This window comes from Bradyrhizobium sp. DN3 (assembly GCF_041357655.1).
Classification (GTDB): Bacteria; Pseudomonadota; Alphaproteobacteria; order Rhizobiales; family Xanthobacteraceae; genus Bradyrhizobium.
This window is the reverse complement of the sequence record NZ_JAULLN010000001.1, coordinates 624378-681093: the sequence shown is the minus strand read 5'-3', so window position 1 is coordinate 681093 and position 56716 is coordinate 624378. Positions and strand designations below refer to the sequence as shown.

The following is a 56716-nucleotide window of genomic DNA, read 5'->3' as shown; positions in this document are numbered from 1 at the left end:
GGGGTGCGATTGCCGGGCGGCCGCCAGGGAATGACGTTGGCGATATAGGAGGTGGTGCGGTTGAGCCCGATCGCGCCGATCATGAGGTCGAGCAGCTTGCCGCTGCGTCCGACGAAGGGCAATCCCTCGATGTCCTCGTCGCGCCCGGGCGCCTCGCCGACCAACATGATGCGCGCCTTGGGATTGCCGTCGGCGAACACCAGCCGCGTCGCGGTATGCTTCAGCGCGCAGCCCTCAAAACTCTGCATCAGCTCGCGCAGCGCCTCCAGCGTCGGCGCGGTCCGCGCCGCCTCGCGTGCGGAAGCGATCGCGACGTCGGGCGCAGGGGCGGCCTCGCCGCGCAGGACCGTCGGCGCAGCGACCGGCCGCGATGGCTCGACCGGCGCTGCCATGCGCGGGGCCGGTGGCGGGGCATCTAATTCCGCCAGGCGGTCGATCGGTTCCTCCGCGAGCGCGCAGTCGACACCGGCCTCCAGATAGAAGGCGAGAAGCTCGCGGACGGTGGGTGCGGGTTCGGGGATCATGGGAAAGTTTGACTATTATATCACCTTGGGCGGCCTTGCATCCCGGCAGAACGCGATTCCGAGGTTGTCCTACCCGGAAAAATCGGAAACAAGAGGGCGCAATCGACCAAGGACCGTCTCAAGGGCTGAGATCAGATGAGCACCGAAGAACTTCCCCCGCGCGAATCCATGGAATTCGACGTCGTCATCGTCGGCGCCGGCCCCTCGGGCCTGTCGGCTGCGATCCGGCTGAAGCAGCTCAACGCCGATCTCAACGTGGTCGTGGTGGAGAAGGGCTCCGAGGTCGGCGCGCACATTCTCTCCGGCGCCGTGATCGATCCGGCGGGGCTCGACAAGCTGATCCCGGACTGGCGCGATGATTCCGACTGCCCGCTGAAGACGCAGGTGAAGGACGACCGCTTCTACTGGATGATGGGCGCCGGCGCGATCAAGCTGCCGAATTTCATGATGCCGCCGCTGATGGACAATCATCACTGCTACATCGGCTCGCTCGGCAATGTCTGCCGCTGGCTGGCGCGCAAGGCCGAGGCGCTCGGCGTCGAGATCTATCCGGGCTTTGCGGCGGCCGAAGTGCTCTATGACGAGGAGGGCAAGGTCAAGGGCATCGCCACCGGCGACATGGGCATCGGCCGCGACGGCAAGCCGAAAGATTCCTTCACCCGCGGCATGGAATTGCTCGGCAAGTACACGCTGTTTGCCGAAGGCGCCCGCGGCAGCCTGACCAAGCAGCTCATCAACAAATTCGCACTCGACGCCAAGGCCGAGCCGCCAAAGTTCGGCATCGGCCTCAAGGAGGTCTGGCAGATCGATCCCGCCAAGCACCAGAAGGGCTTGATCCAGCATTCGTTTGGCTGGCCGCTCGATATGAAGACCGGCGGCGGCTCGTTCCTCTATCACTATGACGACAATCTCGTCGCCGTCGGCTTCGTCGTGCATCTGAATTACGACGATCCCTATCTGTCGCCGTTCGACGAATTCCAGCGCTTCAAGACCCATCCCTCGATCCGCGGCACTTTCGAAGGCGCCAAGCGGCTCGCTTACGGCGCGCGCGCCATCACCGAGGGCGGCTATCAGTCGGTGCCGAAGCTGAGCTTCCCCGGCGGCGCGCTGATCGGCTGCGCAGCCGGCTTCGTCAACGTGCCGCGCATCAAGGGCGTGCACAATGCAATGGGCACCGGCATGCTCGCCGCCGAGCACGTCGCCGCGGCGGTCGCCGCCGAGCGCGCCAATGACGAGCTCGTCGAATACGAGAATGCCTGGCGCACGTCGTCGGTCGGCAAGGATTTGTTCCTGGTCCGCAACGTCAAGCCGCTGTGGTCGAAGTTCGGCACCGTGCTCGGCGTCGCGCTCGGCGGCTTCGACATGTGGTGCAATACGCTGTTCGGCGCGTCGCTGTTCGGCACGCAATCGCATCGCAAGCATGACCGCGCCACACTCGATCCGGCCAAGAGCCACGCGCCGAAGAACTACCCGAAGCCGGATGGCAAGATCACCTTCGACAAGCTGTCCTCGGTGTTTTTGTCCAACACCAATCACGAGGAGGACCAGCCGATCCATCTGAAGGTCTCGGACATGAACCTCCAGAAGACCTCGGAGCACGACGTGTTCGCCGGTCCTTCGAACCGCTATTGCCCGGCCGGCGTCTATGAGTGGATTGAGGAGGGTTCTGGCCCACGCTTCCAGATCAACGCCCAGAATTGTGTCCACTGCAAAACCTGCGACGTGAAGGACCCCAACGGCAACATCACCTGGGTTCCCCCGGAGGGCGGTGGCGGTCCGAATTACGAGGCAATGTAAGCCAGGAACGTGCAGCCAGCGCCGATGGGACCAAGGTTACGCGACCCCGGCAATGTGACGCACGTTCGCGTGAGAACCGGGCCGCGGGGGCAGCCCGCGGCCACGATAAGGCCATAGTAGCGGCGTCTTGGGGCGCTCTTGGCCGATTCACCTGACCGATTTGGGGCGTGCGGCGGGGATCGCCCGGTCCGAATCCTTGCGGCGAAGCGCCAAAAGCGGCATTGTCGGCCTGACGGTTCCGGGTCCCGATGCCACCGGCCGCGTTCGCATGCGATACGGCCCTCTGCTGCAGACCCAGGCACTACCAACTCAAGGCGAGCCCTGATGTTTTCAAATCGTTTCAACCGCTGGACTGCTGCCGCCATCGCCCTCATGGGCACCGCGTTCGTCGCGGTCCCCGGCGCGGTCCTGGCGCAGACGCCGGATCACCCGGAAAACACGGCGGCGCAGTTTCCGACCCGGAACGATCTGAAGTCGCTCACCGGCGCCGGCAGCTATCTCGCCGCCCGCCACGCCAGCGTCGAGCGCGACGCCTCCTCCGCCGCCGCATTCTACCGCTCGGCCCTGCGCACCGATCCGAAGAACAACGAACTGCTCGACCGCGCCTTCATCTCCTCGGTCGCCGATGGCGACATCGACGAGGCCGTCAAGCTCGCCGAGCGCATCCTCACCATCGACAAGACCAACCGCGTCGCGCGGCTCGTCGTCGGCGTGCACGATCTCAAGCTGAAGAAGTACACGACGGCGCAAACCAACATCAACCAGTCGATCCGCGGTCCGATCACCGATCTCGTCGCCACGCTATTGTCGGGCTGGGCCGCCTATGGTGCGGGCGACGCCAAGGGCGGTGTCGCTACCATCGACAAGCTGGCCGGCCCGGAATGGTATCCGTTGTTCAAGGACCTCCATGCTGGCATGATCCTCGAGCTCTCCGGCAAGGAGAAGGACGCCGGCACCCGCTTCGAGCGCGCCTACAAGCTCGACGATTCCATGCTGCGCGTCACCGAGGCCTATGCGCGCTGGCTGTCGCGCAACAAGGATTCCGCCGCCGCGACCACCGTCTACCAGGCTTTCGACAAGAAGCTCGCCCGCCATCCGCTGATCGTGGAAGGCCTGCGCGAGACCAAGGCCGGCAAGAAGATGCCGCCGCTCGTCGATTCCGCGCAAGCCGGCGCCGCCGAAGCGCTCTACGGTATCGGCGCCACGCTGACCCGCCGCGGCGGCGAGGATCTAGCGCTGGTCTATCTCCAGCTCTCGCTCTACCTCCAGCCCAGCCATCCGCTGGCGCTGCTCTCGCTCGCCGATCTCTATGAATCGGTGAAGCGGCCGCAGATGGCGATCAAGGTCTATGAGCGCGTGCCCTCGTCCTCGCCGCTCAAGCGCAACGCGCAGATCCAGCTCGCCATTGACCTCGATTCCGCCGACCGCACCGACGAGGCGATCAAGATCCTCAAGGGCGTCACGTCGGAGGATTCCAAGGATCTCGAAGCCATCATGGCGCTCGGCAACATCGAGCGCGGCCGCAAGAAGTTCGGCGATTGCGGTGCGACCTATTCGCAAGGCATCGATGTGCTGCCGGCCGGCAACGATAAGGCCAACAGCGTCTGGTACTACTATCGCGGCATCTGCGAAGAGCGCTCCAAGCAGTGGGCCAAGGCCGAATCCGACATGAAGAAGGCTCTGGAGCTGCAGCCCGATCAGCCGCACGTCCTCAACTATCTCGGCTATTCCTGGATCGACCAGGGCGTGAATCTCGACGAAGGCATGAAGATGATCAAGCGCGCCGTCGAGCAGCGTCCCGACGACGGCTATATCGTCGACTCCCTCGGCTGGGCCTATTACCGCATCGGCAATTACGAGGAGGCGGTAAAGAACCTCGAGCGCGCGATCGATCTCAAGCCCGAGGATCCCACCATCAACGATCACCTCGGCGACGCCTACTGGCGCGTCGGCCGCACGCTGGAAGCCAAATTCCAGTGGTCGCATGCGCGCGATCTCAAGCCCGAGCCGGAAGAACTGCCGAAGATCGAGGCCAAGATCGCCAATGGCCTCTCGGACGACAATTCGAACTCTTCAGCGGCGCAGGCCGAGAAGAAGAAGGACGACGGCAAGGGCGGCTGAGGTTTGTTGGGGGCGTGTCGCCGATGTCGGCGTTGATTGAAGAGGGACGGGCGAAGGTCAATTTGAGCCTTCGTGTCGTCGGCCGTCGTGCCGACGGCTATCATGATCTTGAAAGCGTGGTTGCGTTTGCCGACTGCGCCGACCGGCTGACACTGGAGCCGGGTGGCGAGCTGAAGCTCACCACCACCGGACCGCTGGCGGCAGCTTGCGGCGAAACCGCCGACAATCTCGTGCTCAAGGCCGCCAAGCTTCTCGCGGAGGCTGTGCCCGGCCTGAAGCTGGGCGCCTTCGCACTCGACAAGGTGCTCCCGGTTGCAGCCGGCATCGGCGGTGGCTCGGCCGATGCCGCGGCGGCGCTGCGGCTCTTGGCGCGTCTCAACGATGTGTCGCTCGATGATCCCCGCGTTCAGAAGGTCGCGCTCGCGACCGGCGCGGACGTGCCGGTGTGTCTCCTCTCGCGCGCTTGCGACATGACCGGGGTCGGCGAGCAGCTGCTGTCGCTCGCGTTGCCGAGCATGCCCTGCGTCATGGTCAATCCGCGCGTGCCAGTCGCGACCAAGGACGTGTTCAAGGCGCTGGGCCTGCGCTATGGCGAGCTCCTGGTCGGCGTCACCGACGTTATCCGCGCTCCGGCCTGGCCGGAGGAGGGTGCGTCGATCGCGGACTGGATCGACGTTCTCGAAACCGTCCCCAACGACCTCGAAGCGCCCGCAATGCGCATCGAACCTGTCATTGGCGAGGTGCTGGAAGCCTTGCGCAATTCCGCCGGCGTTAAGCTCGCCCGTATGTCCGGCTCGGGGGCGACGTGCTTTGCGATCTATGGCGCGCCGGCTGATGCCCATGCGGCCGCCGAAAAGATCCGGCGCGATCACCCCGGCTGGTGGGTGCATGCGGGGACGTTGAGCTGAGGCGCGACTGCCGTAGGGTGGGCAAAGGCGCATAGCGCCGTGCCCACCGTTCATCCACGTTGCGCGACGAAAGTGGTGGGCACGCTTCGCTTTGCCCACCCTACGGCAGCGGAGCTAACTCGCGCCGTCCTCGTCGAGCCCGAGAAACCGCCGGATCGCACCCAACACCTCCCGCGGCTTGTCATGCTGCAGCCAGTGTCCCGCGCCGGCGATGGTCTCGATGCGCGCGTTCTGAAAATACCGCTCCAGGCCTGCTGCCTTTGCGCCCGCCAGAAAACTTTCGCCGGCGTTGAGCAGCAATGTCGGGCAGGCGATGCGTGACCACAGCGCGACGTGGTCGTCCGGCCAGAGCCGGTGCGGCGCGCTGGCGCGCTGGTAGGGATCGAACTTCCAGCTATAGGTGCCGTCCTCGTTCCGCCGCGCGCCATGCGTGGCGAGATGCAGCGCGAGGTCGCGGGCGAGGCGCTTGTTGTGCAGCATCATCTGCGCGGCTGCGGCCTCGAGGCTCGCATAGCGACGCGGCGTGCGGTCATGCAGTTTGTCGAGCCGGGCGATCCATTTGCCGATGCGCTCATGCACCGGCGGTTTCGGCGTGTCCGGCAACATGGTCACGCCGTCGAGGACGACGAGTTTCGCGACCTGCTCGGGGAATGATCCTGAAAAAATCAGGCTGACCATGCCGCCCATCGAATGGCCGATGAGCGTCACCTGAGGCGCTGCGATGTTGCGGACAAGCTGGGCAAGATCGTACACATATTCCGTCAGCGCGTAGCTGCCGCCTCGGGTCCAATCGGAATCGCCGTGTCCGCGCAGGTCGGGCGCGAGCACGTGGAAATGCGGCCGCAACGATTCTGCGATGACGTCCCAGCTCCGGCCATGATCGCGGCCGCCATGGACCAGGATGGCGACGGGCGCGCCGTCATTGCCCCAATCGGCATAATGCAGCCGCAGCCCGTGCGATTCATAATAGTGGCTTTGCGGGGCGCTAGCCATTTGCCGGCCGCCGCGCCAGTGCGAGCGACAGGCCGAGGCCGGCGATGAAGACGCCTGAGCCTTGCGTCAGGCGCCGCATCAGATGCGGCCTTCCGATCAGCTGCGTGCGCGTCGCTGATGCCATGAGCACCACCACCACATCGGCGAGCGTGTTCAGCGCGACCGAGATCGAACCGAGCACGATGAATTGCGCCGTGGGGTTCGATCCCGCGGGATCCAGGAATTGCGGAATGAAGGCGAGGAAGAACGCGGCGGTCTTCGGGTTCAGCGCCTCCACCAGCACGCCGTCGCGGAATGCGCGCCGGTCACCGACGGGTTCGCTCTCGAGCGACAGCGTCCGGCCGGCGCTGCGAAACGTCTTGATGCCGAGCCAGATCAGATAGACCGCGCCGACGAATTTTACGGCCGCGAACAGTTCGGCGCTGGCCAGGATGATCGCGGAGATGCCGAGGCTGCCCGCGACCACATGAACCAGCCCGCCCAGCGCCGTGCCCGCGGTCGATGCGAAACCGCTGATGCGTCCTTCCGACAAGGTTCGTGCCGCGACATAGAAGATGCCAGGGCCGGGAATGGCGGCAATGAGACAAGCGGCGGCGAGGAACAGCCAGAAATTCGTCGTGATCATGCTGTCTTGGTAACGAAGCCTGACGCGATTGCAAGGCCCCTCGTTTAGCCCATCCGGCGGAAGATCACGCTGGCATTGACCCCGCCAAAGCCGAAGCCGTTTGAGATGGCATTCTGCATCGGCATCGGCCGCGCTGCGCCGGAGACGATGTCGATGCCATCAGCGCCAGGATCCGGGTTTTCGAGATTGAGTGTCGGCGGCGCGATCTGGTCGCGCAAAGCGAGCACCGTGAAGATCGCCTCGAGACCGCCGGCGGCGCCGAGCAGATGGCCGGTGGCCGATTTGGTCGCGCTCACCGCGATGCCGCGGCTGCGGCCGAACAGCGCGCCGACTGCACCAAGCTCGCTCTCGTCGCCGGCCGGCGTCGAGGTCGCATGCGCGTTCAGGTGCTGCAAATCTGCGGGCGCAAGGTCCGCCTGCCGAAGCGCGATCTCCATGGCGCGGCGGGCGCCATCGCCATCGGGCGGACCCGACGTCATGTGATAGGCATCCGCCGTCGTGCCGTAGCCGACGATCTCCGCGATCGGCGCCGCGCCGCGCGCCAGCGCATGCTCCAGCGTCTCGATCACCAGGATGCCGGCGCCTTCGCCCATCACAAACCCGTCGCGGTCGCGATCGAACGGGCGTGAGGCGCGCGCGGGCTCGTCGTTGAAGCCGCTCGACAGCGCACGTGCTGCCGCAAAGCCACCGAGGCTGACGATATCGATACAGGCCTCCGCACCGCCACAGATCGCGACATCGATCTCACCAGCGCGGATCATGCGCGCGGCATCGCCGATAGCCTGCACGCCGGCGGCGCAGGCGGTGACCGGTGTCCCCAGCGCACCCTTGTAGCCGTATTTGATCGAGACGTGACCCGCGGCGAGATTGGCGAGGAACGAAGGGATCGTGAACGGCGAGAGCCGGCGGGCGCCGCGCTGCTCGGTGATGCGCACCGCCTCTGCCATCGCCGGAAAGCCGCCGACGCCGGAGGCGATGATCGTCGCGGTCCGTTCCTGCGCCGCTGCGTCTTGCGGCATCCATTTGGCTTGCGTCACCGCTTCTGCGGTGGCGAGCAGCGCGAACAGGATGAAGCGGTCCATCTTGCGCTGGTCTTTTGGCGCGGCCGCCTGTGCGGGATCGAAGCCGCCTTCGGCGTCATCGGCCCTGTCGGGCACGAGCCCGGCAATGCGCGCCGGCAGTACCTGTGCCCATTCCGGCAGCGGGCGCAGCCCGCTTTGGCCGGCGAGCAGCCGGCGCCAGGACAGTTCGACACCACAGCCAAGCGGCGACACCGCGCCCATTCCGGTCACGACGATACGACGCATGTCAGTCTCCAGCCGGCGCGACGGCCGGGTTCATGGCCTTGAGCGAAGCGAGCCGCGCACGCATCCCGCGGCTGGCGCGGGGACCTGCGATGACGACTGCATTGGTGAGCGTGATCGGACGCATGTCGGCGGCGTCGACCACGACCGGATCGAAGGGGCGAACGTCGCTCCGGTTCGCCAGCAGGATGGACTCGCCCTTGGGCGCGAGATGCTTGTTGCCCCAGGCGAGCAGCGCCACGATCACGGGAAAGAAATCCCGCGCCTTATCCGTCAGCACATATTCGTAGCGCGGCGGCCGCTCATGATAGCGGCGGCGAACGAACATGCCGCTCTCGGTGAGATGGGCGAGCCGCCGCGACAGGATGTTCGGCGCGATGCCGAGGCTTTGCGAAAATTCGTCGAACTTCGTCGCGCCCTGAAACGCATCGCGCAGGATCAGGATGCTCCACCATTCGCCGACCGTCTCCACGGCGCGGCCAACCGGGCATTCCAGGATGGAGGGGGATTTGGGCTGCATGGCGGGAAGGTAAGTGCGTAACTTGCAAAATGCAAGTGACTAGGTGAGTGCGCGTGGGGGCCGGTCAGGAAGCGGCGCGACCGCGGGGCTGTGGGGTGAGTTGAAATGCGAGTTGGCGCAAGATGGTCGTGCGCCACACGCCGTCATTGCGAGCGGAGCGAAGCAATCCAGACTATTTCCGCAGAGGGATTCTGGATTGCTTCGCTGCGCTCGCAATGACGATGGTGGAGGCAGCGGTGGGCGATCTCACCGGTGTCGCCGGTGTGTGCCGTAGAGGCGCGCCTAATGCGACCGCGCCAAACAGAACGCCACGACCTGCTCCAGCGCGCTCTTCATCGGCGAAGAGGGGAACAGTGCCAGTGCGTCGACCGCCATGGCGCCGTAGTGCTGGGCGCGGCTCAGCGTGTCCTCGAGGGTGCGGTGCTTGTTCATCAGGCCGATGGCGTGGTCGAGATCGGAATCGCCGATCTCGCCGCGCTCCAGTGCCCGGATCCAGAAGGCGCGCTCGGTGTCGTTGCCGCGGCGGAAGGCGAGCACGACCGGCAGGGTGATCTTACCCTCGCGGAAATCGTCGCCGGTATTCTTGCCGAGCTTGGCGCTCTTGCCACCATAGTCGAGCACGTCATCGACGAGCTGGAAGGCGATGCCGAGATTCATGCCGACCGAGCGGCAGGCGGTCTGCTCCGCCTTCGGGCGGTTAGCGATGACAGGGCCGACCTCGCAGGCGGCCGCGAACAGCTCGGCGGTCTTGCCGCGGATCACGGCGAGATATTCGTCCTCGGTGGTCGCGGTGTTCTTGGCAGCCGCGAGCTGCATCACCTCGCCCTCGGCGATGGTGGCAGCGGCCGCGGAGAGGATGTCGAGCGCGCGCAGCGAGCCGACCTCCACCATCATGCGAAAAGCCTGGCCGAGCAGGAAGTCACCGACCAGCACGCTCGCCTCGTTGCCCCAGAGCATGCGCGCCGACAGCTTGCCGCGGCGCATCTCGCTCTCGTCGACGACGTCGTCGTGGAGCAGGGTCGCGGTGTGCATGAACTCGACGGAGGCGGCGAGCTTGATGTGGCCGTCACCGGTGTAGCCGGCGAGGTTGGCCATGGCGAGCGTCAGCATCGGCCGCAGGCGTTTTCCCCCGGAGGAGATCAGATGATTGGCGACCTCCGGGATCATGGTCACATCCGAACCGGTCCGTGACAGGATCGTGGCGTTGACGCGCTCCATGTCACCGGCGACAAGGGCAACGAGCTCTTCGATCGACGCGCCGGGAGTTTCGAAAGGTACGATGACGGCCACGCCGGTCTCCAATATTTGCCCCGGAAGGGCTATTCTGATGGAAAGACAATAGAAACTGGCGGCGGATGCGGCAAGTGCCGCGGAACCATTGACATTTGCCGCTATCCCCTTTTTCAGGCAGGAGACCTGCGTTTTGCGTGAACTGGTTCGGACCAACGACATGGTGCTGGTGTCGGCGATTGGCGCGCTGCTCGACGGTGCCAACATCCATCATCTGGTGCTGGACCAGAACATGAGCATCATCGAGGGCTCGCTCGGCATTTTGCCGCGGCGGATCCTGGTCCATGAGGACGACGCCCTCGAGGCCCGCCAGCTCCTCACCGAGGCCGGCCTCAGCCACGAACTGCGCGGCGATGATTGAGGCCTCAGCAGACATCACCGAGGACGCCTTTCTCGGCGGGCAATTGCGCCTGAAGCAGAAGCGGTCCGGCCATCGTGCCGGGCACGACGCCATCCTGCTCGCCGCGGCGACCGAGGCCAGGGCAGGCGATCGCGTGGTCGATCTCGGCGCCGGCATCGGCGCAGCGGGCCTCGCGCTCGCCCGGCGCGTGGCGGGGATCAACCTCAGCTTGGTCGAGATCGATCCGAAGCTGGCGGAGCTTGCGCGGGCCAACGCCGCGGCGAATGGAATTGCCGCCGAGGCGATCGTGCTCGACGTCACGGCCGATGCCCAGGCGTTTGCGGCACATGGGCTCGTGCCCGACAGCGTCGACGTGGTGCTGATGAACCCGCCTTTCAACGATCCGGCTCGGCATCGCGGGTCGCCGGATCAGGCGCGTCACACCGCTCATGTCGCGAGCGAGGAGACGCTGAATGCATGGGTGCATGCGGCGCGGCGCATCCTGCGATCGAATGGCGTGCTGACATTGATCTGGCGGGCGGATGGGATCGCCGACATCCTGACAGCGCTGTCACGCGGCTTCGGCAGCCTGTCGATTCTTCCGGTGCATGGGGAAGCCGGACGGCCCGCGATCCGGGTGCTGGTGCGCGCGGTCAAAGGCGGCCGGGCGCCGGCGCGACTGCTGCCGGGCCTCATGCTCAACGACGAGTCAGGCGTGCCTAAAAAAGAGGTGAAGGAGATTCTGGAGGGGAGGGCGGTGTTGCCGCTGGCGGAGCCGTGACGGCCTTACTGCGGAAGCGATTCCGACTGCTGCTCCTGCGGCGTCGTCAGACGGATCGCCATGAATAGCGCACCGATCAGCAGCATCAGCAAATAGATTTTCATGGTGTTCTCCGCTGCCGCATTGCAGCCTCCCAACGGAAAATCTGCAAAACACGTTCCAGGCACTTCCAATGACAGTCGCGTGATAAGAAATGGTTAAGCAGAGGTAACGGCATGGCCGAACAATTGAACGATCGTGAGAGTTCCGGCCTGGCCGACAAGCTCATGCAATATCTGCCGGCGCGTTTCCGGCCCGGCGCGGCAATCGTGCCGGTGGTGCGGCTATCCGGCGTGATCGGCGCAGTGACGCCGCTGCGTCCGGGCATGACGCTCGCGACCGTCGCCCGGGTGCTGGAGCGGGCGTTTTCGTATCGGAACGCCAAGGCGGTGGCGCTGGTGATCAATTCGCCCGGCGGCTCGCCGGTGCAGTCGCGCCAGATCTACCTGCGCATCAAGCAGCTCGCGGCGGAGAAGAAGCTGCCCGTGCTGGTCTTCGTCGAGGACGTCGCGGCCTCGGGCGGCTACATGATCGCCTGTGCCGGCGATGAGATCATCTGCGATCCCTCTTCGATCCTCGGCTCGATCGGCGTGGTCGGTGGCAGTTTTGGTTTCCAGGAGGCGATCAGGCGGCTCGGCGTCGAGCGGCGCCTCTACACGGCCGGCGCCCACAAGGCGATGCTCGACCCGTTCCTGCCGGAAAACCCGGATGACGTCGCCAAGCTGAAGGCGATCCAGCGCGAGATCCACCAGATCTTCATTGCCCTGGTGAAGGAGAGCCGCGGTGCGCGGCTGAATGGCGCGGACGACACCCTGTTCACGGGAGAATACTGGGCCGGCGAGAGCGCGATCGCGCTGGGGCTCGCCGACGGCATCGGCGATCTCCGCTCAACTCTTCGTGCCCGCTACGGCGAGAAGGTTCTCACCCCTGTGATCGCGCAGCCGACCGGGCTCCTCTCCGGCCTTCTGGGCCGGAAAGCGCCCGGCGCGGGGCAGCTTTCGGCCCTGGAATCAATGGCCAGCCTGCCGGACGAGCTGATCTCGGCGGTCGAGACGCGGGCGATTTGGGCGAAATTCGGGTTCTAGGGCTCGCGCTCCCGCGCCATTTGGCCCCTCGACGCTCCGATTGCGGTGCAGGTCCATCTGCGCAACAATGCGCGTGGGGGCTGAGCACTAGACAAGGATCGACCGATGCCGCCGTTCGTCGCTTTCGCGGGCGTCCTGGGCGGGCTTGCCGTGGTCCGCTGGGCCTACAAGACCGCTGTCCGGATCAACCAGGAGCTGGAGGAGATGCGCCTGTCGCGCGTCACCGAGGCCGCCCCTATGGGGGACATCCAGACGCTGAAACGTGACCCCGTGACCGGAGCTTACCGGCCGGGGTAGCTCTTCCCGCGCGCAAGGTGCGGCCCCTCTCCCGCTTGCGGGGGAGGGCTGGGGAAGAGGTCTCTCGACAAGCGAGAAACCCCAAGAGGAGAAAGCCCTCACCCGGCGCTTCGCGCCGACCTCTCCCGCAGGCGGGAGAGGTAAGAAAGTCCCCTTCGCCTTGATTCCCATCCCCGCCGTCGATACGGTCCCGCGCGATTCAAACCCCCCGCGAGAGCCTGATCTGACGATGGACGCCTCATTGCCCGCCCATATGCGCCCGGAACGCTCGTTCCAGGGCTTCATCCTCGCGCTCCAGCGGTTCTGGGCCGAGCAGGGCTGCGTGATCCTGCAGCCCTACGACATGGAGATGGGCGCGGGCACCTTCCATCCGGCGACCACCCTGCGCGCACTCGGGCCGAAGCCTTGGAACGCGGCCTATGTGCAGCCCTCGCGCCGGCCCAAGGACGGCCGCTACGGCGAGAACCCGAACCGGATGCAGCACTACTACCAGTTCCAGGTGATCATGAAGCCGTCGCCGCCGAACCTTCAGGAGCTGTACCTGAAGTCGCTCGCCGCGATCGGCATCGATTCCGCCGTGCACGACATCCGCTTCGTCGAGGACGATTGGGAGAGCCCGACGCTGGGCGCCTGGGGCCTCGGCTGGGAATGCTGGTGCGACGGCATGGAAGTCAGCCAGTTCACTTATTTCCAGCAGGTCGCGGGCTTCGAATGCGCGCCGGTGGCGGGCGAGCTCACCTACGGGCTCGAGCGCCTTGCGATGTATGTGCAGGGCGTCGATCGCGTCTATGACCTCAACTTCAACGGCCGCGACGGCGACGCCATGGTCACCTATGGCGATGTGTTCCTGCAAGCCGAGCAGGAATATTCGCGGCACAATTTTGAATACGCCGACACTGCGATGCTGTTCGAGCAGTTCAAGATGGCGGAAGCGGCCTGCAGGAAATATCTCGACGCAGGCTGGCGCGAAGGCGGCAACAGCAAGCAGCATCTGATGGCGCTGCCGGCTTATGACCAGTGCATCAAGGCGAGCCATGTCTTCAACCTGCTCGATGCGCGCGGCGTGATCTCGGTGACCGAGCGGCAGAGCTACATTTTGCGGGTGCGCGAGCTGGCCAAGGCCTGTGGCGAAGCCTGGATCCACACTGAAGCGGGCGGAGCGGCCTGATGCCCGATCTTTTGCTTGAACTGTTCTCGGAAGAAATCCCCGCGCGCATGCAGGCCAAGGCGGCCGACGATCTGCGCCGCCTGGTCACCGACAAGCTGGTCGCCGAAGGTCTCGTCTACGAGGGCGCCAAGGCGTTCGCGACGCCGCGCCGCATTGCGCTGACTGTGCACGGCATCCCTGCGCGCCAACCGGACCTCAAGACCGAACGCCGCGGACCGAAGATCGGCGCGCCCGATGCGGCCGTGCAGGGTTTTCTCAAGGCGACGGGTTTGACTTCGCTCGAGGAAGCCAAGATCCAGCGCGATCCCAAGGGCGACTTCTACATCGCGCTGATCGAGAAGCCCGGCCGCGACGCGATCGACGTGCTCGCCGAGATTCTGCCGGTGATCATCCGCACCTTCCCCTGGCCGAAATCGATGCGCTGGGGCGCGCGTTCGGGCAAATCGGGTTCGCTGAACTGGGTGCGGCCGCTGCACGCGATCACCGCGACCTTCGGGCTCGAGACCGAAGAGCCTGACGTCGTGAAATTCTCGGTCGACGGCATCGAGGCCGGCCAGACCACTTACGGCCATCGCTTCCTCGCACCCGCGGCTATTTCCGTGCGTCGCTTCGAGGACTACGAAGCAAAGCTGCTCGCCGCGAAGGTCGTGCTCGACCCTGAGCGCCGCAAGGATGCGATCCTCACCGACGCCAAGCAGCTCGCGTTTGCGCAAGGGTTCGAGCTTGTCGAGGACCAGAACCTGCTCGACGAGGTCGCAGGCCTCGTCGAATGGCCGGTCGTGCTGATGGGCTCGTTCGAGCCGGAATTCTTGACGACGCCCGCGGAAGTCATCCGCGCCACCATCCGCAACAACCAGAAGTGCTTCGTGGTGCGCGACCCCAAGACGGGCAAGCTCGCCAACAAGTTCATCCTGATCGCCAACATCGAGGCCACCGATGGCGGCAAGACCATCATCGGCGGCAACGAGCGCGTGATCCGCGCGCGGCTCAGCGATGCAAAATTCTTCTACGAGACCGATCTGAAGACCAAGCTCGAGGACCGGCTGCCGAAGTTCGAGCAGATCGTGTTCCATGAGAAGCTCGGCACGCAGGCCGCGCGCATCAAGCGCATCGAGCGCCTTGCCGCCGAGATCGCGCCGCTGGTCGACGCCGATGGTGGCAAGGCCACGCGCGCCGCGCAGCTCGCGAAAGCGGATTTGCTGACCGAAGTCGTCGGCGAATTCCCGGAAGTGCAGGGCCTGATGGGCAAGTACTATGCGTTGGCGCAGGGCGAGGACGCTTCGGTCGCTGCCGCCTGCGAGGAGCACTACAAGCCGCAAGGACCTGCCGATCGCGTGCCGACAGATCCGGTCAGCGTTGCTGTGGCGCTCGCCGACAAGATCGATACACTGGTTGGCTTCTGGGCCATCGATGAGAAGCCGACGGGCAGCAAGGATCCGTATGCGCTGCGGAGAGCTGCTCTCGGGGTGATCAGGTTGATTGCCGAGAACGCGCTGCGTTTGTCGCTCATGAAGGTGGCGGCGTCCGCACTCGCCGGTTTGTCGGTCAAGCCGGCCGATGCGCAAAAGCTTCCGAGCGATCTCCTCGCCTTCTTTGCCGATCGCCTCAAGGTCCAGCTCCGCGAGCAGGGCGCGCGTCACGATCTCGTCGACGCCGTGTTCGCACTCGGCGGTCAGGATGATCTCCTGATGATCGTGCGCCGCGTCGAGGCGCTCGGCAAGTTTCTCGACAGTGACGACGGCAAGAACCTGCTCGCCGGCACCAAGCGCGCCAGCAACATCCTCTCGATCGAGGAGAAGAAGGACAAGCGCACGTTCGACGGCGCGCCGGATGCGGCGCTTTACAGCCTCAACGAGGAAAAGGCGCTGGCGAGGGCGATCGGCGAGGTCAAGGCGGAGGCGAACTCTGCCGTCGCCAAGGAAGACTTTGCCGCCGCGATGAGCGCGATGGCGAAACTGCGTTCGCCGGTCGACGCGTTCTTCGACAAGGTTCGCGTCAATGACGACGATGCGAAGGTGCGCGAGAACCGCCTGAAGCTGCTGAACGAGATCCGCAGCGCCACGCGTGCGGTGGCGGATTTCTCGAAGATCCAGGATTGATCGCGCAGGAGCCTGTCATTCCGGGGCGCGCGGAGCGCGAGCCCCGGAATCCATTCATCCTCATGCGCTGCGGCCCGATGGATTCCGGGTCCACGCCTTCGGCGTGTCCCGGAATGACAGCTATTGCTGTGGCACAAAAAAGCCCCACCCGGCGGGGGGAGGACCGGGCGGGGCCTGATGTCCGATTAACACTGCTCGCGCCAGCCTGATGTGGCGCGCCGGACATCTAGTCGATCTCAGGTCGTCGATCTCAGTTCAGCACCTCGACGATGCGGCGCGAGCGCGGCTCGACCAGCACGGTCTCGCCGTTCACGACGGTGTAGCGATAGGTGGTGGCGCCGAAACGTTGCGGCACGTCATAATAGGTGATGCCGCTCTCGGGTAAGATGGCGCCGACCACCACGCGATCCGGGATACGGAACGGCGGCACACGTTGTTCGACGACATAGTCGCGGAAGGCCAGCCGCTGGTCGGCCGCAATGGTCGGGCTGCTGTCGACCACGGCGGGCGCGCGTCCCACCGTGACATCGCTTTGCGCCTGTGCCGCGAGGGGCGAGCCGATCGCAACGCACAGCGCCGCGAGGGCAAGAATCCTGTTTCGCATGGGCAACTCCTTCGAAGTGATGTTCGGCAAGCGCCAGTGGCGCAGTCGGTTGCCAATGCATGCGACTTCGCAATGTTCCGGGAAAGGGCCTGCCGTATCCGCGGCAATTTCGGGCAGTTTTCGCGAAGCCGGGAACTCGCATCGGTCTTACGCGTCTCTACTCGCGGAACCGGGACCGCTATGATCCGCCCGCGATTCGTCCACCTCCACAGAAAGATAATTCATGCACATCACCGTCGCCCACATTTCGCCGATCCTGTCGTTGATTGCGGGCGTGCTCATCCTGATCATGCCGCGACTCCTCAATCTGATCGTCGCGATCTTCCTCATCGTGAATGGCGCGATCGGGCTCGGGCTCCTGAAGTGGCTCCACCTCTAGGCGTTCACTTTTCGGAACTGTCCGTCTTGCGCGGGCCCGCCCAAAATGGTGTAAGGCCCGCGATTTCCCATTCCTCTCGCAGGTTGTGTGCAAGCTATGGCCAAAGCCGCTTCGAAGCCGAAGAAAATGCCAGCGAAAATCCCAGCGAAATCAAAGTCCTCCGCCGCGGCGAAGGCCGCGCCGCCGGCCCGCAAGGCGCTGGCCAAGAGAGCGCCGAAGCCGGTCGCCAAGCCCGCTGCCAAATCCGCCGCAAAGCCGGCGGCAAAGGCTGTGACCAAGGCGGCTCTGCCGAAGGTCGCTGCGAAGCCCGCACCGAAGAAGGCTACGCCCGCGAAAGCGGCGCCAGCAGCGGCCAAGGCCGGCAAATGGGTATTCACATTCGGTGACGGCAAGGCCGAGGGCCGCTCGGAAATGCGTGACCTGCTCGGCGGCAAGGGCGCCAACCTCGCCGAGATGGCCAATCTGGGCCTGCCGGTCCCTCCGGGCTTCACCATCCCGACCTCGGTCTGCACCTATTTCTACGCACACGACAAAACCTATCCGAAGGAACTGCAGTCTCAGGTTGAGAAGGCGCTGGATCATGTCGGCAAGTTGACCGGCAAGGTGTTCGGCGACACCAAGAACCCGCTGCTCGTCTCCGTGCGCTCCGGCGCGCGCGCCTCGATGCCGGGCATGATGGACACCGTGCTCAATCTCGGCCTCAACGACCAGACCGTGGAAGCGCTGGCCGAGCTGTCGGGTGACCGCCGCTTTGCCTATGACAGCTATCGCCGCTTCATCACCATGTATTCGGACGTGGTGCTCGGCTTCGAGCATCATCATTTCGAGGAAATCCTCGACACCTTCAAGGACGGCCAGGGCTACACGCTCGACACCGATCTGTCCGCCGACGATTGGGTCGAGCTGGTCGGCAAGTACAAGGACGCGGTCGCGCGCGAGACCGGCAAGGACTTCCCGCAGGATCCGCACGACCAGCTCTGGGGCGCGATCGGTGCTGTGTTTTCCTCCTGGATGAACACGCGCGCGGTGACCTACCGCAAGCTGCACGACATTCCGGAATCCTGGGGCACCGCGGTCAACGTGCAGGCCATGGTGTTCGGCAACATGGGTGAGACCTCCGCAACGGGCGTTGCCTTCACACGCAACCCTTCGACCGGCGAGAGCAAGCTCTACGGCGAGTTCCTGATCAACGCGCAAGGCGAGGACGTGGTGGCGGGCATTCGCACGCCGCAGGACATCACCGAGGAGGCGCGCAAGGAATCGGGCTCCGACAAGGCGTCGATGGAATCGGCGATGCCGGAGGCCTTCAAGGAGCTGACGCGGATCTACACGCTGCTCGAGAAGCACTACCGCGACATGCAGGACATGGAGTTCACGGTAGAGCAGGGCAAGCTCTGGATGCTCCAGACCCGCGGCGGCAAGCGAACTGCGAAAGCAGCGCTGCGCATCGCGGTCGAGCTCGCCAATGAAGGTCTGATCTCGAAGAAGGAAGCGGTGACGCGCATCGATCCGGCTTCGCTCGACCAGCTCTTGCATCCGACCATCGATCCCAACGCCAAGCGCGACGTGATCGCAACCGGCCTGCCGGCCTCGCCCGGCGCTGCCTCCGGCGAGATCGTGTTCTCCTCGGATGAAGCGGCCAAGCTTCAGGCCGACGGACGCAAGGTGATCCTAGTCCGCATCGAGACCAGCCCGGAAGACATCCACGGCATGCATGCCGCAGAAGGCATCTTGACCACGCGCGGCGGCATGACCTCGCACGCGGCGGTGGTCGCGCGCGGCATGGGCAAGCCCTGCGTCTCCGGCTGCGGCACCATCCGCGTCGATTACGGCCGCGGCACCATGAGCATCGGCTCGCGCACCTTCAAGACCGGCGACGTCATCACCATCGACGGCTCGCTCGGCCAGGTGCTCGCGGGGCGCATGCCGATGATCGAGCCGGAGCTGTCCGGCGAGTTCGGCACGCTGATGAACTGGGCCGACCAGGTCCGCAAGATCGGCGTGCGGGTCAATGCCGATACGCCGGAGGACGCGCACACCGCGATCAAGTTCGGCGCGGAAGGCATCGGCCTGTGCCGCACCGAGCACATGTTCTTCGAGGAGACGCGCATCCGCACGGTGCGCGAGATGATCCTCTCCGAGGACGAGCAGTCGCGCCGTGCCGCGCTCGCAAAGTTGCTGCCGATGCAGCGCGCCGACTTCGTCGAGCTGTTCGAGATCATGAAGGGCCTGCCCGTCACGATCCGCCTGCTCGATCCGCCGCTGCACGAGTTCCTGCCGCACACCCATGCCGAGGTCGAGGAAGTGGCGCGCGCCATGAACACCGACCCGCGGCGCCTCGCCGACCGCGCCCGCGAGCTCTCGGAGTTCAATCCGATGCTCGGCTTCCGCGGCTGCCGTATCGCGATCGCCTATCCTGAAATCGCCGAGATGCAGGCGCGTGCGATCTTCGAGGCGGCGGTCGAGGCGCAGAAGCGCACCGGCAAGGCCGTCGGTCTCGAGGTGATGGTGCCGCTGATCGCGACCAAGGCCGAGCTCGACCTCGTCAAGGCGCGGATCGATGCCACCGCACAGGCGGTGATGCGCGAGACCAATACGAAGCTCGCCTATCAGGTCGGCACCATGATCGAGCTGCCGCGCGCCTGCCTGCTCGCGGCCGAGATCGCGCAGTCCGCCGAGTTCTTCTCGTTCGGCACCAACGATCTCACGCAGACCACCTACGGCATCAGCCGCGACGACGCGGCGAGCTTCCTCGGTCCGTACGTTGCGAAGGGTATCCTCTCGGTCGATCCCTTCATCGCGCTCGACCAGGAAGGCGTCGGTGAGCTCGTCAAGATCGGCGTCGCGCGCGGCCGCAAGACGCGGGCCTCTCTCAAGGTCGGCATCTGCGGCGAGCACGGCGGCGATCCCGCCTCTGTCGCCTTCTGCCACCACATCGGCCTCGATTACGTGTCGTGCTCGCCCTACCGCGTACCGATCGCCCGCCTCGCCGCCGCGCAAGCCGCGCTCGGCAAGGAGATCGCGAGCCAGGCGTAAGCAACGAGGTCAAATGTTGAATGCGAAGAGGCGGGGCCCAACCCCGCCTCTTTCATTTTGCGCCGTGCTGTATCCACACCGTCATTGCGAGCGCAGCGAAGCAATCCAGAGTCCTTCCGCGGAACGATTCTGGATTGCTTCGTCGCAAGTGCTCCTCGCAATGACGATCGTGTTGCATGCGCCTCGCGCCACACACTCACTGTCATCGCCTGGCTTGACCGGGCGATCCAGTACGCCGAGACGGCAGTGTCTGAATCGAGAAGCCGCGGCGTACTGGATGCCCCGCTTTCGCGGGGCATGACACCGGTTATGAGGAAACGCTTTGCGCAAACGCCAACAACGGAACTCATCACACGTCCCGTAATGATACGTGCGTGCAAGAGTTCCTTCACCATTTGCGTTGACCCATTGTTTACCGCTTCACCTCGCTCGGCATTTACCAACACGCGCGATCACCCCGTGAAAACACCTGTGTTCGCTTGAGTGTGCCGTGCGCGCAACGTCGATTAACGCTCCGGCAACCTAAATTAGATACTTACGATAAAGATCGAATTGCACGGACGTACTGCGGTCCGATTTTTCTGGCGTAAGCGTAGCGTGAGCGTATCGATGTCAGTGTTGCGTAACCATCCGAAGGGCGCGCGGTTCGCGTCCTTCGGCATCGGTCTCTGCATCTTCGCATTGATGCCGAGAGAGACCGGCTATCAGGACATTGCCTCGCTGCTGGCGCGCCAGCCCGGCGTCGCCGAGCGGTGGCAGAAGCAGGTGTATTCCGCGGCGTCCTCGATCCAGCTCGCCACCTACAGTTTTTCCCGGCCGATCGGCACCTCGGTTCCGCAGAGCGCGATGGTTCGCCTTGCCAGCATCGATGGCCGCGACGTCACCGGCGCGATCAGCCGCAATCCGGCGCTGCAGGCGCCGCCGCGCTACCAGGCCGCCGATTTTCCCAAGGTCGATCGCTCCATGAAGGGTGATCGTCTCGCGATCGTGACGCCGACGACGTCTCCCGATGCGGCTGCGCCGCCGGCAGCGCCCGCGCAGGAAGATCCGGCGACGTCGAACAGCTCCGTGTTTGGTGCCAAGACCGCCGCGTTACCGCAGCCGATGTCGCCGGAGTCCGCGGCCGCGCTCGATCCCGAGCTCCAGGAAGCGCTGCGTGCGCCGCCGCTGCCGCAATATACCAACGCGCCGCAGGCGAGCGATGCCGCGCGCGCGTTCGCGGTGCAGCCGCTCGACGAGCTGAAGCAGGCCACCGCGCCGGCCCCGCCGGCGCGCGATCCCTTCACCGTCAAGACGTCGAACCTGTTCTTCGGCAGCTCCTCGCTCGGCGGCAATCTCGAAAGCATCGAGAGCTGGCAGCCCGGGGCCGAGCCGCTGATCGTGATGCCTGATCCCGACATGAAGGTGACGGCCTCGCTGTCGCCGCCGACAGCGGAGATTGCCAAGGACATCGAAAGCGGCGAGAGCGTCGCGCCGAAGGGCGAGGTCAACGCCGACAACCAGCGCGCCAGATCGCCGGCGGAGCGGCTCGCGCTCGACGACAAGTCGCGCGCCAAGTCCGAGAAGTGCCTTGCCGAGGCGGTGTATTTCGAATCGCGCGGCGAGGCCGTGCGCGGCCAGATCGCGGTGGCGCAGGTCGTGATGAACCGCGTCTTCTCCGGCAAATATCCCGACACCGTGTGCGGCGTCGTCTACCAGAACAAGTACCGCCATTTCGCCTGCCAGTTCACCTTTGCCTGCGACAACAATCCGGACGTGATCCGCGAGCCCGAGATGTGGGAGCGCGCCAAGAAGATTTCGAAAGCGATGCTCGATGGCCAGATCTGGCTGCCCGAGGTCGGCAAGTCGACGCACTACCACGCCTATTGGGTGCGCCCGTCCTGGGTCGCCGAGATGAAGAAGATGTACAAGACCGGCGTGCACACCTTCTATCGGCCGCGCAACTGGGGCGACGGCAGCGAGGAGCCGAGCTGGGGCACGCCCGCGCAGACCGCGGCGCTCTCCGCCGAACTCGCGCAGGAAGCCAAGAGTTCCGCGGAGATGGGCGAGCGGCGGTAGTTCTCTTACCTCGCCCCGCTTGCGGGGAGAGGCAAGGACCATCACGCCTCGATGTCCAGCGCGCAGTCGAAATTCGGCGCCGAATGCGTCAGCGCGCCGGCAGAAGCGTAGTCGACGCCGGTGGCCGCGATCGCCGCGATCGAGTCCAGCGTGACGCCGCCGGACGCCTCCAGCTTGAGGCGGCCCTCGGTGAGCCTCACCGCCTCGCGCAACGTCGCGGTATCCATGTTGTCGAGCAGCACCGCGTCGGCCAGTCCGGTGGCCAGCACCTCGCGCAGTTGCGCAAGCGTGTCCACCTCGATCTCGATCTTGACGAGATGGCCGGCATGAGCGCGGGCGCGCTCCAGCACGGGGCGGATGCCGCCGGCGACCGCGATGTGGTTGTCCTTGATCAGGATCGCATCGTCGAGGCCGAAGCGGTGATTGAACCCGCCGCCGCAGCGCACGGCATATTTCTCCAGCGCTCGCAATCCCGGCGTGGTCTTCCGCGTGCAGCAGATGCGCATTTTCGTGCCTTCGGTGCGCGCGACGTAGTCGGCCGTGAGTGTCGCAATTCCCGACAGGCGGCCGATGAAGTTCAGCGCGGTCCGCTCCGACGTGAGAATGGCGCGCGCGGGCCCTGAGATCGTCAACACCTGCTGCCCGCGGGCAACCCGCGCGGCGTCGCGGACATGCGCGCGGACCTCGATGTCGGGTGAGAGCTTTTGCAGCGTCGCCAGCGCCAGCGGCAATCCAGCGATCACGCCGGATTGGCGCGCGACCAGGATCGCCTGCGCCGTCGTGGCTTCCGGAATCGTTGCCAGCGAGGTGACGTCGCCGGCGCGCCCGAGGTCCTCGTCGAGCGCGCGCTGCACGGCCTCGTCGATGGCGAGCGGCGAGAGAAAGGCGTCGGGATAGAGCAGTGAGGTTGCGGTGATCATGAGAACTCCGTCAGGCCATGATGGATTGCGCGGTGCGCGGCATTAAGCGATCGGCGAGGCCGTCGGCCACCTCGCGCACTGCGGCGAGCGTGGTCATCGTTCGTTGCGCCAGGGCAGGGACTTCCGCCGGATGGTCGGAGCGGAAATGCGCGCCGCGGCTCTCCTGCCGGCTCCAGGCCGCGGCGGCGACGAGCAGCGCGGACGTCGCCATGTTGCGTAGCGCGATGCTCGTAGCCTCGCGTTCAAGCGCGGCGAAGCTGCGGACGGCCTCGGCGAGCCCGTCACCCTGGCGGATCACGCCGACGCGTGCGGTCATCATCGCCCGCAGCCGCTTCACGGCCGCAGCATCCGGCGCGCTGCCGCGCGGCGTCACCAATGCGTCAGGCCAGTGGGCAGGCGAGGGCACCGTGCGACCGGCGATGTCCTCAGCGATGCGCGCGGCGTAGACCACGGCCTCCAGCAGCGAATTCGACGCCAGCCGATTGGCACCATGCGCGCCGGTGGACGACACTTCGCCGCCGGCCCAGAGCCCGTCGATCGAGCTGCGGCCGCGCGCGTCCACCGCGATGCCGCCCATGTGGTAGTGCGCGGCCGGCGCGATCGGGATCGCCTCTGTCGCGGGATCGATTCCGGCGGCGATGCAGCTTGCATGCACGGTCGGAAACTTTTCGGCGAAGCGTGCCCCCAGCGCCTGTCGCGCATCGAGGAAGGCGCCGCGCCCGGCCGCGATCTCGGCAAAGACGCCGCGGGCCACGATGTCGCGCGGCGCGAGCTCGGCGAGCGGATGGCGCGCCGGCATGAAGCGCTCACCATGGCGGTTGATCAGCGTCGCGCCTTCGCCGCGCAGCGCCTCGGTCGCTAGCGGCGCCGGATCACGCCCGACCATCATGGCAGTCGGATGGAACTGCACGAATTCGGGATCGGCGATCACGGCGCCGGCGCGAGCGGCGATCGCAAGGCCCGAGCCGCTGGCCTCGAGCGGATTGGTGGTGGCGGCATAGAGATGCCCGAGGCCGCCGGTGGCGAGCACGATCGCGCGCGAGGCGAGGATGATCGGCCGTGCAGCGGGATTGCCGGCCTCGCGTAATTGGAGGCCCGTGACGGCGCCGTCCTCGCTCAGCAGTGCTTCGGCGACGAGACCTTCGATGATGCGGATCGACGGCGTGCGGCGCACGGCCTCGCTCAAGGCCGCGATGATCGCCGCGCCCGCGCCGTCGCCGCGCACATGCACGATGCGCCGGGCCGAGTGTGCGGCTTCGCGTCCCACAGCGAGCTTTCCTTCGAGATCGCGATCGAATGGGACGCCATAGGCGAGAAGGTCATGGATTCGCGGCGCCGCCTCCCGCGCGATGCCAAGTGCAACGGCTTCATCGACGAGACCGCCCCCGACGGCAATCGTGTCCGCGGCATGCGCTTCCGGCGTATCGCCTTCGGCCACCGCCGCCGCGATGCCGCCTTGCGCCCATGCGGAGGATGCGCCCTGTCCGAGCGGCGCCGCCGAGATCAGCGTCACCGGCCGCGGCGCGAGCTTCAGCGCGCAGAACAGCCCGGCAAGGCCGCCGCCAACGATGACGACGTCTTCGGTGCCCCGGGTGAGATTGTGGATGTTGTTTGTTGTTGTCATCGCTATTTCCTCTTGCTCCGCCGTCGTCCCGGCGAAGGCCGGGACCCATACTCCGCGGCAGCAATTGTTTGGCTCAGCTGCTTAACGTCGGTTTTTTTTGCAACCACGTCGGCCTGTGGTTATGGGTCCCGGATCTGTGCGCGCTTGAGGCGCGCTTGTCCGGGACGACGGCTGTGTTTGTGCCTACGTCTCAAGCTCAATTCTTCAGATTGATCATTCGCTCGACCGAGCGCCGTGCGCGCATCGCGAGCGCGGGATCGATCGTCACTTCCTCGCGGAGCGTCCGCAGGCTTTCCAGGATGTTGGCAAGCGTGATGCGCTTCATGTGCGGGCAGAGATTGCAGGGGCGCAGCATCTCGACGTCGGGCAGTTCCGCCCGCACGTTGTCGGCCATCGAGCACTCCGTGATCATCACCAGCCGTCGCGGCCGCTTGTTGCGGACCCAGTTGATCATGTGCGCGGTCGAGCCGGTGAAATCGGCCTCCGCCAGAACGTCCGGCGGGCATTCGGGATGCGCGATGATTTGCACGGTGGGATCGCCATCGCGAAGGTTGCGCAGCTCATCGCCGGTGAAGCGCTCGTGCACCTCGCAGGCGCCCTTCCAGGCGATGATCTTCACGTCGGTCTTGGAGGCCACGTAGGTAGCGAGATAGCGGTCGGGCAGGAAGATCACGCTTGGCGCGTTCAGGCTCTCGACCACCTGCACCGCGTTGGACGAGGTGCAGCAGATATCGACCTCGGCCTTCACCTCCGCTGAGGTGTTGACATAGGCGACGACCGGCACGCCGGGGAATCTTTCGCGGAGCAGGCGAACGTCTGCGCCGGTAATGCTGGCGGCGAGCGAGCAGCCGGCCCGTAAATCCGGGATCAGCACCGTCTTGTCCGGGTTGAGCAGCTTCGACGTTTCCGCCATGAAGTGCACGCCGCACTGGACGATGATGTCGGCCTTCACCTTGGTCGCCTCGACCGCGAGCTGGAGTGAGTCGCCGCCGATGTCGGCGACGCAATGGAAGATCTCCGGCGCCTGGTAGTTATGCGCGAGGATCACGGCGTTCCGGGCGCGCTTCAGCTCGTTGATCGCCTTGATGGTCGGCGCTAGCAGCGGCCACTCGATCGGCGGGATCACGTGCTTCACGCGTTCGTAAAGGGATGCAGTGGCGCGCTCGACCCCGGGCGTCCAGTCCAGCGAGGGCATTGGCAGCGCGGCTCCCGCTCGGGAGGGCGCGGCGCGAGGGGAGCTGATGTCTTGGACATTGACTTGGCCATTGATTCGGCCGTGCGGCCGGTTGGCGAAGTCGTCGGGACCGTAGATTCCAGTGATCGGCATCGAAGCCTCCCTTGCATGCCAATTATGCTCAATATGAGTATATTTTGAGCCCGAGTAATCCGGCCGAAGGCCGGAGCTGGATGTCATCGACACTCTAATATGCTCAATATGAGTAAATCAAAGATAACACGCTCCGCCGAAGATCGCTAGGTCCCATCGCACACATTCCCGTCAAGTCACTCGACGCGCGTCCGGCGAGCCGCGTGAAACGCAATGCTCCCGCGATAGCTCCTCGTGGAATGCAACCGTTTTTGACTTGGGATTTTCATGCAAATGCATTAAACGACCTGACTCGTGGCTTCCTATTTGCGAATCCGCCAACAGACGAGGAACACCATGTCGACACAGATAGGCGAGCTCGCTCCGGTCTCACGTTCCTCGACCTGGCGCACCCCGGCCGTCATCATTCTCTGCGGCTGTGCGATCGGCATGCTCGGCTTCGGCCCGCGATCGGCGCTCGGCTTTTTCGTGCAGCCGATGAGCCATGAGTTCGCCTGGGGCCGCGACGTGTTCGGCCTTGCGATCGCCGTGCAGAACCTGCTGTGGGGCTTGGGCCAGCCCCTCGCCGGCGCGGTCGCCGATCGCTTCGGCCTGTTCCGGGTGATGTGTGTCGGCGCTCTGCTCTATGCCGGCGGCCTGCTCTTGATGCGCTACTCCTCGACGCCGCTGTCGCTCGACCTCGGCGCCGGCGTCATGATCGGCTTCGGCCTCGCCGGTTGCTCGTTCAATCTGGTGCTGTCGGCGTTCAGCAAGCTCCTGCCGGCCGAGAAGCGCGGCCTTGCGCTCGGTGCCGGCACCGCGGCGGGATCGTTCGGGCAGTTCCTGTTCGCGCCGATCGGCGTCGCGCTGATCGATAATTTCGGCTGGCAGCAGGCGCTCTCCGTGTTCGGCTTCCTGATGCTGCTGATCATCCCGCTATCGCTGGCGCTCTCGACGCCGCCGGTCGCAAGCGCGGCGACCGCGGCGCCTGCGGATGAGCAGACCTTCACCAGGGCGCTGGCGGAAGCCTTCGGCCACCGGTCCTACGTGCTCTTGGTGCTCGGCTTCTTCACCTGCGGCTTCCAGCTCGCCTTCATCACGGTGCATCTGCCGGCCTTCCTGGTCGATCGCGGCATCTCGGCGCAAACCGGCGGCTGGGTGATCGCGGCGATAGGCCTGTTCAACATCATGGGCTCGTTGAGTGTCGGCTACCTCCAGAACACTCTGCCCAAGCGCTACATCCTCTCGACGATCTATTTCACCCGCGCGCTCGCGACGCTCGCCTTTATCTCGTTCCCGATCACGCCGTTCTCGGCGATCGCATTCGGTGCGATCTCCGGCCTGACCTGGTTGTCGACGGTGCCGCCGACCTCGGCGCTGGTGGCGCTGATGTTCGGCACGCGTTGGCTCGCAACGCTCTATGGCTTTGCCTTCGTCAGCCATCAGGTCGGCGGCTTCCTCGGCGTCTGGCTCGGCGGCATCGTGTTCGAGCGCTTCGGTTCCTACACGCCGATCTGGTGGCTCTCGATCCTGTTCGGCGTGCTCTCTGCATTGATCAATCTTCCGATCGTGGAGAAACCGGTCGCACGGGCGGTTGCGCAGCCGGCCTGATCGGCTAAACATTCCCGACAAACAAGTCAGGGAGTTCAGTCGTGGCCACGTTCAAGGCAATCCGGATCGACAAGGCGGACAAGGGCACCACCGCGCAGCTGACGCAGTTCGACGAAGCCGAGCTGATGGACGGCGACGTCACCGTGCGTGTGGAATGGTCGACGCTGAACTACAAGGACGGCCTCGCACTCACCGGCAAGGCGCCGGTGGTGCGCCGCTTCCCGATGATCGCCGGCATCGATTTCGCCGGCACGGTCGAAGCGTCCTCGCATCCGCAGTGGAAGGCGGGTGACAAGGTGGTCTGCACCGGCTGGGGCATGGGTGAAACCCATCTCGGCGCCTATGCCGAGAAGGCGCGGGTGAAGGGCGACTGGCTGGTCGCGCTGCCGCAGGGCCTGTCGGCGCGCGACGCCATGGCGATCGGCACCGCCGGCTTCACCGCGATGCTGTCCGTGCTGGCGCTGGAGAAGCACGGCATCTCGCCGAAGAGTGGCCCGGTGGTGGTGACGGGCGCCGCCGGCGGCGTCGGCTCGGTTGCGACCGCGGTGCTGTCGAAGCTCGGCTACCACGTCATCGCTTCGACCGGTCGCGCCTCGGAGGCAGACTATCTGAAGCACCTGGGCGCAGCCGAAGTGATCGACCGCAACGAATTGTCGGCACCGGCGAAGCCTCTGGCCAAGGAGCGCTGGGCGGGTGGCGTCGATAGCGTCGGCTCGACCACGCTCGCCAACCTCCTGTCGATGACAAAATACGGTGGAGCGATCGCGGCGTGCGGCCTGGCGGCCGGCATGGACCTGCCATCTTCCGTCGCGCCGTTCATTTTGCGCGGAGTGTGCCTTCTCGGCATCGATTCGGTGATGTGCCCGATCGAGCCGCGGAAAGCCGCCTGGCAGCGCCTAGCGTCCGATCTCGACCGGACGAAACTAGCTGAAATCACTCATGAAATTCCGCTTGCCGAGGTGTCCGACTGGGGCGCGAAAATTCTGGCCGGCGCGGTCCGCGGTCGCATCGTGGTAAAAATAGTCTGACGGCGTTCAGACTTTACCAACCAAGCTGCTCCAATCTTGCCATGGTTAGTATGGTAAGCAGCGGGTAAAGAGAGATAAGGCATCGCCCGCCGCGGGGTTGGTTCGGAGTTGAGCATGCTTGCGCGTATTGTGTTGGGGGCTGTCACGGCGGCAGCGACGTTTGCGCCGGCCATTGCCGGAAGCATGAATGCAGACGAGGCGCGCCGCTTCGTCGCCGGCAAGGTGTTTGCTTTCACCTGTTTCGACGGCACCCGCGGTGCGGGCCGCATCCTCGACGACCTCGGTGCCGCCGGCGCGGTGCAGTTCTCGGGCGCAGGTCCGGTCAAACATCTCCGCCTGCCCGGCAACACGCTCCAGATTCGCGGCCAGAACGTCTGCGCCTCGATCAAGGGCATTCCGTTCGAGCCCTGTTTCAACCTGGAAAAGACCGACGAACGCAGCTTCCGCGGCTCGGTCTCGGGCATGGGCTTCGCCTATTGCGACTTCCACCATCAGGGCGGCAATCAGATGCTGATGGCACGCGCCGTCGCGCGTCCGCGCTCGCTGCGCTCATCGGAGCGCACAGGTTCAATCGGCGCGCCCAACACAGAGGTCGCCGCGCGGGTCGAGACGCCGCGTGTCGAGAGCGGTCGCCTCGAGCCGGTAAAGTCGGAAGCCAAATCGGAACCGGCGAAGACCGAGGCTCCGCTGGAGCTGCGCCGCTCGACTCAGTGAGCTGGCTGCGCGGGGCAGGCCGCGCACTTTGTCGTTGAATATCCCTATCGAACACGAAGCCGCCGCGCCGTAGTCATACGGACGGCGGCTTTCATGCGTTGGTAGCTGTTCGCGTCCCAGTTTGCGTACGGCCGGGGGACGCGGCCCTACGCAAGGGTTCAACGATGTCGCTGTACTTTTTTCGCATCAGCACCGGCCGCTATTCCGGCGCTGCCGACCAACCTTATGAGTTCGAGGATCGCGCAGCGGCCTGGACCGAGATGACCGAGGTTTGCGCCAATCTGCTCGGCGGCATCGCCCGCGGCCTGAAGCCGAATGCCGAGTGGCGCATGGAGCTGCTCGACGAGAACAAGCAGCCGATTTTTCGCGTCAGCCTGGTTGGAGAGGCTGTCGGATGCAAAACGTCCTAGGTCCGACTTCAAGCTGCAATTTACAACTATGACGAGACTATCCTCGTTCAATTTCAATTATTTAGCGCGCAAAATCAGTATTTCTGCGAGGGCGCTCATTAACCAAAAGAGGAACTCTGACCGATAGGCTTTCACGGTAAGGGCGATCAACGTCCAAGCGGCCAGCAATGACTTGGCAGCTCGTTGCTTGGGAAACGTACCATGTTGAGCCTTTTTCAGGATATGCGGATCGGGACCAAGCTGGCGATCGCTTCGGCTCTCGGAGTGCTCCTGGTTGGAGCCATGATTGCGAGCCAGATGCTCGGCAATGCGAGTATCCGCGAGACCAGCCAAAGTGCACTTGCACAGCAGGAGATCGCGCGCGACGCAATCAGGGCCGAAGTTGCAGTTCGCGGCATGCAACTCGCAGTGCGCGACCTTCGTCTCGCCAATAGCGCGGCCGATCTTCACAAGGCCAGCCAGAGTCTCGGCGATCAGCAGAATTCGATGAGCATGCTGGTCGAGGCGATGCTGAGGCTTTCTCACGCGGCGGAGAATCGTGTCCGCATGGAGAAACTGAGATCGCTCGCGGCGGACTATGGCAAAGCTGCGCAGCAGATTGCCGGCGTGCGCGGCGAAGCCGTCGCCGTCGCCGCGTCTGGCCCAGACGGCGCGACGCGCGCCGCGAAGCTCAATGACGAAGGCATTCGCATCGCGCGGGAGCTTACGCTGCCGATCGCAGCCCAACTCGACGCGCTGATCAGCCAGATCGCCGACTATGCGAGACACAAATCCGACGAGGACAATGCCGCGGCTGCCGCTCAGATGAGATCGAGCGAGCAGATCGGAGCGGCGGTCGGCGCCTTCGCGGCGCTCGTTCTGATCGGCTCCTGGCTCCTCTCCTTCCTCAGCATCGCGCGGCCGATCCGCGCGCTCACCGTGGCCATGGACAAGCTCGCCGGCGGCGATTTTTCAGTGGTGCTACCCGGGCTTGGTCGCAAGGACGAGGTGGGCGGCGTTGCCGCTGCCGTCGAGAAGTTCAAGATCGTGTCCGAGCAGAAGGCGCAAGAGGAGGCCGAAGCCAAGATCAGGCAGGACCAGATCGCGGCCGCGCGACGCAAGGCCGAGATGCACAAGCTCGCCGACAGTTTCGAATCCGCCATCGGCGAGATCGTCGAGACCGTCTCTTCGGCCTCGACCGAGCTCGAGGCCTCGGCTTCGACGCTCACCTCGACCGCCGAGCGCGCGCAGGAGTTGACCACGGTGGTTGCTGCCGCCTCCGAAGAGGCCTCGACCAACGTGCAGTCGGTGGCATCCGCGACCGAGGAACTGTCCTCATCGATCAACGAGATCAGTCGTCAGGTTCAGCAGTCCGCGCGCGTGGCCAACGAAGCGGTCGGCCAGGCTCGTGTCACGACCGAGCGGGTCAGCGAGTTGTCCAAGGCGGCGACGCGCATCGGCGACGTGATCGAGTTGATCAATTCGATCGCCGGCCAGACAAATCTGCTCGCACTCAATGCCACGATCGAGGCCGCCCGCGCCGGCGAAGCGGGCAAGGGGTTTGCGGTGGTTGCCTCCGAGGTCAAGGCCCTGGCCGAGCAGACGGCGAAGGCAACCGGCGAGATCGGGCAGCAGATTTCCAGCATCCAGACCGCGACCGAGCATTCGGTCGGCGCGATCAGGGACATCAGCGACACCATCGAGAAGCTGTCGGAGATCTCTTCGACGATTGCGGCGGCCGTGGAAGAGCAGGGCGCCGCGACGCAGGAAATTTCCCGCAACGTGCAGCAGGCGGCAGAAGGCACTCATCAGGTGTCGTCCAACATCACCGACGTGCAGCGCGGTGCGAGCGAGACCGGCTCGGCATCCTCGCAAGTCCTGTCTGCCGCGCAAATGCTGTCCGGTGACAGCAGCCGCCTCAAGCTCGAGGTCGGCAAGTTTCTCGGCTCTGTGCGCGCCGGCTGACGGTGGCGTCTTGAGCAGACCCCGATCTGCAACCGCCGCGCGCGAAACTGCGATGGTTGCGCGCGTTCGTATTTCGACGCCGCGACCGATGCGCGCAGGGTTAACCTTCCGGAAAAGCGATGCAGGCATGATCTCCGCAATATTCCGGGCGCTGAGTCGCCCTTCATGTAGGGCACCTCGGAGGTCTCGGCGAACATAGGCCATGTGCAGAGCGGCGCCGGCGAGACTGGGGCTGCTTCTGCGCAGGTGCATTCGGCCGCCCAGTCGCTCTCGCAGGAGAGCAACCGGCTGAAGAGCGAAGTGGCACGTTTCCTGGAGTCGGTGAGGGCGGCGTGACGACGTCGGCCCTGTCTGTTGCTATGCATGAAGCACGGCGCAGCGCGAGATCTGTGCAGCTGCAGCGGATGGTCGGAGAAAATAGTGATTGTCGGGCCGCCCAGTAGTTTACGTAGGACCATGTTAACGCCTGCTTGCGAATATAGGGCGCAATTCTACGCGATAAGAACCAGCCATCATCGTTGAACTGACCTCCGCCGGTCGTCCGTCGTGACGCCTGTGGCGCAGGTTGACGTGCGCGCCGCCAGCTATCATCGGGATTCGTGTGATGTCGAAGTTGTCGATCGTCTTCAAGCTGCTGACCGTGCTGTCGGTCCTCGTGCTCTCGCTCGCCGGTGTCGGCGTTACGGCGATCGGCACGATGCAGAACATCAACGCCCACACCGTCGAGATTGCGCAGAGCTGGTTGCCGAGCGTGCGTGCGCTCGGCTCGATGCGCGCCGACATCAACGAGCTTCGCGTCGCACTTCGTCTGCACCTGATGCAGGACACCGCTGAAGGCAAGGAAGCCGCCGAGAAGCGCCTCGCTTCATTGCGCGAGCGCATCGAGAAGACCCGCAAGGTCTACGAGCCGCTGATCACCGCCGCCGAGGAGCGCTCGCTCTACGAACAATGGACCAGGGCGTGGGCCGAGTATCTGAATGGCGTTCAGGACGTGATGGCGCTGTCGCGCAAGAGCGTCGGCCGCTTCCCGACCGATGCCAACGAGCTGTTGCAGACCAAGGTCGCGAAGATGGCCCAGGCCGCCGATCCCTTGCTCCAGAAGGGCATCGAGTTGAACAATCAGGGCGCCGAGCTGGAGACGAAGCAGGCCGCTGACAGCTACGCCACGATCTTCCGCGTGCTGGTCGGCATCATCGTGCTCTCGGTCGCGATCGCGATCGGCGCCGCCTATTATCTCGTGCGCGACGTTTCTCGCGGCATTGCTTCGATCATCCGTCCGATGCAGTCGCTCGGCGAAGGCGACCTCTCGGCCGAGGTGCCGCATCGTGGCGAGAAGACCGAGATCGGCTCGATGGCCGATGCGCTGCAGATCTTCAAGGAGGCGCTGATCGCCAAGAAAACCGCCGACGAGGCAGCGGCGCGCGACGCCGAGGCCAAGATCGAGCGCGGCCGCCGCGTCGACGCCATCACCCGCAAGTTCGAAGCGATGATCGGTGAAGTGGTCGGGACCGTGTCGTCGGCCTCGACCGAGCTGGAGGCATCGGCGACGACGCTGACCAACACGGCGCAGCGCGGCCAGAAGCTCGCGACCGTCGTCGCAGCTGCCTCCGAGGAGGCCTCCACCAACGTCCAGGCCGTGGCGTCCGCCTCGGAGGAGCTGTCCTCCTCCATCACCGAGATCAGCCGCCGCGTTCAGGATTCGGCGCGGATGGCCGCGGAAGCGGTCGAACAGGCGGCGCGGACCAACGAACGCGTCAACGCGCTGTCGCAGGCGGCCGCCCGCATCGGCGACGTCGTCGAGCTCATCAACACCATCGCAGGCCAGACCAATCTGTTGGCGCTGAACGCGACCATCGAGGCGGCACGCGCCGGCGAGGCCGGCCGCGGCTTCGCCGTCGTTGCCTCGGAAGTGAAGGCGCTCGCCGAACAGACCGCGAAAGCGACCGGCGAGATCGGAGCGCAGGTGTCGGGCATCCAGGCCGCAACGCAGGAATCCGTCAGCGCCATCCAGGAGATCGGCGGCACCATCGAGCGGCTGTCCGAGGTCTCCGCGGCGATCGCCGCCGCGGTCGAGGAGCAGGGCGCCGCGACGCAGGAAATTTCGCGCAACGTGCAGCAGGCTTCGGTCGGCACCCAGGAGGTCTCGATGAACATCACCGACGTGCAGCGCGGTGCGACCGAGACCGGCTCGGCCTCGACCGAAGTGCTGTCGGCAGCGAAATCGCTGGCGACCGACAGCACCCGCCTGAAGGTCGAGGTCGCGCAGTTCCTGGAGTCGGTCCGCGCCGCCTGATCCTCAACTGCCTGTCTGCGGAGCCGGCGGCGGTGCGACCTGCCGCCGGAACAGGATGCGCTGGTAGAGCCAGCCGATCGCCACCAGCACGACGCCGAGGCACATGAACGACAGCGCGCGATAGACGCCCGTCAGCGTCGACATGTCGATGACGAAGGCCTTCAGGATCGTCAACGCGATGACGGCGGCAGAGGCCAGCCGCGCGCGCTCCGAATTCACCAGGATGCCGACGCCGAGCAGCACCACGCCGAAGGCGAGCCAGCCGATCGAATAGGTGTATTGCTCCGCGCCCGTGGTGCCGCCGTAGAGCAGGACCGGGCCGTGATAGAAGCGGCGGATCTCCAACGTCACGTAGGTGAGCGCGAACACCAATGCCCCGCCCGCGATCGTATTCGCGTAGGCGACGAGGCGATGTCCCGCCACCGCATAGGACAGCAGCAGCATCAGCACCGCGGGGAGCGCATAGCCGAGCAGCAGCAGGTTGAACACGAGGCCGCCGACATTGACGCTGGAGAGCAGCAGCGGGTTCTCCAGTATCAGCAGGCCGAACACGCTGATGAGTTCGGCGATCACGGTGAGCGCGATCGCACCGACATTGTGCACGATGCTGTGGCTGCGCAGCCGCAGGCGCTCCAGCCCGATGGCCATCGCGAGCGTGACGCAGACTTGCAGGGCGAATTCGAGCAGCGACGGCGGCGAGATCATGTCGCCACCGGTCGCAAAGTGCCGGATCTCCATGAAGGCGAGCAGCGCGGTGAACAGGATCGCGGCGGTCTCGACCATGCGCAGCGGCGCGTCGTCGCCGCGGCGGCGCAGGAACATGCTCGCCGCCCAGAACGATGCAGCCGGTAGGCCATAGCCCCACAAGAGCCAGTTCAGAATCGGCGTGGTGCCGACAGCATCGCCGACGATGCGCGGGTCATAGACGATGCGCGCGGTGACGATGCCGGCAAAGATGGCGGCGAGCCAGCGCAGGAACGGGATCGGCCGCTGCATCGAGGTCCAGGCGGTGCCGAGCGACATCAGCGCGAGCGTGATGGTGAGCCAGCCCTTCTCCAGCGCGAAGGTCAGCGCCAGTGCCAGCGCGCCGAGCGTGCCGGTCGCGAACAGCGCCGTGGAGATCATGATGCCCGGCCTGGTCTCGCGGCGCGTGAGCGATTCGGTCGCAGCACCAAAGGCGGCGGCGAGCAGCACGGCGAGGATCGCAAACGGGATCGAGCGGTCGAGATGGGCGATGCGCGTGTAGAGCGTAACCAGGATCGCGATCGGCGTCGCGACCGCCGCGGCCGACCACACCACGGGGATGACAGCCGAATTCGACCGGCCCTGCGCGAGGAAGCCGGTGATGCCGAAGCCGGCGGCGAAGACCGCAGCCATCACCAGATGCAGCGTCACGGAGCTGTCGATCGCTGCTGGCCCGACACCCGGCAGGGGACCGCCCGGCAGCACCAGCATGTCGGGATTGGCCCGCACCGCCCATTCGGCGAACACGATGAAGACGGTCGCCGCGGCCGCGCCCAGCGCACCGGTTGCTGCCGGCGCACGCCAGGCGACAAACAGCGTTCCCGCGACCAGAAGGGTGAAGGCGATCAGCGCCAGATCGGCATGCGCGCTCGACAGCACGATGATCATCGCTGCGAACAGATAGGCGCCGAGCGAGCTCGACGACACCGGCTCGATCTCGCCGTCCTCGATGGTCGGGCCGAACATGAAGCCACAGACGACGAGGAGCGCAGCGAGCGTGAAGCCCGCAATGACGTGGAAGGTGTGCGGCGCCACCTGCAACTCGGGCTCGAGCCCCACGAAGGTCCAGAGTACCGCAAAGACGATGGTGGTCACCGCGAGCCAGCGCCACAGCCGGATGCGGGCGAGGCCGAAGCTCGCGGCGGTCACGATCGCGAGATAGATGTAGAGCGCCCAATAGTCCGGCTTGCCGCTGGAGACGAGGACCGGCGTCACGAACGCGCCGACGACGCCGAGGCCCGCGAGCGCGGGCCCATGCAGCAGCGCGGCGGCCAGCGTGCCGAGCGCGACGAGGCCGAGCAGCACGAAGGCGGTGGCGGGCACGAGGAAACCGTAGAGCGCATAGGCTGCATAGATGGTCGCGAACGCCACCGCCGTGCCGGCCGCGGTGAGGATTGCCGGGATGTTGGCGATCGGCAGCGCCTGGATGGTCGAGATGCTTTCCTTGCGCCGCGTCCATTCGCCGGTACCTAACAGCGCCAGCGCGAACAGGCCGCCGAGGAAGACGCGCACGCCGGGGCCGACAAGGCCGGCCTCGATCGAGTAGCGCACCATGAAGAAGCCGCCGAGCGCGAGCGCAAGCCCGCCGATCCACACCACCCAGCGCGTGCCGAGTCGCTCCTCGAAGCCGGGTGCGGGTGCAGGCAGCGGAGGCGGTGCAGCGGCCTCGGTGCTCGTTTCAAGCGGCGGCGGCGAAACAGCTTCGGTGACGGGTGGCGGCGCCGGCTCGGCTTCCGGCGCAAGCGGCGGCGGCTCCGCCGCAGCCGTCGCGGTTGCGGGCGCCTGTTCCCACGTCGGCGTGAGCGGCGGCGGCTGAACCCGTCGCTGCGCATTAAACATCTCTTCGAGCGAGCTCAGCCGGCGGCGAAGCTCGGCTACCTGACTGGAGGCCTTGATCGCGACGAGGAAGGCGGCGATCGCAATGATCAGCGCAAAGACGTCAAACGGGCCGTCGAACATGAAGCCTCCAGGCAACCGGCGGGCAGGGCCGATCGCGAAATCTTAGAGTCTTGGTTTCGAGCATGATCTTGCTCGGAAAACCGCTTACGCACTTTTCCGGATCATGCTCAGCGCCGGGAGCGTACGCGCAAACCCGGCGCGGGCCGCTCCTGGAGCAGTTCGCGGCGGAAGCGATAGAGCGCCGCCGGCCGTCCGCCGGTCTGTGTCGACATCGCCCCGGTCGGTTCGACCAGAGCTTCCGTTTCGACGAGGCGGCGGAAATTCTGCTTGTGCAGGTGGCGGCCGGAGATGGCCTCCACCGTATGCTGCAATTCCGTGAGTGTGAACTCGGCGGGCAAAAGTTCAAAGACCACAGGACGATACTTCAGTTTTGCACGCAGCCGCGCGATGGCTGTGGCGAGGATGCGCCGGTGATCGAACCGCATCGAGGTCCCGAGCGCGGGAAGCGTCTTGCGCGCTAATGCCGCAGGCCTGCCGTCGCGCCGGGCCTCCTCGATCAGCCCGGCCTCGTACAGGAGCTCATAGCGGTCGAGCACGCGCTCCTCGTCCCAGGGCGCACCGTCGAGACCGAAATAGAACCGCACGCGATCCTTCCGCGGCAGCGCGCGCGTGGTCTCCGGCGTCTCCTCCTCGGCCCATTTCATCAGCGCTGGGATGATGTCGCGGGCGATGATCTCTGGCGGCTGTTCGCGCCAGTCTTCCCAGGGGAAGAAGCGATACCATGGCTCGAAGCTCGCGCCGGTCGCGGCGAGCTCGCCATCGACGGCGCGCGTCAGCGCGAGATAGCCGATCGACACCATATGCGCGCCGGTGTGGCCGGCTTCGGCATGACGGCCGCGGTCGCCGAACGTGTAGAGCTGCTCGACATAGCCGAGCCGCAAGCCTGCCTGTTGCTCGACCCAGGCGCGCAGGCCGATCTCGAAGGTGCGATGGGCGAGCGCATCGAACGGCCCGAACGGCAGGCCGGCAAGCCCGTCACCGCCGCGTGCGGTGAGGATCTGCGGCTCGCGGTCCTCGATCGCGACGATCGCGGCGGTCAGGCCAATCTCGATCGGCGTCAGCAGCTTGTCATTCATGCGATGATGATCGCGGGTGTTCCCGCAAACTTGTCATGCCCGGGCTTGTCCCGGGCATCCACGTTCTTTGTACAGCTGGAAAGTTCGTGGATGGCCGGGACATAGGCGAGCGAAGCGACGCCGTCCTTCAGACGGCTATGCCCGGCCATGACGGCAACACCTGCATTGTCGCGCGCAGCTGTCATTCGAGCTCGATCACGAAGGGGCGGCCCTCGACCATCATCGCGCCCGGGCCCATTTCGTCGAGCGCGCGCAGCATGCGGCCATTGCGTCCCAATGCACGATCGGCAAGGCCGACGATGCGCCGGTTCGGCGAGGCGATCGGCGAGGCCGCGCGGATCTTCCTGGCGATCTCGATCTCGTCGCGGTTCGGATTGAGCGCGCATACCGCTGCAAACGCGCTGGCGGTGGAGCGGCTGATGCCGGCGTAGCAATGCACCACCAGCGGCGCGCTGCGGTCCCAGCCCCGCACGAAATTCAACACTTGCTCGATATGCGTCTCCGACGGTGCGACGAAGCCGTCCATCTCCTCGGTGATGTCGTCCATCGACACCTTGAGATGGTTGGCCGGCAGCACGGACACGGGACGCGCCACCTGCTCGACATTGGCCATCACCGTCAGCACATGGCTGGCGCCGGTGAGGCGGACGGTTTCGGGAAGCGCGGCGAGGGAACAGACATGGATCATGGCGGACCTTTTTGCCGCTGATTATAGCGAGCGGCCGTAGGGTGGGCAAAGCATCCCACATCGTCGTCCCGGCGCAGGCCGGGACCCATAACCACCGGCCGGCGTGACTGAGGCGGTGGCAACTCCCAGTCTTCGCAAAACCCCTTCCCGGAGTATGGGTCCCGGCCTGCGCCGGGACGACAGCAGAGATCGAGGCACCACTGCCCTACGCAATCACCGCGCCAAACCGCTCCAGGAACTGCCTCTCGGCCCGCGCCGCGGTCCAGGGCGTGAGATAGTCGCGCCGGACGCTGTCGGGTAGGCCGGGATCCTTGCCGAACAGGCGCCGCGCCTCGCTCTCGCTGAAACCGGCAAGCTCGGTCGCCTCCAGATAAGCCGCGCCGCGATCGGCAGCCTTGATCGCCTGCGTGATCTCCTCCGGCAGCACCGGCGGTAGCCCGAAGCGAATGTGGATGGCGCCGAGCAGGCGTTTCTCGACCGCCTTGTAATGGCCCTCGAGCACGGCCTTGAACGGCGAGATCATGTCGCCGATGACGTATTCGGGTGCGTCATGCAGCAGGGCTGCGAGTCGCACGCGCTGGTCGACGCGCGGCATCTCATGCCGCATCACGGTCTCCACCAGCAACGTATGCTGCGCGACCGAGAAGATGTGGGTGCCGATGGTCTGGCCGTTCCAGCGGGCGACCCGTGCGAGGCCATGCGCGATGTCGGCGATCTCGACGTCGAGCGGGGAGGGATCGAGCAGATCGAGCCGTCGGCCCGACAGCATGCGCTGCCAGGCGCGGGACTGCGCATCGCGCGCGGTCTTCTTCTCGACAGTCATTTGGCCTTGAGGCGCGGCTTGCGCTGCGTCTTGCCGCAGGTCGCGTGACAATGGCAGTCGACCAGATGGTCGTTGACCATGCCGGTCGCCTGCATGAAGGCATAGACGATGGTCGGGCCGACGAACTTGAAGCCGCGCGAGGACAGCTCCTTGGAGATCTGCACCGACAGCGGCGTCGAGGCTGGTACGCTCGCGCTGGTCTTGAAATTGTTGACCTTGGGGCGGCCGTCCATGAAGTCCCACAACAGCTTCGAGAAGCCCGGTCCCTTCTCCATGATCTCCAGATACGATTTTGCGCTCAGGATGGCGCCGTCGATCTTGGCCTTGTTGCGCACGATGCCGGCATCGTTCATCAGCGCGTGCACCTTTTTGCCGTTGTAGCGCGCGATCTTCTCTGGCTGGAAATCGTCGAAGGCTTTGCGGAAATTGTCGCGCTTACGCAGGATTGTGATCCAGGAGAGGCCGGCCTGGAAGCCATCGAGGATCAGCTTTTCGTAGAGTGCGCGGTCGTCATACTCAGGCACGCCCCATTCGGTGTCGTGATAGGCGACATAGAGCGGATCTTCGCCCGGCCAGGGACAGCGGGTCTTTCCGTCGGGATGCAGGCGAGGGGCGCGGCTCATGCGATGGGTTGCTTCGATGGAATGCGGACGATGTCGGGTTCGGCGAGCGTCAGCGCGAGGCCGCCCGCGGTGAGCGGCTGGCCCGCATCGAGCGCATCGGCGACGCGGTCGACGCGCACCAGCGCGATGCCCTTGCCGCGGGCGGTCGAGCCGATGGTGCCGACCGGCTTGTCGCCGGCGAGAATGGTGGCGCCAATCTCGGGCGAGGGTCCCTCGAGCAGCACCTTGACGCTGCGGGTGCGCGCGGTGCCGCGATGCTGCATGCGCGAGACGACCTCCTGGCCGACATAGCAGCCCTTGTCGAAATCGACGCCGGCGAGCCGGTCCATGTTGGTCTCGTGCGGGAACGCATCGCTGTACATGAAATCCAGCCCGCCGCGCGGCACGCCGAGCGCGATGCGGTGGGCCTCGTATTCGGCCGCGTCGACCAGCTCGGCGCCGATGAGATCGGACAGCTTCTGCTTGAGATCCTCGGGGACGAGAATGCGATAGCCGAGCTCATTGTGGCGCGGATCGGCGAAGCCGAGGTCGGGCTGAGCGGCAGGCTGGCCGTCCCAGGCTGCGAGCACGCCCAGAGCATCGGAGAGGTTTTCCACCGTGACCTTGGCGCGCAGCTTGTAGAATTTCAGCTTGGTGGCGAGGCCCTCGGCCAGCGCTTTCGGGCAATCGATCAGGAACCCGCCGCCATGGCCGGCGGGCACCTCCGTGATCAAGAAATCGACGATGATCTTGCCCTGCGGCGTCAGCAGCGCGCCGAATCGCCCCAGGCCCGGCTTGAGCCTGTCGACATCGGTGGTGACGAGGCCGTTGAGGAAGTTGCGCGCATCCTCGCCCGCGACCTTGACCACGCCCCGGTCGGGAAGAAACGCTGATTTCATGCGAAAATCTCTTGCGACATGTTGCTCCGGAACGTAAGCCCGCAAGGCAAAAACGACAAGACCTCGAGCCCTGCGCTTGGGGATGAGAGAGGTCCCATGACCCAGCGTTTCGACGTGATCCTCAAAGGCGGCACCGTGGTCAACCAGGACGGCGAGGGCCTGCGCGATATCGGCATCACGGGTGGCCGCATCGCCGAGATCGGCACGCTGTCGCAAGCCCGCGCCGCGGAGGTGATCGACTGCAAGGGCCTGCACATCCTGCCCGGCGTGATGGACACGCAGGTGCATTTCCGCGAGCCCGGGCTGACGCACAAGGAAGACCTCGAGACCGGCTCGCGCAGCGCCGTGATGGGCGGCGTCACCGCCGTCTTCGAGATGCCGAACACCTCGCCCCTCACAGTGACGGAAGCCGAATTCACCGACAAGGTGAAACGCGCTCGTCACCGCATGCATTGCGATTTCGCCTTCTTCATCGGCGGCACCCGCGAGAACGTGCAGGACCTGCCGGTGCTGGAGCGCGCGCCGGGCTGCGCCGGCGTCAAGGTGTTCATTGGCTCCTCGACCGGCGCGCTGCTGGTGGAGGACGACGAGAGCCTCCGCCGCATCTTCCAGGTCATCCGCCGCCGCGCCGCGTTCCACGCCGAGGACGAGTACCGCCTCAACGACCGCAAATCGCTGCGCATCGAGGGCGATGCGCGCTCGCATCCGGTCTGGCGCGACGAGACCGCGGCGTTGATGGCGACGCAGCGCCTCGTCAAGCTCGCGCATGAGACGGGCAAGCGCATCCACGTGCTGCACATCTCGACCAAGGAAGAGATCGAATTCTTGCGCGACCACAAGGACGTCGCCTCCTGCGAAGCGACGCCGCATCATCTCACGCTGGCCGCGCCCGAATGCTACGAGCGGCTCGGCACGCTGGCGCAGATGAATCCGCCGGTGCGCGGCGCCGATCACCGCGCCGGAATCTGGCGCGGCATCGAGCAGGGCATCATCGATGTGCTCGGCTCCGACCACGCCCCGCATGCGCTGGAAGAGAAGCAGAAGACCTATCCGGCCTCGCCCTCCGGCATGACCGGCGTGCAGACGCTGGTGCCGATCATGCTCGATCACGTCAATGCCGGCCGGCTGTCACTGGCACGGTTCGTCGATCTCACCAGCGCCGGACCCGCGCGCGTCTACAACATGGCCTGCAAGGGCCGCATCGCCGCCGGTTACGACGCCGACTTCACCATCGTCGACCTGAAGCGCAGCGAGACCATCACCAACCAATGGGTCGCATCCAAAGCCGGCTGGACCCCCTATGACGGCGTCCGCGTCACCGGATGGCCCGTCGGCACCTTCATCCGCGGCCGCCGCGTGATGTGGCAGGGCGAGCTGGTGACGGCCTCGCAAGGTGAGCCGGTGCGGTTTCTGGAGACGCTGAAGGCGTAGGCCGCTCCACACTCGATGTCGTCCCGGCGAAGGCCGGGACCCATAACCACAGGGAGACGTTTGGCGAAGACTAGTCGTTGCTGGGCCTTCCCTCGGTACGAATACCTACGTCCACCGATAGATCACGCGGTATGGATCCCGGCCTTCGCCGGGACGACATTGAGGAAGCATGGGAGAGCATTCTATGACTCAACCCCTCATCACCACCGAGCAACTCGCAGGCATGCTCGGCGATCCCAACCTTCGCCTCTACGACTGCACGACCTACAACGAGCCGGTGCCGCCGGGCAGCGACGTGCCGTATCGTGCGGTGCCCGGCGATAAGACGTTTGCGGCCGGCCACATTCCCGGCGCCGATTTCCTCGACCTGCAAGGCGAGTTCTCCGACACCTCGTCGCAACAGTTTTTCATGATGCCCGATGTGGCGAAGCTGGAGGCTGCCTTCGGCCGGCATGGCCTCGACGCATCCAAGACCATCGTGCTCTACAGCATCGGCACGATGATGTGGTCGACGCGGTTCTGGTGGATGCTGCGCTCGCTCGGCGTCGATGCGCGTGTGCTCGACGGCGGTTTCGACAAATGGAAGGACGAGGGGCGGCCGGTCGAGAGAGGTGCGCCGAGGGACTATCCGGCCGCGACGTTCAAGGCCGCGCCGCGCCCAGGCTATTTCGTCGACAAAGACGTCGTGAAGGCCCGGATCGGCGATCCGGCGACCGTTATCGTCAACGCGCTCGGTCCGCAATTTCATCAAGGTCTCGAGCCGAGCCGCTACGGCCGGCCCGGCCGTGTGCCGGGCAGCGTCAACGTCCCAGCGGCGTCGCTCACCAATGCCGACAAAACGCTGACGACACTGGCCGATGCCGAGGCCAAATTTGCGGCCCAAGGCGTTACGCGCGACAAGAATGTGATCCTGTATTGCGGCGGCGGCATCTCGGCGACGATCGACCTGCTCATGCTGACGCAGCTCGGCTATGATCAGCTGACGCTCTACGACGCCTCCATGGGCGAGTGGGCGCGGGATTCTGAACTGCCGATCGAGACGGATTAGGGGTTTACTTACCCTCCCCTGGAGGGGCCCCTCCAGGGGAGGGTAAAGAGAGCGCCGAGTAAGAATGTTGGGAACCTTTCGTTTAGGCCTGCATCCAATGTCCGGAACGAAGCGAAACAAGCAGGTGACAGCCATGCAACGGACCGCAGCCGGCCTGTCCGCCGGCGTCAGGACATTGGAAGCCGAGCTGATCGACCGGGCGCGGGGCCGAGACGAAGCCGCCTTGCGCGAGATCATGCAGGCCAACAACCGCAGGCTCTATCGCCTCGCGCGCGGAATCCTGCGCAGTGACAGCGAAGCCGAGGACGTGGTGCAGGAAACCTATGTCCGGGCCTTCACCCATCTCGACGGCTTCCGGGGCGAGGCCGGGTTGTCGACCTGGCTGTCGCGCATCGCCATCAACGAGGCGCTCGGCCGGGTGCGCAGCCGAAAGCCCGATGTCGAGCTCGGCGCGATACCAGATGTCGCGCTCGACGCGCAGATCATCAAGTTTCCCGTTTCTCCCGCAGGTGATCCGGAAAGGACCATGGCCCAACGTGAAATCCAGCGCGTGGTCGAACGCGCCATCGACGAGTTGCCGGATGTCTTCCGCATGGTGTTCGTCGCCCGGGTCATGGAAGGCATGAGTATCGAGGAGACCGCCGATCTGCTCGCCGTCAAGCCCGAGACCGTGAAGACGCGGCTGCACCGCGCCCGCACTATGCTGCGCGAGAACGTCGAGAAGGAGATCGGCCCGGTGGTGATGGATGCGTTCCCGTTCGCCGGGTGGCGATGTGAGCGCTTGACTGAAGCAGTGCTGAAGCGGCTCGGCTTCGGCAGCTAAAGTTTTCGGGAACGTTTGCGCGAAATGCCCATCCAACTCCTGTGAAGCAACGCGCCGGCCCAAACGTCCGGCACCACAGGAGTATCAAGCCATGTTCTTCCGATCGAGCGCGGCGATCGCCGCAGCCGTCCTGCTGTCGAGTCCTGCGCTGCTGCAGGGCGCTCGCGCAGCCGACAAGCCCACCGATCCGCAGATCGCCCATATTGCCTACACCGCGGGCGTGATCGACATCAACGCGGCCAAGCAGGCGCAGAAGAAAGCCAAGAACAAGGACGTCAAGGCGTTCGCCGAGGACATGCTGCGCGACCACGAGGCCGTCAACAAGCAGGCGCTCGCGCTGGTCAAGAAGCTGAACGTCACGCCTGAAGATAACGACACCAGCCGGGCGCTGTCGAAGCAGGCGAGCGACAAGATGGCTGAGCTCGACAAGCTGAGCGGCGCCGCCTTCGACAAGGCCTATGTCCAGAACGAGGTCGCCTACCACAAGGCGGTCAATAGCGCGTTGGAGACCCAGCTCATTCCGTCCGCGAGCAATAACGAGCTGAAGAGCCTGTTGCAGACCGGCCTGAAGATCTTCCAGGGCCATCAGCAGCACGCCGAGCACGTCGCGGCCGAGCTAAAATAGGAGGATGACATGAAGCCGGGACGCCTCGCGTCGATCGCGTTTGCGGTCATGGTCCTGTCAATGGTCGTCCCGGCGCGTGCGGCGACCATTCAAATCACGATGGACAATCTCGTGATCTCGCCGGCCGAAATCTCGGCCAAGGTCGGCGACACCGTTGAGTGGATCAACAAGGACATCTTCGCCCACACCGCCACCGCGACCAACGGCGATTTTGACGTCCCTCTGCTGCCGAAGAAGTCGGCGACGTTCGTTTTGAAGAAAGCGGGAACGGTCGATTACTACTGTCGCTATCATCCCAATATGAAGGCGACTCTGAAAGTCGAGCCCTGATGCCTGGGCGTGCATTCCCGATCGCATCGGAACGTCTCCCGGTCATCGCCAGACTAATTCTTGTCCGCGTTCAATCGCTTCCATGCGATAAATCGCGGCAGACTTCGCGAGCACTTGGCAAAGTCACATCCGTCAACTGGCCCCGTCCCGTGGCGGGGTCATTTTTCGCAAAGGGTTATTGCCTGGAGAGGCTGACCGAGAACTCGCCGTTGCGGATGCGGCCAGGAAAGCCCTCGACGAACTTCGCCACCGCGTCCTCGCCGTAGGTGCCGACGAGTTCGGCAAAGGCCGCGAACAGGCTCGCCTGCGCCAGGCAGTCGCCGTCGACACCTTCATGGCGCGCCTCGGCCCATGCCTCATTGAGATAGCTCAGTGCGGCCTGCTTCTGCTCGTGATCGGGCAGTGGCGCGCGGGCGGGGGCGTAGGAAATCGGCTGGCTCATGAAACTCGATCAGGGCTGGGGCGCGATCCACGGCGATGCGCTGTGCGAGAGGTGTAGCACGGGCGTTAACGACCGCTAGGCCACATCTTTAAGAACGGTTAACGGCTGTGAACAAAATCGATGACAGGGTTCCAGCCACTGGTCATTCCGGGGCGCGCTGCGCGCGCCCCGGAATGACCAGTGGAGAGAGCTCAGTTCGCGTAGCGCGCCGTGAGATCGCGCGAGATCTTCGAGCCTTCCTCGATATAGCGGCGGATCGCCACCGTCGCCGCGGGCGTGCAGCTCCGATAGGTCTGCTGGAAGCCGTTATAGCCGCGGTTGAAGCCGGCGATCATGCGGGTGCGGCGCTCGCCGGAGGGGGTTTCGGCATCGATCAGCGCCTGCATCTCGTTGCGCCATTTGTTGCCCTCGTTGGACCCGCAGATGCCGCGCAGATAGTGCAGCCCGCCGAGGATCTCCGCCAGCCGCTGCAAGTCGCCGTCAAACGGCGCTGCCCCCTCCTGGGCCCTCGTGGGCGCGGAGGCGCAGGCGAGAATCAGGGCAAAAATGGCCAGAAATCGCGTGGACATCGGCCCGGTGTATGCCCCGTCGAGGCGGTGGAAGCAAGGCGGGGCGGTCAGGACCCAATTAGCCGGGCGGCGGACTGGATGACGTCCTCCAGTCCCCCGGTGAGCTTGAGGTCGCCGAGGCCAGCGACGGCGTCCGGGGCGATCCAGCGGTAATCGTCGAGCTCGTCGTTCAGAACGGGTTCGTTGGCCACCCAGCGGGCGGCAAAGGACATGATCAGGTAATGACCGGCTCCGGCCGCAGCCGGCAGCACCTCGCGCCAGCCGGCGAGACCAATGATCTCGATGGCGAGCCCAGTCTCCTCGTCGACCTCGCGCAGCAGGGCCTGGTGTAGCGATTCGCCGAACTCGACCCGGCCGCCGGGCAGCGAATAGAACCCTTTTGCGGGCGAACGGGCGCGGCGGGTCAGAAGCACCTTGCCGTCGCGAAAAATCGCGGCACTGACCGCGATCTGGGGGTGAGCAGGCTGGACCGCCGAAACCACGGGTCAGTTCGCCATGATGGTGTCGATGTCGGCTTCGGCGCCGCCATTGATGATGCCGCCGCAGGCCGCGATCAGCGGCTTGACCCAGGCCGTGGCCTGCTCGGCGAGCCGGACGCGCGTCGTGTCCTTCTCGACCTCGCGCATGGCCGAGCCGACCGCGGTCAGGATCGAGGTCATGGTATCCGTGATGTGGTCGAACTGGGCGCGCACGTTGGGATCGGCCTTCTCATAGGCCTCGATGGCGAGGTCGCGCGCCCTGAAATTCGACGCGGTGAAATGCTCGGCATAGGACAGTGGCGTCCAGGTCAGAAAATCTTCCGCGCATTCCGGCATGTCGGGGACCATTTCCAGCAGCATCACGGCTTCATTGAAATGGTTGAGATAGTCGGTGGCAAGCCCGGTCCGCGGGTTGATGTTGGCGACGCGCAGCCGCGCGGCCCAGGCGGCGGCCTCGGGGCCCGTCTGTACATGCGTCCGCGCGGGTTGGGAGACCGTTGAGCTCATCGGCCGCAGTGTTAACGTTCGGGGTTAAAAGGACCTGAACGGACCCTATATAGATACCCCAGGATGTGTGGACGCTTCGTCATAACTTCGGCCCCCGCGGCTTTGCGGCAACTGTTCGGCTACATTGAGCAGCCGAATTTCCCGCCCCGGTACAACGTCGCCCCGACGCAGCCGATTCCGGTCGTGCTGATCGAGAACGGCGCACGCCATTTCCGTCTGATGCGTTGGGGCCTCGTGCCGGGCTGGGTCAAGGACCCCCGCGGATTTACGCTCCTGATCAACGCCCGCTCCGAGACGGCGCTGGAGAAGCCCGCCTTCAAAAAGGCGGTTCGCCGCCGGCGCGGCCTGATCCCAGCGGACGGCTATTACGAGTGGAAGGCGGAGGGTGGTCGCAAGCAGCCCTTCTTCATCCACCGCGCCGACGGCGCGCCGCTCGGCTTTGCCGCATTGTTCGAGACATGGGTCGGGCCGAACGGCGAGGAACTCGACACCGTCGCGATCGTCACGGCGGCCGCAGGCGAAGACCTCGCCGCGTTGCATGACCGCGTGCCCGTCACCATTAGCCCGCGCGATTTCGAGCGCTGGCTCGACTGCCGCAGCGACGAAATCGACGCGATCCTGCCGCTGATGACCGCCCCGCGCATCGGCGAGTTCGCTTGGCACCCGGTCTCCACCCGCGTCAACCGCGTCGTCAATGACGACGAGCAGTTGCTCTTGCCGATCAGCGCGGAGGGGATGGAGGCGGCGGCCGAGGCGGTGAAGCCCAGGAAGGCGGTGCGGAAGGTTGCTGCTAGCCCGGCGGATGACGGGCAGGGCTCGTTGTTCTAGCTGCGGTGCCGTAGGGTGGGCAAAGCGAAGCGTGCCCACCATCGTGTATCGAGCAAGCAGATAAATGGTGGGCACGGCGCGTTGCGCCTTTGCCCACCCTACCGCAGCGGTGCTTTAAACAACCTCTCTTGCCCGCAGCGCTGCGATCTCCGCCGCATCGAACCCGAGTTCGCCGAGCACCGCATCCGTATCAGCCCCCAGCTCAGGCGCCATGCGATCCAGCTTGCCGCCGCCATGGGCGAGCTTGAACCCGCTGCCGGCAAAGCGCAGGCGGCCGTAGGGCGTGTCCAGCTCCTGGATCGCGCCGCGCGCCTTGATCTGCGGGTGGTCGATCACCTCCTCGACCTTCCAGATGCTGGCGCAGGGCGCGCCGGCGTCTTCCAGGATCGTCTCCCATTCGCGCGCCGGCTTGGCCGCCAGCGCTTCCTCGATGATGGCGCGGAGCGCGCCCTCGTTCTCGTTGCGGGAGAACCAGTCGGCAAAGCGCGGATCAGTCAGCGTATCCTCGCAGCCGAGTGTGCTCATCAGCGCGCGGTACTGCTTCTCGTTGTTGACCGCGAGCAGAATGTGGCCGTCGCTGCATTTGAACAGGTTCGCCGTGGTCCTGCGGCTCACCGCCTGGTTGCCCGAGAGTGTTTGGCGATGGCCCGCTACCGACCAATCTGCGATCTGGCCCGAGAGGAACGCCATCGTCGCCTCCAGCATGGAGACGTCGATGAGCTGGCCCTTGCCGGTGCGGTCGCGCTGATACAGTGCGCTCGACACACCAAATGCAGCGGTTGCGCCCGACAGCACGTCGCACACCGCAAAGCCCGCGCGCGTCGGTCCCGTCTCGGGATGGCCGGTGATCGCCATGATGCCCGACAGCGCCTGCATCTTGCCGTCATAGCCGGGCCGCAGGCGGTCCGGGCCAGTCTGGCCGAAGCCTGATACGGCGCAATAGATCAGCTTCGGATTGATCGCGGATAGCGCCTCGTAGCCGATGCCGAGCTTGTCCATCACGCCGGGGCGGAAATTCTCCATCACGACGTCGACGGTCTCTGCGAGCTTCTTCACGATCGCGATCGCCTCCGGCTTCTGCAGATCGATCGTCAGGCTGCGCTTGTTGCCGTTGATGGCCTGGAATGCCGGCGCCAGCCCGCGCTCGGCCCATTCGCGGCTGAGCGGCGTGCGGCGCATGTCCTCGCCCTCGCGCCGCTCGACCTTGATGACGTTGGCTCCTAGCAGCGCGAGCTGATAGCTCGCATAGGGACCGGCCAGCACTTGCGTGAAGTCCAGGATCTTCACGCCCTCGAACGGTCGCGTCACGTCTCTCTCCCTTTTTCTTCGTTATCGGAGGACGTCAGGCGGCGCGGTTGCCGCGCGCGATCTCCTTCTGCTTGTCGAATTCGGCGCGGCGGCGCGCCAGCTCTTCCGGCGAAAGCTGCGCCACGTTGTTGTAGTCGAGCTTCCAGGAGGCATCCTCGCTCCAGCGCAGCGGCGATTGCATCGTCGTTTGCGGGCCGCTCGCGGTCTCCAGCAGTCTTAGCGCGAGCTCGAGTGTCTGCGCCTGCGAGCCGACATCATGTGGCTTGCCGGCGGAATTGCCGAGCGGGAAATCGGAGAACAGGAAGCGCGGCACGGCGGCGTGCTCGACGATGTCCTTGGCGCAGCCCATGATCACGCTCGGAATGCCGTTCCGCTCCAGGTGCCGCGCGACCAGCGCGGTGGTCTGGTGGCAGACCGGGCAGTTCGGCACCAGCACGGCGACGTCGACCTTGTCGGCAAGACAGCGCGCCAGGATATCCGGCGCGTCGGTATCCAGCGTGACCCGATGGCTGCGGTTGGTCGGGGCGCCGAAGAAGCGCGGCGCGACCTCGCCGATCCGTCCTGCGGCGCTCGCCTTCAAGAGCTGCGGCAGCGGAAACCAGGTGCCGCTGTCGGTGGCCGAAGTGTGCTTGCGGTCGTAGCCGATGTGCGAGATGCGAAGGTCGTGCTCTGTCGACGTGTCGCCGTCATAGACCTGGTAGAATTTCGCGCTGCCGTTATATGCCGCGCCAGGCCCCTGGTCGCCCTTGGCCGGATCGAACGGCGCCGCCGTCGTGATGATCGTCACGCGCGACTGCGCCAATGGCTTCTTCAGCGGCTGGAACGGTGCCTCCGTGTAATGCGCCCAGCGATACGGCGTGGTGTAGCCGATCGCCGCGTAATAGTCGCGCGTGCGCTGCATGTAGGGCACGGGCGAATCGTAGTCGGGCGCAAAGCCAAATTCGTCGTCGCGCGGAGCGGACATGGGCGCGTCTCCTGGTTCTTGGTTAGGGCCCAGACTAGAGATAGTTTTCGAGTTGCTCAACGGGGAGTGGGTGGCGCAGGCCAGAATTGCATTGCGCAATGGCTCGCCGCGAAGCAGGTCCGCTCCCTCGCCCCGCTTGCGGGGAGAGGGTTGGGGTGAGGGGGAGTCTCCGCGAGGAAGGTGACAGTGGAATTCGCGGAGGCTCCCCCTCACCCGATCGCTTCGCGATCGACCTCTCCCCGCAAGCGGGGCGAGGTGAAGAAAGCCCTACCTGAAAATATGCAGAGCCGCGTATTGCAGGAGCATGATCGCCTTGGCATCGATGATGCGGCCGTCTGCGATCATCGCCAGCGCCTCGTCGATGGAAAGCTCCAGCACCTCGATGTCCTCGCCCTCGTGTTCGAGGCCGCCGCCGTCGCTGACCCGCATCTCCGGCTCGTATTCGGCGACGAAGAAGTGCAGCTTCTCGGTGATCGCGCCGGGGCTCATGAAGGCCTCGAACACCTTGTGGACGTCGTGCAGGCGATAGCCGGTTTCCTCCTCGGCCTCGGCGCGGATGCGCACCTCGGGGGCGGCATCGTCCAGCACGCCGGCGGCCGTTTCGATCAGGAGATCGTCGTAGCCGCGGATATAGGCCGGCAGGCGGAACTGGCGCACCAGGATCACCGTGCGCCGCGCGCGGTTGTAGGGCAGCACGGCTGCGGCGTTGTCGCGCTCATAGGTTTCCCGGTGCTGCGTCTGCCACTCGCCATTGGCGCGCCGGTACTCGAACGTGGTGTTCTTCAGCGGGGTCCAGTTGTCCGAGAGCACGCGGACGTCCTTGATGCGGACACGGTCGGAAATGGTCATGGTTCGATCTCAGTTGCTTGGAGTCATCGCGCGGCCGTCGAGCCACTTCTGGAACATCACCGAGGTGGATTCCTCGTAGCCGAGCGATTGGTAGAACGCATTGGCCTGCGCGTTTTCGCGGCGGACCAGGAGCTGGAGCTTGAGGATTCCGGCCGCCCGCAGCCAGTCCTCGGCCGCTGCCATGATGACGCGGCCGTAGCCGCGCTTCTGGCTATCGGGATCGACCGCGACGTAATAGACCCAGCCGCGATGGCCGTCATGGCCGACCATGATTGTGGCGACGATCGCGCCATTGTCGCGGCCGAGCAGGACCGTCGAGTTGTCGCGCCGCCGCGCCAGCGCGATGTCGGCATGCGGATTATTCCAGGGCCGGGTCAGGCCGCAGCGCTGCCACAGCGCGACGACGGGCTCGATGTCGGAATCCGTGATGGCGGCGATCGCGAGCGGAGCAGGCGGGATCGACGCTCTCACAGCACCTTCCCCGGATTCATGATTCCCAGCGGATCGAGCATCGCCTTGATGGACCGCATCAGCTCGATCGCGGTCTTGTCCTTCACCTCGGGCAGCTCGTCGCGCTTGAGCACGCCGATGCCGTGCTCGGCCGAGATCGAGCCACCCATGCGCAGCACGATCTCGAACACCACCGCGTTCATCTCGTGCCAGCGGGCGAGGAAGTCCGCACTGTTGGCGCCGACCGGCTGGCTGACATTGTAGTGCAGATTGCCGTCGCCGAGATGGCCGAACGGCACCGGCCGCGCCCCGGGGATCAGCTTCACCACGGCGGCATCGGCCTCGGCGATGAAGGCAGGCACGGCCGCGACGGGCACGGAGATGTCGTGCTTGATCGAGCCGCCTTCCGGCTTCTGTGCCGCCGACATCTCGTCGCGCAGCTTCCAGAAGCCGGCACGCTGGGTGAGGTTGGCCGCGATCACGGCGTCGTCGACGATCTCCTCTTCCATGGCGCGGGTCAGGATCATCTCCAGCGGCGTGCGCGCATCCTCGCTCGGAGAGGACAATTCCATCAGCACGTACCAGGGATGCTTTTCTGCGAGCGGATCGCGCACGTCGATGCCGTGGCGGATCGAGAAATCGACCGCCATCTGCGACAACAGCTCGAAACTCGTCAGCGCATTGGCGGCCTCGCTTTGCGCGATCGTGAGCAGCTTGAGCGCCGCCGCCGGCGACTTCAGCCCGACAAAGGCGGTCTCGATTGCGCGCGGCTTCGGAAATAGTTTTAAAGTCGCCGCCGTGATGATGCCGAGCGTGCCTTCGGCGCCGATGAAGAGGTTGTGCAGATTGTAGCCGGTGTTGTCCTTCTTCAGCTTCGACAGCACGTTCAGCACGCGCCCGTCGGCCAGCACCACTTCCAACCCCAGCGCCATCTCGCGCGCGACGCCATAGGCGAGCGCGGCGGTGCCGCCGGCATTGGTCGAGAGATTGCCGCCGATGGTGCAACTGCCTTCGGCACCCAATGACAGCGGAAACAGCCGGTCGACCTCCGCCGCCTTTTGCTGCGCGATTTGCAGCACGACGCCGGCCTCGCAGGTCATGGTGTTGGAGGCGGTGTCGACCTCGCGGATCTTGTCGAGCCGGCGCAACGACACCACCACTTCGCCATTGTGCGGCGTCTGCCCGCCGACGAGCCCGGTGTTGCCGCCCTGCGGCACCAGCGCGATCCTGTGCGCGGAGGCGAGCTTGCAGATCTCCGAGACCTCCGCCGTCGAGCCCGGACGCAGCACCAGCGGCGAGCGGCCGTGGAAGAGGTTGCGCTCCTCGGTGACGTAAGCCTCGATGTCGGCGGTATCGGTGATCGCGTGGCGCTCGCCGACGATCTTGCGAAATTGTTCGATCAGATCGGGCGCAAGCGGCAGGGTGGCGGACTTATTGACGTTCATGGTGTTGTCTCTTCTCAAGCTTCTTATCGCGCAACCGCAGCCCGACGCAGCCGGTCGTTGATCGCTTCGCCGAGTCCTTCTTCGGGGATCGTCATCACGGCGATCGCGCGTGGCCCTCTGGCATCGAGGGCGCGAAGATAGCCGAACAGATTGGCCGCGGCTTCATCGAGATCACCGGCGGGCGACAAATTCATGACAGCGGCGGCGGCATCAAGGCCAGGCGGACGTGCCGGGCCGAAGGCCAGCAGCGCTTCGCCCGGCGCGACCTCGCGCGCATTGAGCCGCACGGCCGCGCGCGGCGCGTAATGCGAGGCCAGCATGCCCGGCGCCAGCGGCTGGCTGTCCTCGCTCTCGGCCTCCGCGGGCGGCCGCGCCAAGGGCGCGCCGAGCACCGCCTCGATTCGCTCACGCGACAGCCCGCCGGGGCGGAGCAGCATCAATGTCTCGAAGCAGCCGACGATCGTCGATTCGACGCCGACCTCGACGGGCCCGCCGTCGACGATCAGGTCGATCCGCCCCGCAAGGTCGCTTTCGACATGGGCGGCCAGCGTCGGCGAGACATGGCCGGAGATATTTGCGGACGGCGCCACCACCGCCCCGCCAAAAGCGCGCAGGATCGCCTGCGCCACCGGATGAGCGGGGATGCGGATCGCGACCGTGTCGAGGCCGGCGGTAGCGAGATCGGCCACCGGGCAGTCGTCCGTCTTCGGCACCACCAGCGTCAGCGGCCCCGGCCAGAACGCCTCCGCGAGCTTCAGGGCGCGTGCATCGAACCGGCCGATCCGCCGCGCGGCGGCAACGTCCGCGACATGGGCGATCAACGGATTGAACGCGGGCCGCCCCTTGGCGGCGTAGAGATGGGCGATCGCGGCGGCATTGGCGGCATCCGCCCCGAGCCCATAGACTGTCTCGGTCGGAAACGCGACCAGCCCGCCGGCCGTGAGCGTCCGGGCCGCGGCCGCGGCGGCAGCCTCTCCGGCCGGTAAAATCAGCGTTTCAAGACCCGTTTTCACAGGGATAAAATTCCTCAACTCGGCCGCTTGCGGTGCGCCAAACCCGACGCTATAAGCCGCCTTCTTGTCGGAGTGTGGCTCAGCCCGGTAGAGCACTGCGTTCGGGACGCAGGGGTCGCAGGTTCGAATCCTGCCACTCCGACCATTCTAAAGCATTGAAATGCTTTAGATTTTCTTTTTGCTTCTTTGCTCAACCTGAGCGCAGGGTACAGGTTGGGGTACAGATTTAGCAAATCTCGGCCTGCTCACTAAGAAAAATTAGAACTGCATCGCGAGTTTCTCGCCGCATTTGTCTTGTGTCTCATCTTTTAGGCGGCCCTTCTGGCATGCCGTGCGTGTTGCACGCAGGGCGCTCAGGTCGTGCTCTACCTAGCTCATGGATATGGGACAAGGCGCATTTGCATTTCAATGAGCGCATCGGTCTGTCGCCCTTGCTTGAATTCGGGCAAACGGCGTTTGCTTTTGTATCTGTAATCAGGCCTTCCAATTGTGCGCTTCTACGCCCTTCACACCTGCATCCTGTAGAAGCTTGTAGATCTCAGTGATCTTCTGCGTCCCCTGGCCCTTGCATATCGTCATGAACAAGCGCTCGCGAGCGCGAGACGCTGCTACGAAAAAAGTTGAGTGGCCCTCGGTAGGATTATTCTTGAAACTCCACCATTGCTCGTCGTCTAGACCCAGTAGCACCACGATGTCGTATTCGAGCCCCTTGCTTTTCGTGATTGTCATCAGTGGGACCTGATTGTCTCCGCGGTAGCGGGACAGCATGTCGCTCCACCTAGCGCCGCCGCATTCGAGAAGAAACGCTTTGGTCGCGGAACGAATGCGGTCGAAAAAATCGCCTTGTAGATACTGCGGAGCCAATGCCTTCAATGACCCTAAACCGAAAAACGCCTCGATCTTATCGATGCAGGCTTCGACTTGGGACTTTTCGACCGTGTCGTCAGGTTTCCCAATTTGGTTTTGAACGTGGAATTCGCCAAGCTTTGTGGAGATGTCCTGCATGCCCTCGGGGTCTTCATTTGCTAGGATGCCCTCCATCCCAGCATAGTGCTCAAGCACTCGGACCCATGCACCGCCTCCGCGCCTTCGCGAAAGCAAATCTAACGCATCGACGATAACCTGTGCGTAGGGTTCGGTCATCAAGTCTTGAATCGAGGCGCCACCTACGTCACGGTCTTCGTTGCGGAGAGTGACCCCTAGAGCGGCTAGCTCCGGGGTAAGCTTCTTTTCCCACTCGCTAGCTTTTTGCCGGACCAAGAGACCGATATTCCGTGCAGATGTCCCCTGGCCAAGCTCGGATTGAACAAAGGACGCTAAGGCTTTCGACTCGCTGTCTGCATTAGGACTATAGATTACGGCACAAATTTTTTCGGGAGGAAGATTCGGCGCAGGGCGAGCAGCCTTGAAGTCCGGCTCATTCGGGGCAAGCCTGTTCTTCAACGTATTCAAGATTTCGACGATCCGGGCGTTACTTCGATAATTTAGTTGAAGGGCGATGTGCCTCTCGCCTTTAGGCGCTCCCCCCTTGAGAAAGTCCCTCTGAAAAACGCCAAAGCTGTCGGCCTGTGCACCGGCCCACCCCATGATCTTCTGTTTGTCGTCCCCGACGGCAGTAACGACGGTCTCGGAGTCGCCAAAGATCGACTTCATCAAGCCATATTGAACGCTGGTGGTGTCTTGGAATTCGTCCATAAAAACGTGACTATAAGTCGCGAGAAACGCATTCTTAATCTGAGGATTGGTATCGACGATTAGCTGAGCCAATCGACCAATTAATGGGAACGTCAGTGACGCTGGCTTCCTCGTGATCGATTGTCGAATGTACACCAATTGCACGAACGCCGCTGCATTCGGTGCAATCAGCGGGTGCAACGTGACATCATTAATAGCCAGATTGAAATCGCTTTGAGCGACGCCCAAAATTTGGCTTCGCGTTGGATTTCCGTTCAGTTCCTTCGCCACCCAGTGCGCAGCATGATTGGGATCGGACAGGCCGTCGGCGGAAGAGCGCAAAAATTCGTTGAACTGATCTCGAGTTAGTACGCGGCTGATCTCATAGCCGGACGGAATGGCCCATAAGTCCGGTAATGCTCGAAAAAAAACGATCCAGAATGATCTTCGCGAAAGCGTCGAAGGTCATCGAATCCAAGCGGTTTGCTTGCTCCTTCGCACATCGACGTTGAAATCGTTCGCGAAGATTCTTTGCGGCGTCGCGTTTGAAACTGATAGCTAGTATTCGTCGTGGGTGAACACATGCTCCAGTTTGCAGGAGATACACCCCGCGTTGGCCCAACAGTTCGGTTTTGCCTGCACCCGGCCCAGCAGTCACCAACGTATTGCCTGTCGCGCGAACGGCATCCATTGCATCCGGTTCGAGGCCTTGTATGCCCACCGGCTTCCAATTTTCCGGATCCACGAGGCCTTGACCGGTCACGGTAAGGGCCCCGCGAGCTGACCGGCGACTCTCTCGACCAGACGCTTCAAGACGGGAGGACAGTCCTTTTTCAGCGATGCATCGTCCAGTTGGGCCAGGGCTCCAAGATGAGCAGCGGGCTTCCCGCGTGCGCCCAAGAAAAGGTAGGCATACCATGGAAATAGAGCCATGTACGGGCCTCCCTCATAAGGATCACTTCCAAAGCCATCCGAACCAAGGACACGCTCTGCAGCAGCCTTCTGTTTGTCTGCTTCGTTCGGCTTCTGTGGTCCTCTGGCTCCTTCCGGCAACTTTTTATAAGCATCTGGAAATGCGTGGAGCATGGCCATATCGAGATCGAGCGGCCATGAGAAGAAGACGCCGTGATGTTCGAAGCAATCGGCCCAACTCTTTAGATTTTCCAGCGTCCAGGAACTGGCCCAATCCGTCTGCCGCTTCCACGACTTTGCCGTCGCGACGTTCTTTTTGTCGGCCTCTGATTGATCGGCGACATAGCTTTCCATCGCTTCCGCGATCGCTTTGACTTGTAATGTGTCGCCGCTGCTGCGACCGAGATCAA

At 64.9% G+C, this 56716-nt stretch carries 54 protein-coding genes and 1 tRNA gene (2 of these 55 only partly in view); 25 read left to right on the top strand and 30 right to left on the bottom strand.

Features of this window, described 5'->3' with window-relative positions:
* Positions 1–524: the 5' portion of a uracil-DNA glycosylase gene (locus AAE027_RS03135; protein ID WP_370984856.1), read on the bottom strand. 286 nt of this gene lie to the left of the window's left edge; 524 of the gene's 810 nt are visible here — the first part of the coding sequence; it begins with the start codon at positions 522–524; its stop codon lies off the left edge, out of view.
* A 135-nt stretch (positions 525–659) separates the two neighbouring features.
* On the opposite strand from AAE027_RS03135, the gene AAE027_RS03130 reads away from it, so the two are divergent.
* The 3 genes from AAE027_RS03130 (at position 660) to AAE027_RS03120 (ending at position 5350) form a co-directional block, all read left to right on the top strand.
* Positions 660–2321, top strand: a complete 1662-nt coding sequence (locus AAE027_RS03130) for an electron transfer flavoprotein-ubiquinone oxidoreductase (RefSeq protein ID WP_370984857.1) — start codon at positions 660–662, stop codon at positions 2319–2321.
* A gap of 324 nt (positions 2322–2645) precedes the next feature.
* Positions 2646–4442 carry a tetratricopeptide repeat protein gene (locus tag AAE027_RS03125; RefSeq protein ID WP_370984858.1) on the top strand — a complete coding sequence of 599 codons (1797 nt, stop codon included), beginning with the start codon at positions 2646–2648 and terminating at the stop codon, positions 4440–4442.
* A gap of 23 nt (positions 4443–4465) precedes the next feature.
* Positions 4466–5350, top strand: a complete 885-nt coding sequence (locus AAE027_RS03120; RefSeq protein WP_370984859.1) for a 4-(cytidine 5'-diphospho)-2-C-methyl-D-erythritol kinase — start codon at positions 4466–4468, stop codon at positions 5348–5350.
* Positions 5351–5464: 114 nt separating this feature from the next.
* Here the strand turns inward: AAE027_RS03120 and AAE027_RS03115 are convergent, their stop codons facing one another.
* From AAE027_RS03115 to AAE027_RS03095, 5 genes are all read right to left on the bottom strand, one after another.
* Positions 5465–6343, bottom strand: a complete 879-nt coding sequence (locus tag AAE027_RS03115) for an alpha/beta fold hydrolase (RefSeq protein ID WP_370984860.1) — start codon at positions 6341–6343, stop codon at positions 5465–5467.
* Positions 6336–6968, bottom strand: coding sequence for a LysE family translocator (locus AAE027_RS03110; protein WP_370984861.1), 633 nt, complete (start codon positions 6966–6968; stop codon positions 6336–6338). Before AAE027_RS03110 ends, AAE027_RS03115 begins: the two co-directional genes overlap by 8 nt.
* A 44-nt stretch (positions 6969–7012) precedes the next feature.
* Positions 7013–8275, bottom strand: coding sequence for a beta-ketoacyl-ACP synthase II (fabF, locus tag AAE027_RS03105; protein ID WP_370984862.1), 1263 nt, complete (start codon positions 8273–8275; stop codon positions 7013–7015).
* 1 nt (position 8276) lies between these two features.
* The gene (locus tag AAE027_RS03100; protein WP_370984863.1) at positions 8277–8792 is read right to left on the bottom strand and encodes a winged helix-turn-helix transcriptional regulator; all 516 of its coding nucleotides are present in this window, start codon (positions 8790–8792) and stop codon (positions 8277–8279) included.
* 282 nt (positions 8793–9074) lie between these two features.
* Positions 9075–10082 carry a polyprenyl synthetase family protein gene (locus tag AAE027_RS03095; protein ID WP_091892643.1) on the bottom strand — a complete coding sequence of 336 codons (1008 nt, stop codon included), beginning with the start codon at positions 10080–10082 and terminating at the stop codon, positions 9075–9077.
* Positions 10083–10215: 133 nt separating this feature from the next.
* Between AAE027_RS03095 and AAE027_RS03090 the strand changes: the two genes are divergently transcribed.
* From AAE027_RS03090 to glyS, 6 genes are all read left to right on the top strand, one after another.
* Entirely contained in the window at positions 10216–10443 is a 228-nt protein-coding gene (locus AAE027_RS03090; protein ID WP_080135683.1) for a putative signal transducing protein, read from the top strand.
* Complete coding sequence (locus AAE027_RS03085) at positions 10436–11203, top strand: tRNA1(Val) (adenine(37)-N6)-methyltransferase (RefSeq protein WP_370984864.1); 768 nt, start codon at positions 10436–10438, stop codon at positions 11201–11203. The genes AAE027_RS03090 and AAE027_RS03085 overlap by 8 nt, the downstream gene beginning before the upstream one ends.
* Before the next feature lie 215 nt (positions 11204–11418).
* Positions 11419–12327: a S49 family peptidase gene (locus tag AAE027_RS03080; RefSeq protein WP_370984865.1), complete on the top strand. Its 909-nt coding sequence runs from the start codon at positions 11419–11421 to the stop codon at positions 12325–12327.
* Between the two features lie 105 nt (positions 12328–12432).
* Positions 12433–12624, top strand: a complete 192-nt coding sequence (locus AAE027_RS03075; RefSeq protein WP_091892621.1) for a hypothetical protein — start codon at positions 12433–12435, stop codon at positions 12622–12624.
* Positions 12625–12853: 229 nt separating this feature from the next.
* The gene (locus AAE027_RS03070; RefSeq protein WP_370984866.1) at positions 12854–13792 is read left to right on the top strand and encodes a glycine--tRNA ligase subunit alpha; all 939 of its coding nucleotides are present in this window, start codon (positions 12854–12856) and stop codon (positions 13790–13792) included.
* Complete coding sequence (glyS, locus tag AAE027_RS03065; protein ID WP_370984867.1) at positions 13792–15891, top strand: glycine--tRNA ligase subunit beta; 2100 nt, start codon at positions 13792–13794, stop codon at positions 15889–15891. The genes AAE027_RS03070 and glyS overlap by 1 nt, the downstream gene beginning before the upstream one ends.
* Before the next feature lie 250 nt (positions 15892–16141).
* Here glyS and AAE027_RS03060 read toward each other — a convergent pair whose 3' ends face one another.
* A complete protein-coding gene (locus AAE027_RS03060) occupies positions 16142–16495 on the bottom strand; it encodes a DUF1236 domain-containing protein (protein WP_091892615.1) in 354 nt (117 codons plus the stop codon).
* 223 nt (positions 16496–16718) lie between these two features.
* Here AAE027_RS03060 and AAE027_RS03055 point away from each other — a divergent pair, with 223 nt between their 5' ends.
* The 3 genes from AAE027_RS03055 to AAE027_RS03045 all read left to right on the top strand — a co-directional run bounded on the left by AAE027_RS03055 (position 16719) and on the right by AAE027_RS03045 (position 21968).
* On the top strand, positions 16719–16874 hold the full coding sequence (locus AAE027_RS03055; protein WP_018648785.1) for a DUF3096 domain-containing protein: 156 nt from the start codon (positions 16719–16721) through the stop codon (positions 16872–16874).
* Between the two features lie 96 nt (positions 16875–16970).
* Positions 16971–19910 carry a pyruvate, phosphate dikinase gene (gene ppdK, locus AAE027_RS03050; RefSeq protein WP_370984868.1) on the top strand — a complete coding sequence of 980 codons (2940 nt, stop codon included), beginning with the start codon at positions 16971–16973 and terminating at the stop codon, positions 19908–19910.
* A gap of 609 nt (positions 19911–20519) precedes the next feature.
* Positions 20520–21968 carry a cell wall hydrolase gene (locus AAE027_RS03045; protein WP_370984869.1) on the top strand — a complete coding sequence of 483 codons (1449 nt, stop codon included), beginning with the start codon at positions 20520–20522 and terminating at the stop codon, positions 21966–21968.
* Positions 21969–22009: 41 nt separating this feature from the next.
* Here the strand turns inward: AAE027_RS03045 and nadC are convergent, their stop codons facing one another.
* From nadC to nadA, 3 genes are all read right to left on the bottom strand, one after another.
* Positions 22010–22888: a carboxylating nicotinate-nucleotide diphosphorylase gene (gene nadC, locus AAE027_RS03040; RefSeq protein WP_370984870.1), complete on the bottom strand. Its 879-nt coding sequence runs from the start codon at positions 22886–22888 to the stop codon at positions 22010–22012.
* 10 nt (positions 22889–22898) lie between these two features.
* Positions 22899–24512, bottom strand: a complete 1614-nt coding sequence (locus tag AAE027_RS03035; RefSeq protein WP_370984871.1) for an L-aspartate oxidase — start codon at positions 24510–24512, stop codon at positions 22899–22901.
* Between the two features lie 196 nt (positions 24513–24708).
* A complete protein-coding gene (nadA, locus tag AAE027_RS03030; protein ID WP_370984872.1) occupies positions 24709–25839 on the bottom strand; it encodes a quinolinate synthase NadA in 1131 nt (376 codons plus the stop codon).
* Positions 25840–26175: 336 nt separating this feature from the next.
* On the opposite strand from nadA, the gene AAE027_RS03025 reads away from it, so the two are divergent.
* The 6 genes from AAE027_RS03025 (at position 26176) to AAE027_RS03000 (ending at position 33818) form a co-directional block, all read left to right on the top strand.
* Positions 26176–27429 carry an MFS transporter gene (locus AAE027_RS03025; RefSeq protein WP_128942637.1) on the top strand — a complete coding sequence of 418 codons (1254 nt, stop codon included), beginning with the start codon at positions 26176–26178 and terminating at the stop codon, positions 27427–27429.
* A gap of 41 nt (positions 27430–27470) precedes the next feature.
* Entirely contained in the window at positions 27471–28457 is a 987-nt protein-coding gene (gene acuI / locus AAE027_RS03020; protein WP_091892600.1) for an acrylyl-CoA reductase (NADPH), read from the top strand.
* Positions 28458–28571: 114 nt separating this feature from the next.
* The gene (locus tag AAE027_RS03015) at positions 28572–29171 is read left to right on the top strand and encodes a hypothetical protein (RefSeq protein ID WP_128942639.1); all 600 of its coding nucleotides are present in this window, start codon (positions 28572–28574) and stop codon (positions 29169–29171) included.
* Between the two features lie 164 nt (positions 29172–29335).
* The gene (locus AAE027_RS03010; protein ID WP_091892596.1) at positions 29336–29581 is read left to right on the top strand and encodes a DUF6894 family protein; all 246 of its coding nucleotides are present in this window, start codon (positions 29336–29338) and stop codon (positions 29579–29581) included.
* A gap of 201 nt (positions 29582–29782) precedes the next feature.
* A complete protein-coding gene (locus tag AAE027_RS03005) occupies positions 29783–31525 on the top strand; it encodes a methyl-accepting chemotaxis protein (RefSeq protein ID WP_370984873.1) in 1743 nt (580 codons plus the stop codon).
* A gap of 604 nt (positions 31526–32129) precedes the next feature.
* Positions 32130–33818, top strand: coding sequence for a methyl-accepting chemotaxis protein (locus AAE027_RS03000; protein ID WP_370984874.1), 1689 nt, complete (start codon positions 32130–32132; stop codon positions 33816–33818).
* 3 nt (positions 33819–33821) lie between these two features.
* Here AAE027_RS03000 and AAE027_RS02995 read toward each other — a convergent pair whose 3' ends face one another.
* From AAE027_RS02995 to ygfZ, 7 genes are all read right to left on the bottom strand, one after another.
* Complete coding sequence (locus AAE027_RS02995) at positions 33822–36521, bottom strand: DUF2339 domain-containing protein (protein WP_370984875.1); 2700 nt, start codon at positions 36519–36521, stop codon at positions 33822–33824.
* Positions 36522–36628: 107 nt separating this feature from the next.
* Positions 36629–37597: an NUDIX hydrolase gene (locus AAE027_RS02990; protein ID WP_370984876.1), complete on the bottom strand. Its 969-nt coding sequence runs from the start codon at positions 37595–37597 to the stop codon at positions 36629–36631.
* On the bottom strand, positions 37594–37782 hold the full coding sequence (locus AAE027_RS02985; protein WP_370984877.1) for a hypothetical protein: 189 nt from the start codon (positions 37780–37782) through the stop codon (positions 37594–37596). Before AAE027_RS02985 ends, AAE027_RS02990 begins: the two co-directional genes overlap by 4 nt.
* Entirely contained in the window at positions 37779–38285 is a 507-nt protein-coding gene (locus tag AAE027_RS02980; RefSeq protein ID WP_091892584.1) for a tyrosine phosphatase family protein, read from the bottom strand. The genes AAE027_RS02985 and AAE027_RS02980 overlap by 4 nt, the downstream gene beginning before the upstream one ends.
* A gap of 205 nt (positions 38286–38490) precedes the next feature.
* On the bottom strand, positions 38491–39108 hold the full coding sequence (locus tag AAE027_RS02975; protein WP_370984878.1) for a YfbR-like 5'-deoxynucleotidase: 618 nt from the start codon (positions 39106–39108) through the stop codon (positions 38491–38493).
* Positions 39105–39731, bottom strand: a complete 627-nt coding sequence (locus tag AAE027_RS02970) for a DNA-3-methyladenine glycosylase I (RefSeq protein WP_370984879.1) — start codon at positions 39729–39731, stop codon at positions 39105–39107. The genes AAE027_RS02975 and AAE027_RS02970 overlap by 4 nt, the downstream gene beginning before the upstream one ends.
* Complete coding sequence (gene ygfZ, locus AAE027_RS02965; RefSeq protein WP_370984880.1) at positions 39728–40609, bottom strand: CAF17-like 4Fe-4S cluster assembly/insertion protein YgfZ; 882 nt, start codon at positions 40607–40609, stop codon at positions 39728–39730. Before ygfZ ends, AAE027_RS02970 begins: the two co-directional genes overlap by 4 nt.
* 96 nt (positions 40610–40705) lie before the next feature.
* Between ygfZ and AAE027_RS02960 the strand changes: the two genes are divergently transcribed.
* The 5 genes from AAE027_RS02960 (at position 40706) to AAE027_RS02940 (ending at position 44866) form a co-directional block, all read left to right on the top strand.
* Positions 40706–42040 carry a dihydroorotase gene (locus tag AAE027_RS02960; protein ID WP_370984881.1) on the top strand — a complete coding sequence of 445 codons (1335 nt, stop codon included), beginning with the start codon at positions 40706–40708 and terminating at the stop codon, positions 42038–42040.
* Between the two features lie 184 nt (positions 42041–42224).
* Complete coding sequence (locus tag AAE027_RS02955; RefSeq protein WP_370984882.1) at positions 42225–43088, top strand: sulfurtransferase; 864 nt, start codon at positions 42225–42227, stop codon at positions 43086–43088.
* A 133-nt stretch (positions 43089–43221) separates the two neighbouring features.
* Positions 43222–43911, top strand: a complete 690-nt coding sequence (locus tag AAE027_RS02950) for an RNA polymerase sigma factor (protein WP_370984883.1) — start codon at positions 43222–43224, stop codon at positions 43909–43911.
* Positions 43912–44002: 91 nt separating this feature from the next.
* Complete coding sequence (locus tag AAE027_RS02945; protein ID WP_091892570.1) at positions 44003–44536, top strand: DUF4142 domain-containing protein; 534 nt, start codon at positions 44003–44005, stop codon at positions 44534–44536.
* Between the two features lie 9 nt (positions 44537–44545).
* On the top strand, positions 44546–44866 hold the full coding sequence (locus AAE027_RS02940; protein ID WP_370984884.1) for a cupredoxin domain-containing protein: 321 nt from the start codon (positions 44546–44548) through the stop codon (positions 44864–44866).
* A gap of 175 nt (positions 44867–45041) precedes the next feature.
* On the opposite strand, the gene AAE027_RS02935 is transcribed toward AAE027_RS02940, so the two are convergent.
* The 4 genes from AAE027_RS02935 to AAE027_RS02920 form a co-directional block, all read right to left on the bottom strand.
* Positions 45042–45308 (bottom strand): hypothetical protein, encoded by a 267-nt coding sequence (locus AAE027_RS02935; RefSeq protein WP_091892566.1) that lies wholly within the window; start codon positions 45306–45308, stop codon positions 45042–45044.
* Positions 45309–45499: 191 nt separating this feature from the next.
* Complete coding sequence (locus tag AAE027_RS02930; protein ID WP_091892564.1) at positions 45500–45877, bottom strand: TIGR02301 family protein; 378 nt, start codon at positions 45875–45877, stop codon at positions 45500–45502.
* A 47-nt stretch (positions 45878–45924) separates the two neighbouring features.
* A complete protein-coding gene (locus tag AAE027_RS02925) occupies positions 45925–46359 on the bottom strand; it encodes an NUDIX hydrolase (protein WP_370984885.1) in 435 nt (144 codons plus the stop codon).
* A gap of 3 nt (positions 46360–46362) precedes the next feature.
* Positions 46363–46863, bottom strand: coding sequence for a hypothetical protein (locus tag AAE027_RS02920; RefSeq protein ID WP_370984886.1), 501 nt, complete (start codon positions 46861–46863; stop codon positions 46363–46365).
* Positions 46864–46926: 63 nt separating this feature from the next.
* On the opposite strand from AAE027_RS02920, the gene AAE027_RS02915 reads away from it, so the two are divergent.
* On the top strand, positions 46927–47691 hold the full coding sequence (locus tag AAE027_RS02915) for an SOS response-associated peptidase (RefSeq protein WP_370984887.1): 765 nt from the start codon (positions 46927–46929) through the stop codon (positions 47689–47691).
* 114 nt (positions 47692–47805) lie between these two features.
* Here the strand turns inward: AAE027_RS02915 and AAE027_RS02910 are convergent, their stop codons facing one another.
* The 6 genes from AAE027_RS02910 to AAE027_RS02885 all read right to left on the bottom strand — a co-directional run bounded on the left by AAE027_RS02910 (position 47806) and on the right by AAE027_RS02885 (position 53720).
* The gene (locus AAE027_RS02910) at positions 47806–48999 is read right to left on the bottom strand and encodes a CaiB/BaiF CoA transferase family protein (RefSeq protein WP_370984888.1); all 1194 of its coding nucleotides are present in this window, start codon (positions 48997–48999) and stop codon (positions 47806–47808) included.
* A 34-nt stretch (positions 49000–49033) separates the two neighbouring features.
* Entirely contained in the window at positions 49034–49963 is a 930-nt protein-coding gene (locus AAE027_RS02905; RefSeq protein WP_370984889.1) for a glycine reductase, read from the bottom strand.
* A gap of 267 nt (positions 49964–50230) precedes the next feature.
* Positions 50231–50812, bottom strand: a complete 582-nt coding sequence (locus AAE027_RS02900; RefSeq protein ID WP_370984890.1) for an NUDIX hydrolase — start codon at positions 50810–50812, stop codon at positions 50231–50233.
* 9 nt (positions 50813–50821) lie between these two features.
* Positions 50822–51283 (bottom strand): GNAT family acetyltransferase, encoded by a 462-nt coding sequence (locus tag AAE027_RS02895; RefSeq protein ID WP_370984891.1) that lies wholly within the window; start codon positions 51281–51283, stop codon positions 50822–50824.
* The gene (locus tag AAE027_RS02890; RefSeq protein WP_370984892.1) at positions 51280–52707 is read right to left on the bottom strand and encodes an FAD-binding oxidoreductase; all 1428 of its coding nucleotides are present in this window, start codon (positions 52705–52707) and stop codon (positions 51280–51282) included. The genes AAE027_RS02895 and AAE027_RS02890 overlap by 4 nt, the downstream gene beginning before the upstream one ends.
* Before the next feature lie 23 nt (positions 52708–52730).
* Positions 52731–53720 carry an L-threonylcarbamoyladenylate synthase gene (locus AAE027_RS02885; protein ID WP_370984893.1) on the bottom strand — a complete coding sequence of 330 codons (990 nt, stop codon included), beginning with the start codon at positions 53718–53720 and terminating at the stop codon, positions 52731–52733.
* Positions 53721–53788: 68 nt separating this feature from the next.
* Between AAE027_RS02885 and AAE027_RS02880 the strand changes: the two genes are divergently transcribed.
* Positions 53789–53865: transfer RNA gene (locus AAE027_RS02880), tRNA-Pro, on the top strand.
* A 329-nt stretch (positions 53866–54194) separates the two neighbouring features.
* Here the strand turns inward: AAE027_RS02880 and AAE027_RS02875 are convergent.
* The 3 genes from AAE027_RS02875 to AAE027_RS02865 form a co-directional block, all read right to left on the bottom strand.
* Entirely contained in the window at positions 54195–55685 is a 1491-nt protein-coding gene (locus AAE027_RS02875) for a 3'-5' exonuclease (protein ID WP_370984894.1), read from the bottom strand.
* Positions 55686–55776: 91 nt separating this feature from the next.
* A complete protein-coding gene (locus tag AAE027_RS02870) occupies positions 55777–56157 on the bottom strand; it encodes a UvrD-helicase domain-containing protein (protein ID WP_370984895.1) in 381 nt (126 codons plus the stop codon).
* Positions 56154–56716, bottom strand: the 3' portion of a protein-coding gene (locus AAE027_RS02865; protein ID WP_370984896.1) for an ATP-dependent nuclease. 1489 nt of this gene lie beyond the right edge of the window; 563 of the gene's 2052 nt are visible here — the last part of the coding sequence; the start codon falls outside the window, past its right edge; it ends in the stop codon at positions 56154–56156. The genes AAE027_RS02870 and AAE027_RS02865 overlap by 4 nt, the downstream gene beginning before the upstream one ends.

Coding starts and splice junctions, on each gene's coding strand:
- AAE027_RS02945 (WP_091892570.1), top strand. CDS start 44,003: ATGTTCTTCCGATCGAGCGCGGCGATCGCCGCAGCCGTCCTGCTGTCG.
- AAE027_RS02905 (WP_370984889.1), bottom strand. CDS start 49,963: ATGTCCGCTCCGCGCGACGACGAATTTGGCTTTGCGCCCGACTACGAT.
- AAE027_RS02920 (WP_370984886.1), bottom strand. CDS start 46,863: ATGAGCTCAACGGTCTCCCAACCCGCGCGGACGCATGTACAGACGGGC.
- AAE027_RS03085 (WP_370984864.1), top strand. CDS start 10,436: ATGATTGAGGCCTCAGCAGACATCACCGAGGACGCCTTTCTCGGCGGG.
- AAE027_RS03010 (WP_091892596.1), top strand. CDS start 29,336: ATGTCGCTGTACTTTTTTCGCATCAGCACCGGCCGCTATTCCGGCGCT.
- ppdK (WP_370984868.1), top strand. CDS start 16,971: ATGGCCAAAGCCGCTTCGAAGCCGAAGAAAATGCCAGCGAAAATCCCA.
- fabF (WP_370984862.1), bottom strand. CDS start 8,275: ATGCGTCGTATCGTCGTGACCGGAATGGGCGCGGTGTCGCCGCTTGGC.
- AAE027_RS02950 (WP_370984883.1), top strand. CDS start 43,222: ATGCAACGGACCGCAGCCGGCCTGTCCGCCGGCGTCAGGACATTGGAA.
- AAE027_RS02995 (WP_370984875.1), bottom strand. CDS start 36,521: ATGTTCGACGGCCCGTTTGACGTCTTTGCGCTGATCATTGCGATCGCC.
- AAE027_RS02970 (WP_370984879.1), bottom strand. CDS start 39,731: ATGAGCCGCGCCCCTCGCCTGCATCCCGACGGAAAGACCCGCTGTCCC.
- AAE027_RS03000 (WP_370984874.1), top strand. CDS start 32,130: ATGTCGAAGTTGTCGATCGTCTTCAAGCTGCTGACCGTGCTGTCGGTC.
- ygfZ (WP_370984880.1), bottom strand. CDS start 40,609: ATGAAATCAGCGTTTCTTCCCGACCGGGGCGTGGTCAAGGTCGCGGGC.
- AAE027_RS03045 (WP_370984869.1), top strand. CDS start 20,520: ATGTCAGTGTTGCGTAACCATCCGAAGGGCGCGCGGTTCGCGTCCTTC.
- nadC (WP_370984870.1), bottom strand. CDS start 22,888: ATGATCACCGCAACCTCACTGCTCTATCCCGACGCCTTTCTCTCGCCG.
- AAE027_RS02985 (WP_370984877.1), bottom strand. CDS start 37,782: ATGACAGCTGCGCGCGACAATGCAGGTGTTGCCGTCATGGCCGGGCAT.
- AAE027_RS03025 (WP_128942637.1), top strand. CDS start 26,176: ATGTCGACACAGATAGGCGAGCTCGCTCCGGTCTCACGTTCCTCGACC.
- AAE027_RS02990 (WP_370984876.1), bottom strand. CDS start 37,597: ATGAATGACAAGCTGCTGACGCCGATCGAGATTGGCCTGACCGCCGCG.
- AAE027_RS03005 (WP_370984873.1), top strand. CDS start 29,783: ATGTTGAGCCTTTTTCAGGATATGCGGATCGGGACCAAGCTGGCGATC.
- AAE027_RS03115 (WP_370984860.1), bottom strand. CDS start 6,343: ATGGCTAGCGCCCCGCAAAGCCACTATTATGAATCGCACGGGCTGCGG.
- nadA (WP_370984872.1), bottom strand. CDS start 25,839: ATGCCGATCACTGGAATCTACGGTCCCGACGACTTCGCCAACCGGCCG.
- AAE027_RS02935 (WP_091892566.1), bottom strand. CDS start 45,308: ATGAGCCAGCCGATTTCCTACGCCCCCGCCCGCGCGCCACTGCCCGAT.
- AAE027_RS03060 (WP_091892615.1), bottom strand. CDS start 16,495: ATGCGAAACAGGATTCTTGCCCTCGCGGCGCTGTGCGTTGCGATCGGC.
- AAE027_RS02940 (WP_370984884.1), top strand. CDS start 44,546: ATGAAGCCGGGACGCCTCGCGTCGATCGCGTTTGCGGTCATGGTCCTG.
- AAE027_RS03080 (WP_370984865.1), top strand. CDS start 11,419: ATGGCCGAACAATTGAACGATCGTGAGAGTTCCGGCCTGGCCGACAAG.
- AAE027_RS03070 (WP_370984866.1), top strand. CDS start 12,854: ATGGACGCCTCATTGCCCGCCCATATGCGCCCGGAACGCTCGTTCCAG.
- AAE027_RS03110 (WP_370984861.1), bottom strand. CDS start 6,968: ATGATCACGACGAATTTCTGGCTGTTCCTCGCCGCCGCTTGTCTCATT.
- AAE027_RS02930 (WP_091892564.1), bottom strand. CDS start 45,877: ATGTCCACGCGATTTCTGGCCATTTTTGCCCTGATTCTCGCCTGCGCC.
- AAE027_RS02960 (WP_370984881.1), top strand. CDS start 40,706: ATGACCCAGCGTTTCGACGTGATCCTCAAAGGCGGCACCGTGGTCAAC.
- AAE027_RS03075 (WP_091892621.1), top strand. CDS start 12,433: ATGCCGCCGTTCGTCGCTTTCGCGGGCGTCCTGGGCGGGCTTGCCGTG.
- AAE027_RS02900 (WP_370984890.1), bottom strand. CDS start 50,812: ATGACCATTTCCGACCGTGTCCGCATCAAGGACGTCCGCGTGCTCTCG.
- AAE027_RS03055 (WP_018648785.1), top strand. CDS start 16,719: ATGCACATCACCGTCGCCCACATTTCGCCGATCCTGTCGTTGATTGCG.
- glyS (WP_370984867.1), top strand. CDS start 13,792: ATGCCCGATCTTTTGCTTGAACTGTTCTCGGAAGAAATCCCCGCGCGC.
- AAE027_RS03035 (WP_370984871.1), bottom strand. CDS start 24,512: ATGACAACAACAAACAACATCCACAATCTCACCCGGGGCACCGAAGAC.
- AAE027_RS03120 (WP_370984859.1), top strand. CDS start 4,466: ATGTCGGCGTTGATTGAAGAGGGACGGGCGAAGGTCAATTTGAGCCTT.
- AAE027_RS03125 (WP_370984858.1), top strand. CDS start 2,646: ATGTTTTCAAATCGTTTCAACCGCTGGACTGCTGCCGCCATCGCCCTC.
- AAE027_RS03015 (WP_128942639.1), top strand. CDS start 28,572: ATGCTTGCGCGTATTGTGTTGGGGGCTGTCACGGCGGCAGCGACGTTT.
- AAE027_RS03130 (WP_370984857.1), top strand. CDS start 660: ATGAGCACCGAAGAACTTCCCCCGCGCGAATCCATGGAATTCGACGTC.
- AAE027_RS02955 (WP_370984882.1), top strand. CDS start 42,225: ATGACTCAACCCCTCATCACCACCGAGCAACTCGCAGGCATGCTCGGC.
- AAE027_RS02975 (WP_370984878.1), bottom strand. CDS start 39,108: ATGACTGTCGAGAAGAAGACCGCGCGCGATGCGCAGTCCCGCGCCTGG.
- AAE027_RS02915 (WP_370984887.1), top strand. CDS start 46,927: ATGTGTGGACGCTTCGTCATAACTTCGGCCCCCGCGGCTTTGCGGCAA.
- AAE027_RS03100 (WP_370984863.1), bottom strand. CDS start 8,792: ATGCAGCCCAAATCCCCCTCCATCCTGGAATGCCCGGTTGGCCGCGCC.
- AAE027_RS02980 (WP_091892584.1), bottom strand. CDS start 38,285: ATGATCCATGTCTGTTCCCTCGCCGCGCTTCCCGAAACCGTCCGCCTC.
- AAE027_RS02890 (WP_370984892.1), bottom strand. CDS start 52,707: ATGAACGTCAATAAGTCCGCCACCCTGCCGCTTGCGCCCGATCTGATC.